Annotated in this window: 55 protein-coding genes (1 of these 55 only partly in view); 14 read left to right on the top strand and 41 right to left on the bottom strand. The window is 63.0% G+C overall.

Annotated features, from left to right (window positions below; all coding sequences use genetic code 11):
* A protein-coding gene (cydC, locus tag GJ668_RS10065) for a thiol reductant ABC exporter subunit CydC (protein ID WP_155450022.1) crosses the window boundary here: on the bottom strand, positions 1–1142 show its 5' portion. The gene continues 595 nt to the left of window position 1, outside the view; only the first 1142 of its 1737 coding nucleotides appear in the window; it begins with the start codon at positions 1140–1142; the stop codon falls past the left edge of the window.
* On the bottom strand, positions 1142–2917 hold the full coding sequence (gene cydD, locus GJ668_RS10060) for a thiol reductant ABC exporter subunit CydD (protein WP_155450021.1): 1776 nt from the start codon (positions 2915–2917) through the stop codon (positions 1142–1144). Before cydD ends, cydC begins: the two co-directional genes overlap by 1 nt.
* Positions 2918–3120: 203 nt before the next feature.
* On the opposite strand from cydD, the gene rpsP reads away from it, so the two are divergent.
* The 5 genes from rpsP to sbcB are packed head-to-tail and all read left to right on the top strand — an operon-like array spanning position 3121 to position 6550.
* Entirely contained in the window at positions 3121–3381 is a 261-nt protein-coding gene (gene rpsP / locus GJ668_RS10055) for a 30S ribosomal protein S16 (RefSeq protein WP_155450020.1), read from the top strand.
* Between the two features lie 26 nt (positions 3382–3407).
* Positions 3408–3920, top strand: a complete 513-nt coding sequence (gene rimM, locus GJ668_RS10050) for a ribosome maturation factor RimM (RefSeq protein ID WP_155450019.1) — start codon at positions 3408–3410, stop codon at positions 3918–3920.
* A complete protein-coding gene (trmD, locus tag GJ668_RS10045) occupies positions 3917–4693 on the top strand; it encodes a tRNA (guanosine(37)-N1)-methyltransferase TrmD (RefSeq protein WP_155450018.1) in 777 nt (258 codons plus the stop codon). The genes rimM and trmD overlap by 4 nt, the downstream gene beginning before the upstream one ends.
* Before the next feature lie 21 nt (positions 4694–4714).
* Positions 4715–5059: a 50S ribosomal protein L19 gene (rplS, locus tag GJ668_RS10040; RefSeq protein WP_155450017.1), complete on the top strand. Its 345-nt coding sequence runs from the start codon at positions 4715–4717 to the stop codon at positions 5057–5059.
* Positions 5060–5116: 57 nt separating this feature from the next.
* Positions 5117–6550 carry an exodeoxyribonuclease I gene (gene sbcB, locus GJ668_RS10035; RefSeq protein ID WP_186343018.1) on the top strand — a complete coding sequence of 478 codons (1434 nt, stop codon included), beginning with the start codon at positions 5117–5119 and terminating at the stop codon, positions 6548–6550.
* Between the two features lie 25 nt (positions 6551–6575).
* Here sbcB and GJ668_RS10030 read toward each other — a convergent pair whose 3' ends face one another.
* From GJ668_RS10030 to GJ668_RS09910, 25 genes are all read right to left on the bottom strand, one after another.
* A complete protein-coding gene (locus GJ668_RS10030) occupies positions 6576–6944 on the bottom strand; it encodes a response regulator (protein ID WP_155450015.1) in 369 nt (122 codons plus the stop codon).
* Positions 6941–8050, bottom strand: a complete 1110-nt coding sequence (locus GJ668_RS10025) for a sensor histidine kinase (RefSeq protein WP_155450014.1) — start codon at positions 8048–8050, stop codon at positions 6941–6943. Before GJ668_RS10025 ends, GJ668_RS10030 begins: the two co-directional genes overlap by 4 nt.
* Positions 8043–8666, bottom strand: coding sequence for a SpoIIE family protein phosphatase (locus GJ668_RS10020; RefSeq protein WP_246194773.1), 624 nt, complete (start codon positions 8664–8666; stop codon positions 8043–8045). Before GJ668_RS10020 ends, GJ668_RS10025 begins: the two co-directional genes overlap by 8 nt.
* Entirely contained in the window at positions 8657–9115 is a 459-nt protein-coding gene (locus GJ668_RS10015; protein ID WP_155450013.1) for an anti-sigma regulatory factor, read from the bottom strand. The genes GJ668_RS10020 and GJ668_RS10015 overlap by 10 nt, the downstream gene beginning before the upstream one ends.
* A complete protein-coding gene (locus GJ668_RS10010) occupies positions 9112–9522 on the bottom strand; it encodes an anti-sigma regulatory factor (RefSeq protein ID WP_155450012.1) in 411 nt (136 codons plus the stop codon). Before GJ668_RS10010 ends, GJ668_RS10015 begins: the two co-directional genes overlap by 4 nt.
* Positions 9515–9907: an STAS domain-containing protein gene (locus tag GJ668_RS10005; protein ID WP_155450011.1), complete on the bottom strand. Its 393-nt coding sequence runs from the start codon at positions 9905–9907 to the stop codon at positions 9515–9517. The genes GJ668_RS10010 and GJ668_RS10005 overlap by 8 nt, the downstream gene beginning before the upstream one ends.
* On the bottom strand, positions 9904–10755 hold the full coding sequence (locus tag GJ668_RS10000; protein WP_155450010.1) for an STAS domain-containing protein: 852 nt from the start codon (positions 10753–10755) through the stop codon (positions 9904–9906). The genes GJ668_RS10005 and GJ668_RS10000 overlap by 4 nt, the downstream gene beginning before the upstream one ends.
* 132 nt (positions 10756–10887) lie before the next feature.
* Positions 10888–11643 (bottom strand): methyl-accepting chemotaxis protein, encoded by a 756-nt coding sequence (locus GJ668_RS21255; RefSeq protein WP_246194776.1) that lies wholly within the window; start codon positions 11641–11643, stop codon positions 10888–10890.
* A gap of 529 nt (positions 11644–12172) precedes the next feature.
* Entirely contained in the window at positions 12173–12547 is a 375-nt protein-coding gene (locus GJ668_RS09990) for a response regulator (protein ID WP_155450008.1), read from the bottom strand.
* On the bottom strand, positions 12522–12794 hold the full coding sequence (locus GJ668_RS09985) for a hypothetical protein (RefSeq protein ID WP_155450007.1): 273 nt from the start codon (positions 12792–12794) through the stop codon (positions 12522–12524). The genes GJ668_RS09990 and GJ668_RS09985 overlap by 26 nt, the downstream gene beginning before the upstream one ends.
* A gap of 16 nt (positions 12795–12810) precedes the next feature.
* The gene (locus GJ668_RS09980; RefSeq protein ID WP_155450006.1) at positions 12811–15258 is read right to left on the bottom strand and encodes a chemotaxis protein CheA; all 2448 of its coding nucleotides are present in this window, start codon (positions 15256–15258) and stop codon (positions 12811–12813) included.
* Positions 15255–15626, bottom strand: coding sequence for a response regulator (locus tag GJ668_RS09975; protein ID WP_155450005.1), 372 nt, complete (start codon positions 15624–15626; stop codon positions 15255–15257). The genes GJ668_RS09980 and GJ668_RS09975 overlap by 4 nt, the downstream gene beginning before the upstream one ends.
* Positions 15623–16471 carry a CheR family methyltransferase gene (locus tag GJ668_RS09970; RefSeq protein ID WP_155450004.1) on the bottom strand — a complete coding sequence of 283 codons (849 nt, stop codon included), beginning with the start codon at positions 16469–16471 and terminating at the stop codon, positions 15623–15625. The genes GJ668_RS09975 and GJ668_RS09970 overlap by 4 nt, the downstream gene beginning before the upstream one ends.
* A 7-nt stretch (positions 16472–16478) precedes the next feature.
* The gene (locus tag GJ668_RS09965; RefSeq protein ID WP_155450003.1) at positions 16479–17102 is read right to left on the bottom strand and encodes a HEAT repeat domain-containing protein; all 624 of its coding nucleotides are present in this window, start codon (positions 17100–17102) and stop codon (positions 16479–16481) included.
* Positions 17103–17106: 4 nt separating this feature from the next.
* The gene (gene cheB / locus GJ668_RS09960) at positions 17107–18165 is read right to left on the bottom strand and encodes a chemotaxis-specific protein-glutamate methyltransferase CheB (RefSeq protein ID WP_155450002.1); all 1059 of its coding nucleotides are present in this window, start codon (positions 18163–18165) and stop codon (positions 17107–17109) included.
* A gap of 6 nt (positions 18166–18171) precedes the next feature.
* A complete protein-coding gene (locus tag GJ668_RS09955) occupies positions 18172–19776 on the bottom strand; it encodes a chemotaxis protein CheW (protein WP_155450001.1) in 1605 nt (534 codons plus the stop codon).
* Positions 19777–19805: 29 nt separating this feature from the next.
* Positions 19806–21722 carry a methyl-accepting chemotaxis protein gene (locus tag GJ668_RS09950; protein ID WP_155450000.1) on the bottom strand — a complete coding sequence of 639 codons (1917 nt, stop codon included), beginning with the start codon at positions 21720–21722 and terminating at the stop codon, positions 19806–19808.
* Positions 21723–21889: 167 nt separating this feature from the next.
* Complete coding sequence (locus GJ668_RS09945) at positions 21890–22906, bottom strand: sensor domain-containing diguanylate cyclase (RefSeq protein ID WP_155449999.1); 1017 nt, start codon at positions 22904–22906, stop codon at positions 21890–21892.
* Positions 22906–23523 carry a chemotaxis protein CheC gene (locus tag GJ668_RS09940; RefSeq protein ID WP_186343017.1) on the bottom strand — a complete coding sequence of 206 codons (618 nt, stop codon included), beginning with the start codon at positions 23521–23523 and terminating at the stop codon, positions 22906–22908. The genes GJ668_RS09945 and GJ668_RS09940 overlap by 1 nt, the downstream gene beginning before the upstream one ends.
* Positions 23524–23526: 3 nt before the next feature.
* Complete coding sequence (locus GJ668_RS09935; protein ID WP_155449998.1) at positions 23527–23898, bottom strand: response regulator transcription factor; 372 nt, start codon at positions 23896–23898, stop codon at positions 23527–23529.
* Positions 23899–24009: 111 nt separating this feature from the next.
* Positions 24010–24717, bottom strand: a complete 708-nt coding sequence (gene tsaA / locus GJ668_RS09930; RefSeq protein ID WP_155449997.1) for a tRNA (N6-threonylcarbamoyladenosine(37)-N6)-methyltransferase TrmO — start codon at positions 24715–24717, stop codon at positions 24010–24012.
* 223 nt (positions 24718–24940) lie between these two features.
* Positions 24941–26245: a sulfate adenylyltransferase subunit 1 gene (locus GJ668_RS09925; protein ID WP_155449996.1), complete on the bottom strand. Its 1305-nt coding sequence runs from the start codon at positions 26243–26245 to the stop codon at positions 24941–24943.
* Positions 26246–26256: 11 nt separating this feature from the next.
* Positions 26257–27171 (bottom strand): sulfate adenylyltransferase subunit CysD, encoded by a 915-nt coding sequence (gene cysD / locus GJ668_RS09920; RefSeq protein ID WP_155449995.1) that lies wholly within the window; start codon positions 27169–27171, stop codon positions 26257–26259.
* Positions 27168–27938 carry a phosphoadenylyl-sulfate reductase gene (locus GJ668_RS09915; RefSeq protein WP_155449994.1) on the bottom strand — a complete coding sequence of 257 codons (771 nt, stop codon included), beginning with the start codon at positions 27936–27938 and terminating at the stop codon, positions 27168–27170. Before GJ668_RS09915 ends, cysD begins: the two co-directional genes overlap by 4 nt.
* Positions 27931–29613 (bottom strand): nitrite/sulfite reductase, encoded by a 1683-nt coding sequence (locus GJ668_RS09910; RefSeq protein WP_155449993.1) that lies wholly within the window; start codon positions 29611–29613, stop codon positions 27931–27933. The genes GJ668_RS09915 and GJ668_RS09910 overlap by 8 nt, the downstream gene beginning before the upstream one ends.
* A 118-nt stretch (positions 29614–29731) precedes the next feature.
* Here GJ668_RS09910 and GJ668_RS09905 point away from each other — a divergent pair, with 118 nt between their 5' ends.
* The gene (locus GJ668_RS09905; protein WP_155449992.1) at positions 29732–30673 is read left to right on the top strand and encodes a CysB family HTH-type transcriptional regulator; all 942 of its coding nucleotides are present in this window, start codon (positions 29732–29734) and stop codon (positions 30671–30673) included.
* 69 nt (positions 30674–30742) lie between these two features.
* Here the strand turns inward: GJ668_RS09905 and GJ668_RS09900 are convergent, their stop codons facing one another.
* Positions 30743–31756: a sulfate ABC transporter substrate-binding protein gene (locus GJ668_RS09900; protein ID WP_155449991.1), complete on the bottom strand. Its 1014-nt coding sequence runs from the start codon at positions 31754–31756 to the stop codon at positions 30743–30745.
* Positions 31757–31983: 227 nt separating this feature from the next.
* Here GJ668_RS09900 and cysT point away from each other — a divergent pair, with 227 nt between their 5' ends.
* From cysT to GJ668_RS09880, 4 genes are read left to right on the top strand one after another with little or no spacing between them, the layout of a single operon-like run.
* Positions 31984–32862, top strand: a complete 879-nt coding sequence (gene cysT, locus GJ668_RS09895) for a sulfate ABC transporter permease subunit CysT (protein ID WP_222930772.1) — start codon at positions 31984–31986, stop codon at positions 32860–32862.
* Positions 32862–33746, top strand: coding sequence for a sulfate ABC transporter permease subunit CysW (gene cysW, locus GJ668_RS09890; RefSeq protein WP_155449990.1), 885 nt, complete (start codon positions 32862–32864; stop codon positions 33744–33746). The genes cysT and cysW overlap by 1 nt, the downstream gene beginning before the upstream one ends.
* A gap of 34 nt (positions 33747–33780) precedes the next feature.
* On the top strand, positions 33781–34866 hold the full coding sequence (locus tag GJ668_RS09885; RefSeq protein WP_155449989.1) for a sulfate/molybdate ABC transporter ATP-binding protein: 1086 nt from the start codon (positions 33781–33783) through the stop codon (positions 34864–34866).
* 1 nt (position 34867) lies between these two features.
* A complete protein-coding gene (locus GJ668_RS09880; RefSeq protein ID WP_155449988.1) occupies positions 34868–35803 on the top strand; it encodes a CysB family HTH-type transcriptional regulator in 936 nt (311 codons plus the stop codon).
* 16 nt (positions 35804–35819) lie between these two features.
* On the opposite strand, the gene GJ668_RS09875 is transcribed toward GJ668_RS09880, so the two are convergent.
* Positions 35820–36038 (bottom strand): hypothetical protein, encoded by a 219-nt coding sequence (locus GJ668_RS09875; RefSeq protein ID WP_155449987.1) that lies wholly within the window; start codon positions 36036–36038, stop codon positions 35820–35822.
* Positions 36039–36258: 220 nt separating this feature from the next.
* On the opposite strand from GJ668_RS09875, the gene GJ668_RS09870 reads away from it, so the two are divergent.
* On the top strand, positions 36259–37050 hold the full coding sequence (locus GJ668_RS09870) for a tRNA threonylcarbamoyladenosine dehydratase (protein WP_155449986.1): 792 nt from the start codon (positions 36259–36261) through the stop codon (positions 37048–37050).
* Here the strand turns inward: GJ668_RS09870 and GJ668_RS09865 are convergent, their stop codons facing one another.
* The 12 genes from GJ668_RS09865 to hsdR form a co-directional block, all read right to left on the bottom strand.
* Positions 37051–39219 (bottom strand): putative bifunctional diguanylate cyclase/phosphodiesterase, encoded by a 2169-nt coding sequence (locus GJ668_RS09865; protein ID WP_155449985.1) that lies wholly within the window; start codon positions 39217–39219, stop codon positions 37051–37053.
* A gap of 27 nt (positions 39220–39246) precedes the next feature.
* Positions 39247–41961 (bottom strand): cation-translocating P-type ATPase, encoded by a 2715-nt coding sequence (locus GJ668_RS09860; protein ID WP_155449984.1) that lies wholly within the window; start codon positions 41959–41961, stop codon positions 39247–39249.
* Positions 41962–42084: 123 nt separating this feature from the next.
* Positions 42085–42837, bottom strand: a complete 753-nt coding sequence (locus GJ668_RS09855) for a Fic family protein (protein WP_155449983.1) — start codon at positions 42835–42837, stop codon at positions 42085–42087.
* A gap of 83 nt (positions 42838–42920) precedes the next feature.
* Positions 42921–45608, bottom strand: a complete 2688-nt coding sequence (locus GJ668_RS09850; RefSeq protein ID WP_155449982.1) for an SNF2-related protein — start codon at positions 45606–45608, stop codon at positions 42921–42923.
* Positions 45609–45754: 146 nt separating this feature from the next.
* Positions 45755–46027 (bottom strand): type II toxin-antitoxin system RelE family toxin, encoded by a 273-nt coding sequence (locus GJ668_RS09845; RefSeq protein ID WP_155449981.1) that lies wholly within the window; start codon positions 46025–46027, stop codon positions 45755–45757.
* The gene (locus GJ668_RS09840) at positions 46011–46220 is read right to left on the bottom strand and encodes a hypothetical protein (RefSeq protein WP_155449980.1); all 210 of its coding nucleotides are present in this window, start codon (positions 46218–46220) and stop codon (positions 46011–46013) included. Before GJ668_RS09840 ends, GJ668_RS09845 begins: the two co-directional genes overlap by 17 nt.
* A gap of 43 nt (positions 46221–46263) precedes the next feature.
* Positions 46264–47937 carry a restriction endonuclease subunit S gene (locus GJ668_RS09835; RefSeq protein WP_155449979.1) on the bottom strand — a complete coding sequence of 558 codons (1674 nt, stop codon included), beginning with the start codon at positions 47935–47937 and terminating at the stop codon, positions 46264–46266.
* Entirely contained in the window at positions 47934–48863 is a 930-nt protein-coding gene (locus tag GJ668_RS09830; RefSeq protein WP_155449978.1) for an Abi family protein, read from the bottom strand. The genes GJ668_RS09835 and GJ668_RS09830 overlap by 4 nt, the downstream gene beginning before the upstream one ends.
* A gap of 118 nt (positions 48864–48981) precedes the next feature.
* Complete coding sequence (locus tag GJ668_RS09825) at positions 48982–49272, bottom strand: DUF433 domain-containing protein (protein ID WP_246194770.1); 291 nt, start codon at positions 49270–49272, stop codon at positions 48982–48984.
* Positions 49273–49346: 74 nt separating this feature from the next.
* A complete protein-coding gene (locus GJ668_RS09820) occupies positions 49347–50189 on the bottom strand; it encodes a DUF3800 domain-containing protein (RefSeq protein WP_155449977.1) in 843 nt (280 codons plus the stop codon).
* On the bottom strand, positions 50186–51643 hold the full coding sequence (locus tag GJ668_RS09815; RefSeq protein WP_186343016.1) for an N-6 DNA methylase: 1458 nt from the start codon (positions 51641–51643) through the stop codon (positions 50186–50188). The genes GJ668_RS09820 and GJ668_RS09815 overlap by 4 nt, the downstream gene beginning before the upstream one ends.
* Before the next feature lie 57 nt (positions 51644–51700).
* The gene (hsdR, locus tag GJ668_RS09810; protein WP_155449976.1) at positions 51701–54160 is read right to left on the bottom strand and encodes an EcoAI/FtnUII family type I restriction enzme subunit R; all 2460 of its coding nucleotides are present in this window, start codon (positions 54158–54160) and stop codon (positions 51701–51703) included.
* A gap of 118 nt (positions 54161–54278) precedes the next feature.
* On the opposite strand from hsdR, the gene GJ668_RS09805 reads away from it, so the two are divergent.
* The 3 genes from GJ668_RS09805 to GJ668_RS09795 all read left to right on the top strand — a co-directional run.
* Positions 54279–55127 carry a hypothetical protein gene (locus tag GJ668_RS09805; protein WP_155449975.1) on the top strand — a complete coding sequence of 283 codons (849 nt, stop codon included), beginning with the start codon at positions 54279–54281 and terminating at the stop codon, positions 55125–55127.
* 87 nt (positions 55128–55214) lie between these two features.
* A complete protein-coding gene (locus GJ668_RS09800) occupies positions 55215–55493 on the top strand; it encodes a hypothetical protein (RefSeq protein WP_186343015.1) in 279 nt (92 codons plus the stop codon).
* Between the two features lie 394 nt (positions 55494–55887).
* Positions 55888–56127, top strand: a 240-nt coding sequence (locus GJ668_RS09795; protein ID WP_155449973.1) for a helix-turn-helix domain-containing protein, incomplete at its 3' end; no start/stop codon positions are given.

The following is a 56127-nucleotide window of genomic DNA, read 5'->3' as shown; positions in this document are numbered from 1 at the left end:
AGCGTGCTCTTGCCTGAGCCGGTGGCGCCGATCACGGCGGCGCGCGTGCCCTGGGGCACCTGGAGCCGGATGCCCGACAGCGCCGGGCGCGGTGCGTTTGGATAGGCGAAGCTCAGGTCCGTGAACTCAATGTCGAAGCGCTCGGGCCGGGGCGAGGGCGTGTCCGGCTCAGCCACCGCCGGTTCGGTATCGACGATGTCGAACAGCCGGTGCGCCGCCGCCAGGGTGCGGCCGAGCATCTGGAATGCCTGCGGCAGCGGTGCGACGGCCTCGAAGCTGGCAAGCGTGAACAGTGCCAGCATCGCCAGTTGCGGTGGCATCAGCCGTCCGTCATCGACCAATGGAATGGCGATCCACAGCAACACCCAGAGGCTCAGACTGGCGCAGAGTCCGACGGCCGCCTGGGTCAGGCCGTGATCGCTGGCAAGGCGCGTCTGATCGGCGATCAGGCGGCGGCTCAGGCTATCGATGCGCTGGGCCTGCCGCTCGGCGGCGCCATAGAGGGTGAGTTCGGCCATGCCCTGAATACCGTCGATGACCGCCGCGCGCAGGGCGCCTTCGTCCTCGGCAATGCGTCGTCCAGGCGCCAGGCCACGCGCTTGCGACCAGATCGGCAGCCCGACCCCGGCCAGCGCCAGAAAGGTCAGGCCGGAGAGCGCCAGCAAGGGGTGGTAGAAGAGCAGAAAGATCGTAAACAGCAGGATGCTGACGTTGGCCACCGCGACCGGCACCAGCACCCGGACATAGAAGCTGTCGAGCGCGTCGATGTCGGCACGGATACGGCTCAGCAGATCGCCGCTGTGATACTGCTGGAGGCGCGCCGGGGCGAGCGGTTCGAGATGCTGATAAAACCACACGCGCAGACTGGCGATCAGCCGGAAGGTTGCTTCATGGTTGACGAGTCGCTCGCTGTAGCGTCCGGCGGTGCGGATCATGGCGCTGCCCCGGATCAGCGCCGCCGGGGTGAAATAGTTCATGGAGACGCCGGCGACGCCAGCGGCCGCCATGGCGGTCAGGAACCAGCCGGCGGCGGCTATGAGCGTCACATTGGCCAGCAGCGTGAGGATCGCCGCCAGGGTGCCGAACAGCATCCAGGTTCGATAGGGCTGAAAGAGTTGCCACAGACGGTGCAGTTCGTTCATCAGTCCTCGCTCCTGTGCGCACGCGGGCCATGGGCGGCGATCATCCGCGCATAGAGTCCGCCGGCCTGGGCCAGTTCAGTATGCGTACCCTGCTCGACGATCCGCCCCCGGTCGAGCACCAGGATGCGATCGGCACGGCGCACCGTCGCCAGCCGGTGCGCGATCACCAGCAGGGTGCGGTCGCGCGCCAGCTCGTCGATGCCCTCCTGGACCAGACGCTCGCTCTCGGGATCGAGATTGGCCGTGGCCTCGTCGAGCACGACCAGCGGGGCATCGCGTAAAAAGGCCCGCGCCAGGGCGATGCGCTGGATCTGTCCGCCTGACAATCCCGCGCCGCGCTCGCCGACCGGGCTGTCATAGCCCAGCGGCAGGGCGTCGATGAACTCAGCGGCACGCGCACGTTGCGCCGCTTTGCGTACCGCGTCCAGGTCGGCCTCGGGACGCCCGAGCCGGATATTGTCAGCGATCGTGCCCTGGAAGAGTCGCGGCTGCTGGGGCACCCAGGCCAGATGACGGCGCCAGTCCTCCAGATCGATGTCGGCGAGCGCCTGTTCACCGATCAGGAGGCGCCCCTCGGTCGGCACCAGAAATCCGAGTAGCAGATTGACCACCGTGGTCTTGCCCGCGCCGCTGGTGCCAACCAGGGCGAGGCGCTGGCCGGGCGGGATCTCGAAGCTCAGACCGTCGAGCGCCTCGCGGCCCGGCTCATAACTGAAGCGCACTGACTCGAAGCGCACCCCGAGCGGACGGGTGGCGGCCAGCGGTTCGGTGCCCGGATTGATCTGGGTCGGCTGGGTGTCCAGCACCTGGATCAACTGCTCGGCGGCGGCCACTGCGCCCATGCGCGCATGATATTGAGTGCCGAGATTACGCAAGGGCGCATAAAACTCAGGCGCGAGCATGAGCACGAAGAATCCTTGCAGATAGGTCACATCCGGGATCGGAATCCAGGTCGGCACCGGCACCGCCAGCCCATAGAGGCGGAAGCCGATGAGGACGGCGACGATGGCAATTCCAACGCTGGCGAAGAATTCCAGCACCGCCGAGGACAGGAAGGCCACGCGCAACACCTGCATGGTGCTGTGACGATAGTCGTCTGAGACGCGCGCGATGACCGCGACCTCGCGGCGGCTGGCGCCGAAGAGCTTGAGCGTGGTCAGTCCCTGGATGACATCGAGAAAGTGCGCGCTCATGCGCGCGAGCTGTTTCCACTGGCGCTGATTGCGTACCTCGGCGCCTGAGCCGATCAGGATCATAAACAGCGGGATCAGGGGCGCCGTGAACAGCAGCACCAGCCCGGCGAGCCAGTCCATCGGCATCACGGCGGTAAGAATGGCCAGCGGCAGGATCATGACCAGGGTCATGGCTGGGAGAAAGCGCGCGTAATAGCCCTCAAGATCATCGATGCCCTTGGTCAGGGTCTCGACCAGGGCGCCACTGCGCTGACCGGAGAGATAACTGGGGCCGAGCCGCTGCAGATGACGATGGAGGCGGTCGCGCAGGGTGGCGCGCACCGAAGCCGCCGCTTCAAAGGCCGAGCGCTCGGCGAACCAGACGATGAGCGCGCGCGCGCCGAAAAGCGCCAGCAGTGCCCACAGCCAGGGCTGGACATCGGCCAGACCGGCGCTTTTGAAAATCACGGCATCGAGAATCACGGCCAGCACCCAGGCTTGGGCGACAGCCAGCAGTCCGTTGGCCGTGTTGAGCCAGACGGTCAATATAAGCGCTGTGCCGGCAAGCGGCCGTTGCGATTTGAGCCAGGCGTTGACTGACATGCAATCTTCCCTATCTATCATCGGTCGGGAGCCGATGGGGGAGGATACGGACCCAAGCCCCTCGGGGCAATGCGTGTTTTTCGTTTGATTGGAATGCCGGATAAAATCCAGGCTTCCATTTTGCGCATAATTCTGTATATTTGCGCGTTTACCCGCGGGCCTTCCGCGAGCCTCCCTATCCAGCTCTTGAGCCAGGACAGCACATGGTCACGATTCGTTTGTCACGTGGTGGTTCCAAGAAGAACCCTTTTTATCAGATTGTTGTTGCCGACATCCGCTCCAAGCGTGATGGTCGCTACATCGAGCGTCTCGGCTTTTTCAACCCGAATGCGCGTGGCGGTGAGATTCCGCTGCGACTCGATACCACGCTTGCTCAAGAGTGGATTCGCAAGGGCGCTCAGCCGACCGATCGCGTTAAGCAGCTGATCAAGCAGGCGACGAGCGAGGCCGCAGCGGCCGCTTGAGTTCGGCGCGAGCGCGAGGCGCCGCCATGCTGTCCGAGCACAGCCACGCCTCTCGGATCGTAATTGGTCGCGTATCCGGACTCTATGGCGTCAAGGGTTGGATCAAAATCCACTCCGAGACCGATCCACGCGAAGGCATCCTGCGTTATTCGCCCTGGCTGTTGGGGGCTGACGGCGTCGAGCGGCGCGTGTTTGAGGGCAAGTCGCATGGCAAGGGCGTCATCGCCCGCCTCGACGGCTGCGAAGACCGCGATCAGGCCGCAGCGCTCATCGGTCAGGAGATCGCGATTCGACGCGATCAGCTGCCGCCGCCGCGTCCAGACGAATTCTACTGGATCGATCTGGAAGGTCTGGCTGTCGTCACCCAAACCGGCGTGGAACTCGGACAGGTCTCGCATCTCTTTGCGACCGGCGCCAATGATGTGCTGGTTGTCCAGGGTGATCGCGAGCGGCTGATTCCGTTCGTCTGGAAGGACGTGGTTCTGGATGTGGATTTCGACCAGCGCCGGATCCAGGTCGACTGGGATCCCGAGTTTTGAGCGCCGTAGAGCCGGGTATTCCAACGCGCTTCGATGTCATCACGCTCTTTCCCGATCTGTTTCGCATCCTGTTGGATCAGGGCGTAACAGGACGAGCGCTGGCGCGTGGTCTGGCCGAGCTGCATCTCTGGAATCCGCGCGATTTCACGCACGACGTCCATCGCACTGTCGATGATCGCCCCTATGGCGGCGGTCCAGGCATGGTGATGAAGGTCGAGCCGTTGCGCGAGGCGATCCAGGCCGCGCGTGCCGCCGCGCCGCAGAGTCGAGTCGCCTATCTGTCGCCGCAGGGGCGAGTGCTCGATCAGGCTGCGATGCTCGAAATCGCCGCGTGTCCCGGTTGGATTTTGCTTGCCGGACGCTACGAAGGCGTCGATGAGCGTTTGATCGAGTCCCACGTCGATGAAGAGTGGTCGATCGGCGACTATGTCCTGAGCGGCGGCGAGCTGCCGGCGATGGTGGTCATGGATGCGGTCATCCGGCTGCTGCCCGGCGCACTCGGTCATGCCGATTCGGCGCGACAGGATTCGCACATGGATGGGCTCTTGGATTGCCCACATTACACCCGCCCCGAGCGGATCGAGGAAGGCTCGGTCCCCTCCGTGCTGATCGGTGGCGATCACGCCGCCATCAAGCGCTGGCGGTTACGGCAGGCGCTGGGACGGACCTGGCAGCGCCGTCCGGATCTACTCAAGCGCCGCGGGCTCAGCGAGGCCGAGCGCACGTTACTCGATGAATTCATACTGGCCCATCGCGAGGGTGGCGCCGGCTGAGAACAGGAGCCTAAGGAAACCATGAGCAACATCATTCAGCAGCTCGATCAAGAGCAGATGACCCGCGAAGTCCCGGATTTCGCTCCAGGTGACACCGTTGTCGTGCAGGTGAAGGTCAAGGAGAAAGACCGCGAGCGTCTTCAGGCCTTCGAGGGTGTCGTCATCGCCATCCGTAATCGCGGCCTGAACTCGGCCTTCACGGTGCGTAAGATTTCGCACGGCGAGGGCGTGGAGCGCGTATTCCAGACCTACAGCCAGTCGATCGCCGGCATCGAAGTCAAGCGCAAGGGCGACGTGCGTCGCGCCAAGCTCTACTATCTGCGCGGCCTGACCGGCAAGCGCGCGCGTATCAAGGAAAAGATCTAAGCGGCGCTCTGGCCGTCCCGTCCGGACGGCCAACATCCGGCGCTGGAGGTTCGGTGCGTGTCCGCGACCTTCTACTGGCACGATTACGAGACCTGGGGCGCCGATCCGCGTCGCGATCGTCCCTGTCAGTTCGCCGGGATCCGCACCGACGCCGATCTCAATGAGGTCGGCGATCCGCTGGTCATTTTCTGTCGCCCGACGGATGACCTGCTGCCCCATCCTGATGCCTGTTTTGTCACCGGACTCACACCTCAACACGTCGAGCGTGAGGGCCTGATCGAGGCCGAATTCGCGCGCGCAATCCACGCGGAACTGAGTCAACCCGGAACCTGCGGTGTCGGCTACAATAGCCTGCGCTTCGACGACGAAGTCACCCGTCATCTGTTCTACCGCAATTTCTTCGATCCCTATGCACGCGAATGGCGCTCCGGCAACTCGCGCTGGGATCTGATCGATGTGCTGCGGCTCGCGCACGCACTGCGCCCCGAGGGCCTCGACTGGCCGTGCAACGACGAGGGCACGACTTCGTTTCGGCTGGAGCATCTGACGGCAGCCAATGGTATCGCCCATGGTCAGGCCCATGATGCGCTGGCCGACGTGCGCGCGACCATCGCGCTCGCGCGCCGACTGCGTGGCGCGCAACCCCGGCTGTTCGACTATGCGCTGACACTGCGCGACAAGCGGCGCGTGCGTGCGTTTCTCGATGAGCGTCGACCGCTGCTGCATGTCTCGGCGCGCTTTTCGTCCGCACTCGGCTGTATCGCGCCGATCTTCCCGGTAGCCGCTCATCCAACCAATAGCAATGGCGTGATCTGTTTCGATCTGCGTGCCGACCCGACCCCGCTGCTGGATCTGTCGGTGGATGAGATCCGTCGTCGGCTCTTCACACCGAGCGAGGAGCTGCCCGCCGGTGTGGAGCGTGTCCCGCTCAAGACCGTGCATGTCAATCATGCGCCCATGCTCGCCCCGCTTGCGACCCTGACTGCGGACAGTGCTGAACACTGGCGCATCGATCCGGTTCAGGTCGCGCGCCATGCGCAGTGGATTGCCGCTGCGTCCGCTGAGATCGAAGAGCGTGTGCGTGAGGTGCACCAACGTCCACTTCCGGTCGAGACCGATCCCGAGCTGATGCTCTACTCAGGTGGTTTCATCTCCGATGACGACCGCCGGGCTTGCGATCAGGTGCTGCGTTCAAGCCCCGCCGAGCTGGCCGCCTCACCGCCGCGTTTCACCGATTCGCGACTGGAGACAATGCTATTTCGCTATCGCGCCCGTAATTGGCCCGAGACCCTGAGTCCGGATGAGCGGGAAGACTGGGACGCCTACCGCTTCGCGCGTCTCACCGACCCCGAGGGCGGGGCCAGTCTTCAGATCGAGGAGTATGAGGTTCGACTCGCCGAGCTGGCCGAGATCCATGACGATGATCCAGCCAGGCTGGCGATCCTCGACGCACTGGGAGACTGGGCCGAGCAGGTACTCGACGCCGGTTGATCCGGCCGGCTGTCGGCGCGGTCCTCTAGGCCAGGGCCTCGGCGATCGCCCGGCGCAGATCCTCGCGCGAAAAGGGTTTGGGCAGGGTGGCGCGCACACCCATCAGCTTGGCCGACTCCAGATTGAATTCCAGACTGATCGAACGGCGTCCACCCGAGACCGCGATGATGGGAATCCCGGATTCGCGCTGCGCCAGTTCCATGATGAGTTCAATGCCGTCTTTTTCGGGCATCAGGATATCGGTGATGATGAGATCGGGCTGGCTCTGCTCGATGGCGGCCAGTGCCTTGTTGCCATCGGTCGCCGTGCTGACCTGATAGCCCTCGCGCTGGACCATTTCCACCAGCATGGCCCGAAAGATGTCGTCGTCGTCGACGATCAGTACATTGGTCATTGCAGTTTCTCGTTGTGAGTCGCGCCACTGTCGTCGGCCGTCGCGTTTGGCGGCGCCAATCGCGGCAGCTCGATGATGAAACGGCTGCCAGCCCCAGGCGCACTCTCGATCTCGATGCGTCCGCCGAGTTGACCGACCAGTCCATGGATGACCGACAGCCCCAGGCCGCTGCCCTTGCCGGGCTCCTTGGTGGTGAAGAAGGGATCGAAAATGCGCTCGCGCACCTCGGATGTCATGCCCTCGCCATCGTCACGTACACTTAGGCGGACCCAGCCCGGCGTCTCGGCGGCCGTGTCCTCAAGACGCTGGACCCATTCGAGTCCGACCTCGATGTGCCCTGGCGCCTGACCGATGGCATCGGCGGCATTGATGCAGAGGTTCATGACGATCTGCTGGATCTGGCTCGGCTCAGCCAGCACCCAGGCTTCGTCGATCTCCGAATTGAATGCGACTTGCGCGCCCACCGGCAAGGACGCCCGCAGCAGGGTCAGGGTGTCGCGGACCAGCGCCACGACCTCGACCGGAACCGGAGTATCGGCCAGATCGCGGGCGAAGGCCAGCAGCCGTGCGATGAGATCGCGCGCGCGAAAGCTTGACTGCTGAATGTATTCCAGATAACGCTGGCCGGACGAATCCGGCGCCAGCTCATCCTCCAGCAGCTCGCTGAAGCCGAGGATGGCGCCCAGGATATTATTGAAGTCGTGCGCGATCCCGGCGGCGAGCGTGCCGACGGCTTCCAGTCGGCGCGACTGTTCGAGACGCGCATTGACCAGGGTCGTGGCCCGGCGTTCGAGTTGTTCGCGGAAGGCAAGGCTGTAGGCCATGGTTGCTTCCATCAACGGTGCGGTGATGCGTGCAGCAACCTGTTGCAGCGGCAGATCCGGATTGGCACGCGCCAGTTGCACCAGGGCCTCGTGATGGAGTTCGCCGACCTCTTCGAGCGGGATCTCCAGGACGATCAGGTCACGCCCGAGATCCGAGGCTTCGGTCAGCGCCATTTCGAGCGCCAGCGCATCCTTGGCGAAAACCGCGCGTTGCAGCACCTCGGCATAGAGCCGTGTGATGTCGTGGGTGGATGAATCCGATGTCGTCGTCGTGTCAGCCATGACGATAGAGCAGCAGGCCGGCGTCGTCGTGCGATCCAGCCCAGCGCGTGAGCAGACGTTCAGCGAGTTGGTCGGATGGCGCCTCCTCGTGCAGCATTTCGACCAACCCGGCGTTCTCGGGCAGACCATCGGAGAATAGCAGCAACCAATCGCCGGCGGCGATCGGCAGACGCTCCGGGCGCAGTCCGTCGAATCCGGCGCCGACGATCCCACGCGCGCCGCCGAGACGCTTGGTGCCCTGAGCCTGGATCAGCAGGGTGCGGATATTGCCGACGCCCGCCTGCACGATGACCGACTCGGCCGGCCGGATGTCGATCACCGACAGCGCCACGCCACGGGTGTCGATCAGCGCCCGGTCGCAGCGGGCGAAGAGTTCAGCCAGCGGTATCTCGTCATCGGTAGCGAGCTGGCGCATGGCGGTGGCTGCCGCGACATGCGCCTCAGCGCCATGACCGAGTCCATCGGCCAGCGCCACTCGCCAACCGTCGGGGCGCGTCCACCAGCCGAGCTGATCGCCGCAGAGCGTCTCGCCCGGCATGGGGCGAAGCGCTTGGCCGATTCGCGCCTGGATTCCACTCAGTGGATCAGCGTCGGTCATCGACAGTGTCAGCGCCATTTGACCGCCCAGACCCGCGTACCGCCACCTGGACGCGGCTCCAGACTGAAGTCGTCCATCAAACGCTTCACGCCCGGCAGACCGCAGCCGAGTCCGCGACCTGTGCTATAGCCCTCAGTCAGCGCCAGCGCGGGATCGGCGATGCCCGGGCCTTCGTCCTCAGCCAGGAGTTCCAGCCCCAGGCGACCGCTGCCGAAGCGCTCGTCGAGCAGGTTGGCACTGAGCCGCCCGCCGCCGGCATGGGTCAGCAGATTATTCGCAAGCTCAGACGTCGCCGTGGCGACATGGTAGGCCGCGCTGCGCGAGAAGCCCAGCCGCTCAGCCAGCAGCCGCGCCTGACGACTGGCGGCCATGATATCCGGCTCGGAACTGATGAGCACACGCACGCCCGCTGCCGCCAGTTCGGCAAGGGCCGCGTCCGAAGGAGGCGGCGTCCGCTCCGGCTTCATCGCGGCTTGACCAGGGCGATAGTCACCCGTGTCGAGCCGGGTACGGATTCGATCTGGAACACATCGGTCAGCCGGCGCGTGCCCGGCAGCCCGGCGCCGAGTCCGCCGCTGGTGCTGTAGCCGTCGGTCAGGGCCAGTTCCAGATTGGGGATGCCCGGTCCCTGATCCTCGATCCGCACCTGGATGCGACGAGAGTGCGCGTCGGATTCATCCTCGATGAGACAGGTGCCCACACCGGCATATTGGATGACATTGCGCGCCAGCTCCGAAACGGCCGTGGCCAGCCGTGTCTGATCGGCTTTGCCGAATCCGAGTCGCTCACAGAGTTCGCGCGCGGCATGGCGGGCCGTGACGATGTCGAGCGTGGACCGGATCGGTAGAGACGCGGGATCGAGCGGCTCAGACATCCTCGTCCCCGATGAAGCGGGTATCGCCGCGCTCGGCGATGCGCCGTTTGAGCATTTCCAGCGCCTGACTGAGGTTGAAGGCGCAGTCGGCCCCGAGCAGCCCGCGCCCCATCTCGATCAGGGTCAGGGCGACGAAGGGCTGGATGCCGCAGATGACGACCTCGGCCCCGAGCAGCCGCACCATGTTGGCCGTGTCGTTGATGACGCGCGCCATATAGGAATCGACCACGTCGAGCGCCGTGATGTCGATGGCCACACCCAGCGCCTCGATCTCAGCCACGCGCTCGACCAGGTCGGACTGAAACTGCATGGCATCGTTGTCAGTGAGATCGACCTGGATGGAGACCAGCAGGATTCGCTCCAGACGCAGGATGGGAATCCTCATGCCGGTCGCTCCTCGTTCAGCGGCGCAATGCGCCGACCGACGATCAGCAGTGCCTCGGCAATACCGGCGCGCAGCGTGGCGCGACTGATGACATCAGCGAAGCGGATACCGAGCTTGGTTAGGGTCTGGGCGCCCTCGGGGCTGATGCCGGTCATGACGATGCGAGTGCCGAGCAACCGTGCCGCATCGATGGTCTTCATCAGATGCTGGGCTACGCTGGTGTCGAGCACCGGCACGCCGGTCAGATCGAGGATGGTGACACGCGCCTCGTATTGGGCGATGGACTCCAGCAGCCGTTCGGTGACCTGACGCGCGCGCTGGGTGTCGATGACGCCGACCAGCGGCAGCAGCAGCACCTGATGCCAGACCCTGAGCACGGGCGTCGAGAGTTCGAGCAGCGACAGGCTCTGCTCGGCGATGAGCCGCTCGCGGATGTCGACGAAGGACTTGAAGGCAAAGAGCGACAGACCGTCGAACACGCGGTCCAGCCACAGCAGCTCATCGATGACCGGACTCTCGGCATCCAGTGCGATCAGGGCGCGCGCCAGAATCGATTTGAGGGCGAGCAGGGAGCCGATGCTATCGGCCGGATTGGCGAGCTGGCGGGCCTGTTCGGCGATGAGCCGACTCAGATGTCGGCCCAGTTCGCTCTCGGGATCAAGCCTGAAATCGTCACTGGGCACACCGGCCAGGGTCGCGAGAATGGCGTTGAACAGCACCTCGCGCTGAATGTCGAGGCTGGACGGATGGGCATGATGCCGATCGAAGGTGGTGGTCAGGTGCTGCAACCAGTCGGCGAGCAGTTCGGCGCGCTGGTCGTGCTGGAGTCGTTGAAAAGCTGTGTTCATCAGTAGGCTGTATCCCTTGCCGGAGCGATCGAGTCGCTCGGGCCAAGTCGCGCGTTTCACCGCTTACATGGCGGTCATGTTAGAGCATTGTGCGTGCATCCGTATTCGCCGCCAGCGTCCAGGCGACGGCGATCAAAACAGCTCGATGCTGGGCGGTCCGGCACTGGTCGTCCCGGCCTCGCCGATAGCCGGGCGCGCGTGCCGCGACTCGTCTTCCAGATAGTCGACGTGCAACTGACTCAGGGCTTCGGCCAGATGCAACAGGCTGTCCGAGGGTTCTCCGGCCGTGATCAGCAGCGCGGCGCGCTGACGCAGCGCGGCCTGGAGCCGGGTGAGACGCTGCCCGATCACGTCCTGATATTGCAGGATCCCGAGCATGTCGGCGATCTGCTCGGCCAGACTGGTGTTGTGCTGGGTGACGACCGAGAACAGCGTCTTGTAGAACTGACGCATGTCCTCGTAGTTATCGCGCAGACGATGCACCGAGGCGACTACATCGGTGGCCTGTTCGAGCTGCTGGTCCGAATCGCTGAGAAAATTGAGCTGCATACTGCGCTCGGCTGCGCCCAGGGCTTTGTTGAGTCCAGCCTCGATGGTGTCGGCGGCGGTCGCGGCACGGGTGGCCAGCGTGCGCACTTCGCCGGCGACCACCGCAAAGCCGCGTCCGGCCTCGCCGGCGCGCGCGGCCTCGATCGCGGCATTGAGCGCCAGCAGATTGGTCTGCTTGCTGATGTCCTTGATCGAGGTCGCCAGACCTTCGAGCTGGCTGATGTCCTGGACGACGGTCTGGATAGCGGCCATGTCGTGGCGGATCTTGGCTGGCAGCTCCTGGACGAAGCGCGCGATCTCACTGATGTCGTCGACGCCATGGGAGATGTCCTGCTCCATGGTGTTGGCATCCATATTGGAGTGATGCAGATAATCGAGCAGCGTGCCCGCCGCCCCGTTCAGCTGGGTCGCGCGCTCGATGACATCGAGCGCCGAGGTCTCACTGTCGTGCACGGCTTCGCTGAGACGTTCGTCGAAGGCCTGATCGAGCACGGCCGTCTGCAAGAGCGCGGCGCGGCCAGCCTGATTCATCTGCTCGTTGTGCTTGAGTGTGGCATCGAAGCTGTCGAGTGCCTGACTCATGGCGCCGGTGGTGCGGAAGTTGAACCTGAACACGAACCAGCCGACCAGAAAGTTGGTCAGCAGCAGGGTACTGCCGACCAGCAGTGCCTTCAGCAGTCCTTCGTCGATACCCTGCTGAGCGGCGTTGAAAGCGATCCAGTCGTCGGTCTGATAGACCAGGATCGAGAGCACCAGGGTGCCGACCAGGGTCAGGGCGGCCATGACACGGCGCAGCGCCCGCGACTGGGCCAGGGTTGCCTCGATCAGTGAATGACGCGGTTTGACGAAGGGCATCGAGACGCGCTCCTCAGGCGCCCGGCAGCACTTGCTTGATGACCTTGACCAGATCGGTGCCGCCCACCGGCTTGACCAGCCAGCCGGTGGCGCCGATCTTCTTGGCCTCGTCGCGCTTGGTCTGCTGGCTCTCGGTGGTCAGGGCCAGGATGGGCGTGAAGCGCAGCCCCGGCAGCGTGCGCGCGTTACGGATGAAGTCCATTCCGCCCATGTTCGGCATGTTGATGTCGGTGATGATGAGATCGGGCTTGATACCAGACTTGAGCTTGCTGAGTGCCTGCACGCCATCGCCGGCGGTTTCGACCTTGAAGCCGGCCATTTCCAGGCTGGCTTTGAGGCTCATCACCATCGTGGCCGAATCATCAACTACCAGAATCGTCTTGGACATGGATCGTGTCTTCCTGAATCAATGCCGCCCGCAGCCAGTCGGCGAGTGTCTCGCGCTGTGGCCAGGCAGCAATCTTGGGTCGGGCCGCCATCAGTACCTGGAAATTGGCGGCGTGCACATGGTTACAGTCAGCCAGATCGATCTGGCCGTGCGGATGCTGGATCAGCCAGTCGAGCACACTCTCGGCGTCCTCGACGCTGAGCAGCTCCCGGGCCACCAACACGCTGTCACTGACGTCGATCGGCATCGAACGGTCCTCCCGGTCAGAGCAATTCGCGTGGATTGAGGATCAGGAGCACCGAGCCATCCCCGAGCAGCGCCGAACCGGAATACCCGGTGAGATCGCCGAGAAAGCCCGCCAGCGGCTTGAGGATGATATCGATCGTCTCACGGCAGTCATCCACGATGATACCCAAGTATTCCTTCTCGATGCGCACCACGAGCACCGCCAGCTCATCGTCGTCGTTGGCGATCTGGGGGGTATCGAGCGCCAAGAGATCATTGAGCGCCACCAGGGGCACCAGCCGCCCGCGCAGGACTGTGGTCAGACGCTTCTTGATGACGCGAATGTCGCGCCGCGCCACCCGCACCGTCTCGGCCACGGCATCCATGGGCACGCCGAAGCGCTGTCCGGCCGATTCGATGATCATGACATTGGTCACGGCCATCGACAGCGGCAGCGACAGACGCAGGTGCGTGCCTTCGCCGACACGGCTGCGCAGATCGATCGAGCCATGGACGCGCGCGATGGCATTGCGCACCACGTCCATGCCGACGCCGCGCCCAGAGAGGTCGGTGACCTGCTCGGCGGTCGAGAACCCGGCGGCGAAGATCAGATTGATCGCCTCCTGATCGCTCAGACGTTCGAGTGTGGTTTCGTCGATGATCTTCTTTTCGTAGGCTTTGCGCCGGATCACATCCGGGTCGATGCCGCGTCCATCGTCGGTGATTTCGATCAGGACGCGGTCGGACTCCTGACGCGCGCTGATGGTCAAACGACCCTCGGGTGGCTTGCCGGCGGCGCGTCGCTGCTCGGGCGACTCCAGGCCATGATCGAGACTGTTGCGCACCAGATGAATGAGCGGATCGGCCAGTGCCTCGATGATGTTCTTGTCGGCCTCGGTCGACTCACCCTCCATGACCAGCCGGACGTCCTTGCCGAGCTTGTGCGCGACGTCGCGCACCAGACGCGGGAAGCGCTGGAAGACGAAGGACACCGGCAGCATCCGGACCTGCATGATGGCGTCCTGCATCTCCTCGGCAATGCGGTTGATGACGCTGTACTGAGTCTTGATCTCGCGGGCCAGTTCACGCACGCCATAGCGTTCCTCGGCACGCGCGGCCAGATAGGGCAGGGCGTTCTTGGCGACCACCATCTCACCGATCAGGTTCATCAGCCGGTCGATCTTGGTCTGATCGACCTTGAGCGTGCGCACGGTGGCGAGCTGGTCGTCGGCGCGGCGACCGAACTTGACCGGCTCGTCTGCGGTCTTGGTCGCGGGTGACGAATCCGTCGCCGTCGGCGCCATGATCGCCTCGCGGACAGTTTCGGCGATCGGTTCCGGGGCGGCAGGTTTGGACGCGGGCCAGGTCTGATGATCGAGCCAGCGCAGCAGATAGGTACCCGAATCAGTCGCGAGCGCCGCCTCCAGCGCCGTCTCCAATCCAGTCGCCGCCGGGTCGCGGCCGAGACTGGTCAGGAGCGCCGCCAGGGTCGCTCCCACCGCGCGCAGTCGTCCGCCGAGCCAGGACGGGTTGTCGCTCAGGACCAGGATCTCGCGTTGCGCCTCCAGCGTCAGACAGATGGATTCACGCGCTTCGGGGCTGAGTCCGGCCCATGACGAGGGTTCGGACTCCGACTGGGATTCGCTCGATGAGGCGCTGGCGGCAGGATCCGGCATCGCCGCTGACAAGGATCGGATCTCGACCTGATCCGGGACATAGCGAAAGTGCTCGACGAGTGTCTCGGCCTCCACACTCAGGATCAGTTCGAACTCCAGCACACAGCGATAGGCATCGAGTTCGGGCAGCGGCGGCCAGTCCTCGCGTGCACCAAGGCGCCGCCAGAGCGGTTCTGGAAGCTGGGCGATCTGAAAGAACGGATCCTCGCCCTTGAAGAAACACTCCTCCTCAGGGCGATAGCGCAGCCAGCACAGCGGTTCGCCCGCCGCGAGACGATCCTGGATGTCGTGCCGCACGGATTCGGGAAGATTATCCAGTAGGTCGTCTGTTTCAGGCCTCGAACCCGACTCGGTGCCGGCTGACACTGACGCGGCATCGGGCGCATCGCTGACGGCGGGCGTCTGGGGGTGCTCAGGCATCAGTTCGCGCAGCGCCGCGCCGAGCCGCACGGCATCCTTGGCATGGTGGCTGGTGCTCGGCGGCTGACCGTCGGTGCTTGCCTCGGCAATCTCGTCGATCAGGAGCGAGACGAAGTCCATCGCCTCCAGCAACTGATCGGCCAGCTCACGGCTGAACGCCACCCGACCGTCGCGCACCGCGTCCATCAGATCCTCGGCGGCATGCAGCACGCGCGTCATCTCGGGGATGTCGAACAGCCCCGAGTTGCCCTTGAGCGTGTGCACCAGCCGGAACAGGTCATCGATCAGGGCCCCCTGCTCGGGCGCGCGTTCGAGTTCGAGCAGCTTGGCGCCGATGGCTTCGAGGAAATCACGCCCCTCGGTCAGGAACTGGTTCAGCAAGGGGTTCATGAGTGACTCTCGCCGAGCAGGGTCAGGACGTGCGCCAGCAACCGCGCCGGCTTGACTGGTTTGATCAGATAAATATTGGCCCCACTGGCATAGGCGCGACGCTGATCATTGTCCTCGGCCTCGGTCGAGACCATGATCGCCGGTCCCTGCGGAATGTCCTTAGCGCGCAGCTCGCGCAGAAAGCCATACCCGTCGAGCTTGGGCATGTTGATATCAACCAGATAGAGATCGAAGGGCCCCTCGGCGAGACGCTCCAGGGCCTCCAGTCCATTGACGGCCTCGCTGACCTCAAAACCGGCCGACTCCAGGATGCCACGGTGATAGAGCCGTACCGTGGCCGCATCATCGATGACTAGAATCCGTTTCATCGTGCCTCCCACGGCTTTTGATAGACGATGGCCTCGGGGAACTTGCGTACCCGAAACAGCGACGAGATCCGACTCATCGATTCCGAATGACCGAGACAGATGAAACCGCCCGGATTGAGCGCGTCATAGAAGGACTCGGCCGTGCGCTTGCGCGAGAGATCGTCGAAATAGATCAGCAGATTGCGGCAGAAGATGACATCGATATGGCGGTGCAGCCGCATGTCGGTGGGATCCGTGACATTAGCGCGGGTGAACTGCACGGCCTCGCGCAGGTTGTCATCGACCTGATAGAGTTCGCCGACCCGCTTGAAATACTTCTTCAGCAGGTTCGGCGGCAGATGCTGCACGGCGCGCGGGCTGTAGAGTCCGCGCCGCGCCTGGGTCAGGATGTCGGTATCGATGTCCGAGGAGATGATCTCGACATCGAGCCTGTTGATGTGTGGCCAGTGTTCGAGCAGATAGATGGCGATGCCGTATGGTTCCTCGCCCGAGGAGGAGGGCACCGACCAGATGCGGATCGGGGTCGCTGTGTCCGTGCGCCGTGCCACCAGTTCCTCCAGCAGCGAGTTGACCAGGCACTCGAACTGATACTCCTCGCGGAAGAAGTAGGTCTCGTTGACCGTCATCACATTGATGAGGGCCTGGAGTTCCGTGCCTGAAGCCTGGAAACGCAGCATGGTGAAATAGGCGCGGAAACTCTCGCTGCCGGTGGCCTCCATGCGTTCGAGCAGCCGCTTGTCGACAAAATAGCGCTTGCTGTCCTCGAACAGGATGCCGGTCTTGCGATAGAAGAATTCGCGGAATTTCTGGAAATCCTCGTCGCTGATCTGGCACGGATCGTTCATAGTGGCTTCAGTCAGTGTCGATCCGTTTGAGCGCCAGGTCGGCGGCGAATTGGATGTAGGGTTCCTCGGCGAACCGCTGCTTGAGCGCGAACAGTGCGGGCTTGGCACGTTCAGAGCCGACCTCGCCGAGCAGATCGACGGCTGTGGCGCAGACGTTGATATGGGCATCCTGGGTGATGACGCGGATCAGCCAGTCCTCGACCTTGGGGTGACGCAGGGATTCGAGTACATCGACAGCAAAGATGCGTACATCCGGGTCGGGGTCTTCGAGCAGCCGCCCCATCCAGGGCGCGACCTCATCGGGGAGCTGCTTCATCGCTTCGATGGCCGAATTGCGCAGCATGGCATCCTCACTGCGCAGACATTCGGTCAGACCCGCGACCGCGACCTCGTCACCGATCAGGGTGAGGCTGGTCAGGATCACCTCGGTCACGCTCGGCTCGGTCTCGATGCTCAGGCGTTCGACCAGCGCGTGCGAGGCTTCGGGATATGGCGCCAGATCGCGCGCCGCCCAGCGTCGCGCCATGGGATCAGGATCGGCGAGCGCGTCGAGCAGTCCCGGCAGGTCGCGCGGCAGGCGCCGCTCGTTCTCGCTCGCACTCGGTGTGTCATGCGCTTTTTTCAGTCCCATGCTCTCAACGCTCCACCCAAATCTGAAGCTGATTGGCAATGCGCTCAGCCGGAAGCACCAGATTGGCTCCGCCGCGTTCGATCAGCTCGGCCGGCATCCCGAACACGACTGCCGTTTCCTCGGACTCAGCAATGGTCCGCGCGCCGTGTTTCTTCAGTTCAGCAAAGGCCTCGGCGCCATCGTAGCCCATGCCGGTGAGCATCACAGCGATGACATTGGCCGGATCACAGTGTTCCAGGGCCGAGCGTCCGAGCAGCTCGACCGAGGGGTGCCAGAGCACCGACGGGTTCTCAGGCCGGGGCAGCGCGGTGAGCTTGCCGACACGCCGTGCCAGCACCATGTCGGCGCCGCCCTTGCCGATATAGATGTGGCCCGGCTCCACCGGCGTGGGGCGGCTGACCTCTGAGACCTCGAGCGCACACAGCCCATTCATGCGCTCGGCGAAGGGCCGGGTGAAGCTCGGCGGCATGTGCTGCGCGACCAGCACCGGCCAGGGAAACTCCGCCGGCAGCAGCGGCAGGATGTCTTCCAATGTGCGCGGACCGCCGGTCGAGACGCCGATCAGCACCACGCCATCGCGCTGCGTTCCAGCGCGCCGGATCGGGCGCGCGGCTGGACGCGACGGCGCCACGTTGCGGATGCGCGCGGCCAGCCCGCGCGCGGTTTTGAGCCGCGCCCGCGCCGCCGCGCGGACCTTGGCGATGACCTCGGCCTCGATCTCGGCCATCGACAGTGAGATGGTGCCGCCCGGCTTGGGGATGTAATCCACCGCCCCGAGATTGAGCGCCTCCAGCGTGGCCATGGCCCCCTTGTCGGTGAGTGAGGAGACCATGACCACGGGCACCGGACGCTCGGCCATCAGCAGCGAGAGCGCGGTCAGACCGTCCATCTCAGGCATGTTGATATCGAGCGTGATGACATCCGGTTCGAAGGCGATATTCTCCTCGACCGCCTCGCGTCCGTTGCGCGCGAGCCGGATCTCGAAGTCGCCCTCGGCCTGGAAGATGGCGTTGAGCTGACGGCGCATCAGCGCCGAGTCATCGACGATCAGTAGCTTGATCAAGGCGAATCATTCCTCTCCCAACGCGGCCAGTTCCTCGCGCTGCTCCTCGGCAATCAGGCGTGAGGTGTCGATCAACTGGATCATACGCTTCTGCTGTTCCAGATTGGCCACGCGCGCGATCAGACGCGCCTGCTCCAGCGACAGCCGCGGCGAGCGCTCAATAGCCGCTTTGGGGATCTTGAGCACTTCGGCTACCGAGTCGACGATGAAGCCGGTGCGCACCCCGTCGAGCAGGAACACCATGATGCGCTGACGGTCGTTGCGTGCGACCGTAGCCATGCCGAGGCGCCGACGCTGGTCGATGACCGGCAGCACCGAACCGCGCAGATTGATCACGCCCTCGACGAATGCGGGCGCCTTGGGCACATGGGTCAGCTCCTCGGGCACGCGCACGATCTCCTGCACGCTCTCGATCGGCACGCCGAATTCTTCCTTGTCGAGCCGGAACACCACCACCTGTTCCTCGTCGTCGTTGTCCTCGTCGCTCACATCGTTCTCGTCGTCGAGCGGCTCGTCTTCGCGCAGTTGGTCCACGTTGCTCAGGGCCTCCCGGATGGTCGAATGGCGGAACAGATTGTCGGTCGAGATGATCGAGACCAGCCGCTGGCCTTCTTCCAGGCGGCAGATTTCGGCGATATCGGACAGGTCGCCGTGACGCGCCAGCAGCTTAGGCATGGCGTCGACCGACGACTTGGGCACGCGCAGTACCTCGTTGACGCTGTCGACCACCAGTCCGACGGACATGTCACCGAGCCGGATGACCAGAATGCGACTGCGCTCGTCGGCCTCGCGCGCGTCCAGATCGAACAGACAGCGCAGCGAGACCAGCGGCAGCAATCGGTTGCGCAGCGTCATGACGCCCAGCACATGGGCCTCGGAGCGCGGCACCCGCACCACCTGCTCGGGGAACTGCACGATCTCCTGTACGTTCTCGATCGCGATGGCGTATTCCTGCTCGGCGACCTCGAAGCTCACCAGTTGCAGTTCATCGCTGCCGGCTTCCTCGTCATCGGCGGCGTCCTCAGGGTCCAGGCCGCCGAGCGCACCGGTGGCCGTGGATCGCGCCAACTGGGCGATGGCGGCGAACTCGTTGCCTATGAGGCGCTCGAAGTCGAGCACCATGACCATCGGAAAGCCGCCGACCTCCTTGAGCAGACCGGCCAGCAGCTCGGTCTTGACCGTGGTGGTCAGTGAGCCGACGTCCTCGATGCGCCCCGGCTCCACGCCGACCACGCTGCTGACGCGGTCGACGACGAAACCGAGCGGCTGGCCCAGGTCGATGACCAGGGCGCGTGTGGAATCATCGTCCTCGCGCTTGGGGAAGCCGAACAGACGGCGCAGACTGATGATCGGCAGTACCTTGCCGCGCAGATTGGCCAGCCCCTCCAGGGTGGCCGGCGCCAGCGGCACCCGCACCACCTCCGGCACGCGGATGATCTCCTGCACCGGCGCCATGTCGACGGCGAACACCTCGCTGCCGCAGACGAAGATCACGAATTGATGGATATCGCCCTCATGTCCGGCGTCCCCCGGTCCGGATTCGCCGGCTGGACGCGCTGGCACGACCTCGGCTGGCTCGACGCCCAGCGGCTCGACCTGTTCGTTGGTCATCGTATTCTCCCGCTCGCTGGCGTTCAGGCTCAGGCACTTTGCAGTTCATCGGCGAGCGAGGCGATCTCCTCGATGGCCGCCGCCAGCTCATCGGCCCCTTGCGACTGCTGCTTGGCCGCAGCCGCTGCCTCGCTCGACGCCTTCTCGGCCTCCTGCGCGGCCGCCGAGATCTGGTCGACGCCGGTCTTGACCTGGGTGATGGCTGAAGCGATCTCGTTGGCGGCGGCCAGGATCTCGGAGGTGCTCGTGGCGACCACGTCGATGTCGGTCTCGATGGTATCGAGTCCGCTGGTGATCACCTTGGCCTTCTCGGCCTCGGTGGTGGCCGAGGACATGATCTCTTCCAGATCGCGACCGACCACGCCGATCTGATCCTGGACGGATTTCACCAGATCCTTGATGCGATCGGCATTTTCAGCCGAGTCGTGGGCGAGATTGCGGATGTCGGTCGCCACCACGACGAAGCCCTTGCCGAACTCACCGGCGCGCGCCGCTTCGATCGAGCCATTGACGGCCAGCATATTGGTCTGGATCGAGACCGTGGTGATGGCATCGACGATCTTGTCGATACGCCGCGAGACCAGTTCCAGATCCTTGATCTGCTTGAGGCTGGAACGCGAGGACGTAACCGAGTCGACGACTCCGGCGATGAGTGAGTCGACGCTCTGCTTGTTGGTGCCGAGCAGCGCGCTGATGGACTTGACCTTTTCTCCAGCGACTTGGGCGCGTTGCAGCGCGATCTCCAGCCCCTTCTCGATCTGAGCGATGGCGGCGGCCGATTCTTCGGTGGCCGAGGCCTGAACCTGAGCGCTCTTGCGGATCTCATCGACCGCGCCCATGACCTGGCTGCTGGCGCGGTTGATCTCCTGCACCGCTGAGGACAGTTCTTCAGCCGCCGAGGCGACTTCCTCCGCGCTTTTGGCGATGTCGGTCGAGTTTTTGAGTTCCTCGGCCAGCTCGGACAGGTTCTGTGCCGCCTGCTCGCACTCGGCCAGTGCCTGGGTCTGCTCGGCGACCGTCTTGGCGGTTTCCTCAGAGGCCGCTGATTGCTCCTCAGCCGCCGCCGCAATTTCTTCGGTGCCCTTGAGCGCCTGGAGCGCCGCAGCGCCCGATTGCTGGGCGCCGGCGGCGACGTCCTGGATGCCGCGTGTGATCTCGAGCACGTCGTTGCGGATCTGATCGAGCTGGGTGTTGATGGTCTTGCCGTTCTCGACCTCGCTCTTGACCTTTTCGGCCGAGTCGTTGATGCCGTCCGAGATGGTCTTGACCTCGCCCTGGATCTGGCCGACCAGATCCTGGATCTGCTTGGCACTTTTCTCGGAGGTCTCGGCGAGGGTGCGCACCTCATCGGCGACCACCGCGAAGCCCTTGCCGTGCTTACCGGCGCGCGCGGCCTCGATGGCGGCATTGAGGGCAAGCAGATTGGTCTGGTCGGCGATCCGGGCGACGGCCTTGACGATGTCGCCGATGTTGGCGGCCTGCTGTTCGAGTTCAGCGACCATCTTGACCGAGTCGGCCTGACGCTGCGCGGACACGCCGACATTGCCGATGAGTCCGGAGACCTCATCGCTGACCTTGAGGATGAGCGTCTGCGAAGCCTCGACCTTGGACTGGGCGCTTTTGGCGCTCTCGAGCTGACGGCCGAGCGCGACATTGACCTGCTTAAAGGCGGCGAGCGATTCCTGGGCGGCGCCCGAGGCTTCCTCGGCGCCAGTGGCGATCTGATCGGCCGAGCGTTTCAATTCTTCGGCCGCCGAGGCCGCTTCGTTGATGCCCGAGGCCAGTTGCGTCGTCGCCGAGGCCACGCGCTCAGCGGCCTGCTGCTGCTTGGCCAGCGTGCGTGCGCGTTTGCGCTGCGCTTCGGCTTCGCGCGAGGTGGCGGCGCTGGAACGTGCCTCGCTGATCGCAGCGGCCGAGGAACCGGGGGTCTTTTTCACGAGTGCCATAGCAATGTCCTTCGGTGGAGGTCGAGTGGATGACCCAGGGGCAACGATGCCACGAGTGGCAAGGCGTTCGAGTCCGCTAGATAAGCGATCTTAAAGCCTGAATGAGAACAACCGAACTGACCAGAGTCAACTCATCGCGCTGTTTTGATCTTGACAAACCGCGTATTTCAACTTTCGTGAGATTCGCTGGATCCGGTACGCTCGCTATCCGCGATGCGTGCAGACAGCGGGCGTGCCGCGCCGCTCTCCGGGTCGTACCACATACAGCGGTTGCGCCCGGCATCCTTGGCGGAATAGAGGGCCAGATCCGCCTGAGCGACCAGGATATAGCAGAGCTGCTCCTCGCTCGGAATCATGGCCGAGATGCCGATGCTGACACTGACCCGGCCGAGAGCGGGCGCGGCCGGGTGAGGGATGTTGAGCTGTTCGACGGCCAGACGCAGTCGCTCGGCAATCGCTACAGCGGCCTCACGATCCGTTTCGGCGAGCAACAGCGCAAATTCCTCACCGCCGTAGCGCGAGACACGATCACCGTCGCGTCGCAATGCCTCTTGCAGTGCCCGAGCCACCTGGATCAGACATTGATCGCCGCCCTGATGACCGAAGTGGTCGTTGTAGGCTTTGAAGCTGTCGACATCGATCATGAGCATGGCGATCGGACGCTGCTTGTCCTTGGCCTGTCTGAAACGCTGGGCCAGATCCTGATCGAAGCGCCGGCGGTTGCCGACACCGGTGAGCGCATCCTGATAGCTGGTCTCGATCAACTGCGTCGACTGGGCGCGCAGACGCCGCTCGCGACGCATGGCGGCGGTCATGTCGTGGATCTGGATCAGGCAGGCGCAATGTTCATGACGCAGCGGGCTGATGTAGATGAGCTGCTGCATGCGCTGCTTGAGCTTGCGATCACCCGGATTGTGATATAGCGGCAGGACATTGGGATTGAGGCTTGGGGCCAGCATGGACGACAGCTTGAAGCGCAGCGTGTCCGAGATGCTGGATTCCAGACGGGTTCCAACGATCTCGGGAAAGAGTTCATCGAGCCGCCGGCTGCTCACGTCGGCGAGCGAGAGACCGCTGTGGCGTTTCATCCAGCCGTTCCAGGAGATCACGCGACCCGCGTGGTCGAGCAGGATCAAGCCGACCCGCAAACTGTCGATCAACTGAGTTCCAAGCTCGATATCCATCAGTGTATCCCAAGCCGGTCGAGATAGGCGTCGAGGCAGTCGCGCAGATCCTGCAACGAGCTGACGCTGAGCAGAAAGACCAGATGTCCCTGAACGAGCCGCTGGCGCATGGTGAGCTGGATCTGGAGCAGGAGGATCAGATGTTCGTCGTTACTGGCCGCGAGGATCGGCAGTGAGTCGGTGTCGCTGAAAGAATGCTCAGGCAGGCCGCCGTGCAGCTCGACGCCAAACTCGTCGGCGAGCGCGCTCATGCAGGCGTTGAGGATGACATTGCCGATCTCGCACATCGCCTCCTGCTCGAACTCCGAGACCTCCTCGGGCGTCAGGTCAGGGTCGAGCATGTTACTGAGGATAATGAGCGCATTGCGTTCAGGGAACAGCAGGATAGCCTTGGAGACGAAGGGTCCATCGAAGTCGATGCTCACCAGGCTCAGCTCTCTGAACTCCGAGCCAATCAGGGCGGCGCTGACTTCACTGGGTTGAATCAGCTCAACGAAGGGTGCCGACAGCTCGATTTCGTCACGCACCATCTGACTGAGGCTGTGCGCCGCACGCCCAACCCCCAGGTTGAACAGTTCGCAGAGCGCGTCGCGATGTAGCTCGCTGAGTTCGGACACCGATTATTCCTCGAAGAAGGCCACCATGCGCGCCACAGACTCCGGGGTGATCGGCTTGGAGATGAAGTGAACGCCGGCCTTCTCGGCGGCCTGGCGCACATAGTCCTGGATGTTGGCTGTGCAGATGACGATCCGGATGTCAGGATTGTGGAGCCGGATACGCCCGGCCGCCTCCAGTCCGCTCATGCCGGGCATGTTGACGTCCAGACTGACCAGCGTCGGCGGATCGCGTTCGATCATCTCCAGAGCCTCGTTGCCGCTCGCTGCCTCGGTGATACGCCAGTCGGGACGAAGATCCGCCACCAAGCGGTTCAGCATCATGCGTGACATCCGGCTGTCATCAACGATGAGTAGTGAGTGGTTCTGTATGCCCATGGCTTTCCAAAATGCGTCGAAGTGTCTCTCTAATATAACCCAGACTCGCGGTTGGAATGGTCGCATGGTCGCGCCGGGCATGCCAGATGGTTTCGCGTCGCCGGTGCGGCTTCAGAGCGTGGAGCAAATTCCGGTGACCTCGACTCGGCCCGCCTCCAGACGCCAGTGGATATCGAATTCCATGAGTCGCAAACCGAAGGCGCGTCGATCCGGGTAGCGGTCCATATAGCCGGGGCGCGGATCCTGGGCCAACACCTGGATGATGAGTTCGCGCAGGGCGCGCCTGCCATCCGGGTCGAAGCGCTCCAGGTTGGCGCCGGCCGTCGGGCTGAAATGGATCACGTGCTCGGTGGTATCAGGGGCGACGGCGAATCCGCCGCGTGCCTGCGGAAGTGAGTCGGCATAGGGCACATAGGGCTTGATGTCGAGCACGGGCGTGCCGTCGAGCATGTCGACGCCGCGCAAGCGCAGGGCCAGCCCGCGTGCATCGCGGATCAGCCCCAGATGCTCGACCGCCGAGAGTCCGATCGGATTGGGCCGATAGGGGGCGCGGCTGGCAAAGACGCCGACCGACTCGCGTCCGCCGAGTCGCGGCGGGCGGACGGTTGGATTCCAGCCGGCCCCCAGACAGTCCTGATGGAAAACGAAGAGGATCCAGACGTGCGAGAACCCATCGAGCGCCTTGAACGCATCCTCACGCGCGAACTCGGGCCGGAGTTCCAGCCGCGCCTCGGCGGCCGTCACCAGTCCGGGTTGGCGCGGGATGCCGAATTTGTCGGTGTAGGGCGAGCGGATATGGCCGATGGGTTCGCAGTGCATGGTGGATGGATGGATGGTCGTCGTGGTCGTCGCCGCGCGGTCGACGCAAACGAGACTCGCCGTCTTGCTGATGGCTGTCGAGACAATGACGGCGGCCTGTCCGGAGTGTTCGCAGAGTCCAAAGCGCGTGTCAGTATAGACATCATTGGTGTCTGGGTCTTGATCCGCTGATCGGGTTGCAGCAATGGCTTCGAAACGTGTCCGGGACGCGACGAGCCGGGAATCAGGGGGCTGGCGAGGCGCCAGGCTCGATGATCATCCCGGCCCCGACCGTGTCATTGGTGCTTTCATCGATGAGGATGAAGGCGCCGGTGGCGCGGTTGAGCGTATAGGGATCGGGGAAGATCGGCTGGGCGAGCGTCAGACTCACGCGGGCGATGTCGTTCATGTCGAGCTGGACGGCCGGCTCGTGCTCCAGCCGGTTGAGATCGAGCCGATGGGTGATGCGCCTGACCCTGGCCCGGACCTCGCGTGTGGTATGACGCAGCACATAGGTGCACGCCGGTGAGAGCGGTGTCTCCGCGAGCCAGCAGACATGCGCCTCCAGCTCCCGCACGGTCGGCGGCGCCTCGTCCGGCCGGACTAGGAGATCGCCGCGCGAGATGTCGAGTGCGTCCTCCAGTAACAGGCTCACCGACTGCTCATGCATGGCGCTCGACTGACTGACGCCGCCGATCTGGATGTCGCGCACGCGACTGGTGCGTCCCGAGGGCAGCGCCAGGACCGGGTCGCCGACGGCGATCTCACCCGACTCCACCCGCCCCATGTAGCCGCGATAGTCGTGCAGCTCGGGATTGGCCGCGTCGCGCGGACGGCGCACGTACTGCACCGGAAAGCGAAAGGACTCGGGACGTTCGGTGTGGGCGGCCGGCGTCGTCTCCAGCAGTTCCAGCAACGTCGGGCCGGTGTACCAGTCGAGCCGCTCGCCGCGCTCGACCAGGTTGTCGCCGTGGAGCGCCGAGAGCGGGATGAAACGCACGTCCTTGATCCCGAGCCGGGCGGCGAAGTCCAGATACTCGCCCCGGATGCGCTCGAACACCGCCTGATCGTAGTCCACCAGGTCCATCTTGTTGATCGCGACCACCAGATGCGGAATGCCGACCAGATGAGCCAGATAGGAGTGCCGGCGCGTCTGGGTCTGTACCCCGCGCCGTGCGTCGACCAGGATGATCGCCAGATGGGCGGTCGAGGCGGCCGTGACCATGTTGCGCGTGTACTGCTCGTGCCCCGGTGCATCGGCGATGATGTACTTGCGGGTGCCGGTCGAAAAATAGCGGTAGGCGACATCGATGGTGATGCCCTGTTCGCGCTCGGCCTGGAGCCCGTCGGTCAGCAGCGACAGATCCAGCTCGCTCAGACCCCGGCGTTGCGAGGTTGCGGCGATGGCGTGCAGGGTGTCGGCGAGAATTGTCTTGGTGTCGTAGAGCAGACGCCCGATGAGGGTGCTCTTGCCGTCGTCGACGCTGCCGCAGGTGAGGAAACGCAGCAGACCGTGATCGGTGGCGGGGAACTCGTGTAGCGATGACATGGGCAGTCCTCTCAGAAATAACCGGCTTTCTTGCGGTCCTCCATCGAGGACTCGCTGGCGTGGTCGTCGAGCCGGGTCGCGCCGCGCTCGCTGAGCGTGGTGAGCGCGGTCTCGGCCAGGATGGCATCGAGCGTGTCGGCCTCGGACGCGACCGGCGCGGTGCAGGTGATGTCGCCGACGGTGCGAAAACGCACCCGCAGCTCCTCGACCGTTTCGCCCGGCTGGGCCGGAGTCAGGGGCGTGACCGGACGCAGCAGCCCGTTGGCGTGCACCACCGGACGGCGATGGGCGAAATAGATCGAGGGCAGCTCCAGCCCTTCGCGCTGGATGTAGTGCCAGACGTCCAGCTCGGTCCAGTCGCTGATCGGAAAGGCGCGGATGTTCTCGCCCGGATGGACGCGGGCGTTGTAGAGGCTCCAGAGCTCCGGGCGCTGGTTCTTGGGATCCCACTGCCCGAAGGCGTCGCGAAAGCTCATGATCCGCTCCTTGGCGCGCGCCTTCTCCTCGTCGCGTCGCGCTCCGCCGATGCAGGCGTCGAAGCCGAATTCGGCGATTGCCTCCAGCAGCGTCACCGACTGATGACGGTTGCGCGATTCGTTCGGATGCCTGAGCACCACCGAGCCACGCGCCATCGAGTCCTCCACCGAGCGCACGATGAGACGCGCGTCCAGCTCGGCGGCGCGCCGGTCGCGGAACGCGATCACCTCGGGATAGTTATGCCCGGTGTCGATGTGCAGCAGCGGACAGGGCAGGGCGCCGGGACGAAACGCTTTCTCGGCGAGCCGCAGCAGGCAGACCGAATCCTTGCCGCCGGAGAACAGCAGCGCCGGGTTGGCGCACTGGCCGACGACCTCGCGCAGGATGTGGATGGCGTCGGCCTCCAGCCAGTCGAGATGGCTGAGGGTGCGGGTGTCGAGTGTGCTCATGCGGCACTCCTGTCGCGTTCGATCACTGGGCCGGCAGACGCTGGGCGCGTTTCGAGTTCGCGCCGATGCAGTCCGCATTCCTTGGTCTCGGGGTTCTCCCACCACCAGCGCCCGGCGCGCACGTCCTCACCGATCGTGATGGCGCGGGTGCAGGGGGCGCAGCCGATGCTGGGATAGCCCTGGTCGTGCAGCGGGTTGTAAGGCACCTGGTAGTGCCGGATGAAGGCCCAGACCTCGTGCTCGCTCCAGTCGGCGAGCGGGTTGATCTTCTCCAGACCGTTGGCGGCGTCCCATTCGCGCGCCGGCAACTGAGCACGGGTGACGGATTGCTCGGCGCGCAGACCCGTGACCCAGGCGGCCTGACCAGTCAGGGCGCGCTTCAGGGGTTCGAGCTTGCGCACCCGGCAGCAGGCCTGACGCGCGGGCACCGAGTCGTAGAAACCATCGACACCGTAGCGGCCGACATAGTCGGCGATGGCGTCTGGGCGTGGCGCGTAGCGCTCGATCCGTGTCCCGTAGTGCCGTTCGACCTCCTCGATGAGTTCCAGGGTCTCGGTCGGCAGTCGTCCAGTGTCGAGGGTGAAGATCCGGATCGGCAGGCGCTCGCGCTGGATGATCTCGGTCAGCACCATGTCCTCGGCACCGAGGCTGGTGGCGAACACGATTGAATCCAGCTCGCGGCAGACCTGGGACAGCAACTCGATGGCCGCGGCCTCGCGGGTCGGCCGGGTGTCGGTCGATACGGACGGCTGGCGTCGTTCAGTCATGGGATGTCTCCTGAGGGGCGGCGTCCGCCGACCCGGTCACGATGGTTCTGAAGGGTTCGGTGCCCAGGCGCTGTACGGTGGCGTCGAAGGTTTCCCCCGCCTGCCGGTGCCGGCGATAGAGTGCGATCAGCCCGGCGACCGCGTCGGGCACCTCACCGGCGGCGAACGAGGGTCCGAGTGGTTCGGCCAGCCGCGCTTCGCGGCCGGAGCGCCCGCCGATGAGGATCTGATAGCGGGATTCGCCCTGCTTGCGCAGACCCCGGATGCCGATGGCGGCGAGGTTGTGATGGGCGCAGGCGTTCACGCAGCCGGAGATCCGCAGATCGAGCGGGCCGATGTCATGCACGTCTTCGGCAGCGGCGAAACGGGCCTGGATGGCGGCGGCCAGTCCCAGCGAATCGCCGTGCGCCAGATCGCACTCGCGCGCGCCGGGGCAGGCGACCAGATCGGTGAGCAGGCCGTTGGGGTTATCCAGGTCGAGTGTACGAGCGGCTTCCCAGAGCGCGTGCAGACGGTCCGCGCGCACCTGGGTGAGCAGCAGGTTTTGGCCGGGCGTGAGACGCACCTCGTCGCGGCTCTCGGTCGCGGCCCAGTCGGCGATCCGCTCCAACTGTTCCGGACTCAGGTTGCCGGGCGCTACGCCGGGACGCTTGGTCGAGAGAGTGACGATGGCGTAACCGGCACGCCTGTGGGGCTGCACGTTTTGACGCCGCCATGCCAGATATTCGGGCGGCCCATGAGGTGCGGGTGAGTCGATCCGCGTCTCGGTGTTCGGGGCGGCATCCGAGGACTCGACGAACCGGCGTGCGACGCGCTCGATCTGCGCCTGAGTCAGCGTGGCCGGGCCATCGCGCAACGGCGCCCATTCGGACTCGACTTGCGTGCGGAACTCGACCAGACCCAGCCGCTGGACCAGGTTTTTGAGCCGTGACTTGTAGGGATCGGACTGGCGTCCGTCGCGTACATAGACACGCAGAATCGCTTCGATCCAGGTCAGGAGGTGCGGCCAGTGAACGAAGGACGTCAGCTCCTGGGCCAGCTGCGGTCCGCGTCCCAGCCCGCCGCCGACCAGCACCCTAAAGCCCAGCTCGCCGCGTGTGTCGCGTACCAGCTCCAGCCCCAGATCCTGGGCCGCCAGGGTGACGCGATCGGTGCGCGCCCCATGGATGGCGATCTTGAACTTGCGCGGCAGCCGGCCCATGAGCGGATGAGTCTGGCGCCACTGGTCGAGGATGGCGTGCCAGGGACGCGGGTCTTCCAGCTCGTCCTCGGCCAGACCGGCCAGCGGGTCGATGGCGATGCCGCGGATGCCATTGCCCGAGGTCAGAAAGCTCGACAGTCCGACCTCGGCCAGCTCGGCGAGGATCTGCGGCACCTCGGCGATCTCGGGGGCGGTGAACTGGATGGTCTGGCGCGTGGTGAGATGCACCTCGCCCAGGCCATAGTCACGGGTGATGCGCGCCAGCCGGCGCAACTGCTCGCTGGAGAGCCGCCCCTGGGGCGTGCCCACACGCAGCATGGTGGTCTCGCGCAGTCGGTAGAGCCCGTTCAGCAGGCGCAGTGATCGAAAGTCCTCCTCGCTCAGGTCGCCGTTCAGATAGGCCTGGGTCTGGTCGCGAAACAGGGTGACGTGCTCCAGCAGACGGAGCGGCTCATCGGCGTCGTTTAGATGCATGGTGATACTCGCGGTCGGTCATGGATCGATGAGGGCCATGCTAGCGAGCGCCATTAGCACACAAAAGGAATTTTGGGTTAGATTGATATAGCCATAGGTTATTTGGAACCTGAACGCGATGAATCTGCAACAACTACGCTATGTCCACGAGGTCGCGCGCCAGGGACTCAATGTCTCGGCGGCGGCCGAGGCGCTCTTCACCTCCCAACCGGGCGTCTCCAAGCAGATCCGTCAGCTGGAAGACGAACTCGGGATCGAGGTCTTCCGCCGTCAGGGCAAACGTCTGGTAGCCATTACCGAGCCGGGGCGTCATGTCCTGACCATTGCCGCGCGTCTGCTCGGGGAGCTCGACAACCTGCGCCAGGTCGGCGCCGAGTTCGGTAACGAGACAGCGGGTCGTTTGACCATCGCCACGACCCATACCCAGGCACGCTATGTGCTGCCGCCGGCGATCCGTGACTTCATGGCGCACTACCCGGATGTCCAGCTGTCGTTGCGTCAGGGCAATCCGACCCAGGTCTGCGAACTGGTGAGCACGGGCGAGGCCGATCTGGTCATCGCCACCGAAGCGGTGGCCGAGGCTCCCGAACTCCTGAGCCTGCCTTGCTATGCCTGGAACCGCTGTGTCATTGCCCCGCTAGGTCATCCGATCCTGGAATGCGACCCGCTGTCGCTGGAGGCCATCGCCCGCTGGCCGATCGTGACCTATGACGGTGCCTTCACCGGACGCGGACGGATGAATCGGGCCTTTCAGACGCATGGACTGGAGCCGCGCATCGTGCTGACGGCGCTCGATGCCGATGTCATCAAGACCTATGTGCGCATGGAGCTGGGGATCGGACTCATTGCTCAAATGGCCCATGATCCCCAGACCGATGCGGGGCTGGGCGTGGTCGACGCGAGCCATCTGTTCGACGCCAGCGTCACCCACTTGGGAATCCGCCGCAAATCCTGGCTGCGGGGCTATGTCTATGCCTTCATCGAGGGCTTTGCGCCGCACCTGACGCGCCGGGTGATTGAGCGTGCCCTGAGCGAAGAGGGCAGCGATTATGCGATCTGAGTCGCACGCCCCGGCGTCTGGACGGCGTCGATCCCCGGCTCTGCCAGGGATCGTTCAGGGTTCCAGGGATCAGCGTGCAGCCGGGCTGTAGATCTGATCGAACACCCCACCATCGGCGAAGTGTTTCTTCTGGGCGGCCTGCCAGCCGCCGAGCGCGTCGATCCGTACCAGCTCGACCTCGACGAACTGACCCTGGTGTCTGGCGGCGACCTCGGGATCGGTCGGGCGATAGAAATGCTTGGCGGCCAGTTCCTGACCTTCGGGTGAGTAAAGGAATTCCAGATAGGCGGTCGCGACCGCGCGGGTGCCCTTTTTGTCCACGGTGCGATCGACGACCGTGACCGGCGGCTCGGCCAGGATCGACAGCGAGGGCACCAGGATTTCGAACTGGTCGTCACCGAATTCCTTGAGGGCCAGGAAGGCTTCATTCTCCCAGGACAGGAACACATCACCGATGCCGCGTTGCACAAAGGTCGTGGTCGAGCCGCGCGCGCCCGAATCCAGCACCGGGACGTTTCTGTAGAGCCGGGTGATGTAGTCCTTCACCTTGGCTTCGTCGCCGCCGTATTGCTTCTCTGCCCAGGCCCAAGCGGCCAGATAGTTCCAGCGTGCCCCGCCCGAGGTCTTGGGGTTGGGCGTGATGACGGAGACGCCGTCCTGGACCAGATCGCCCCAATCCTTGATGCCTTTCGGGTTGCCCTTGCGCACCAGGAACACGATGGTCGAGGTGTAGGGTGCGCTGTTGAGCGGCAGACGCGATTGCCAGTCTTTGGCCAGAAGGCCGGTCTCAGCGATGGCGTCGATGTCATAGGCCAGTGCCAGGGTTACGACATCGGCGGCCAGACCGTCGATCACCGCGCGTGCCTGCTTGCCGGCGCCGCCGTGCGACTGCTGGATCTGGAGTTTTTCGCCGGTCTTGTCCTCCCAGTGCCGGATGAAGAGCGGGTTGAGTTCCTGATAGAACTCGCGGGTCGGATCATAGGAGACGTTGAGCAGGGTGGTGGCGGCCTGGGTCGGGGCGAGGCTGGAGAGACCCAGCACAGCGCCGGCGAGCAGTGATTTCAATGGGGTATGGGGCTGCATCGTCGATTCCTCCGGAGTGGCCATGGATACCGTGTGGCCGCTATTTGAACGCTCGCCTCGCCCGACACCAACCAACGAAAATTGCAAAACTTATCTGCGCGCGGCTGGGCCGCCGACATGGCGAGATATAGTCATATTGAATAACCAAATAATTTTTCGTTCGTTTTGGTTATTTCGAAGTTGCACTAATCTCCCAGGCTTCATCGTTCGACATCGAGGCCATCTCCATGACACACCCGATGCCGGTTCCGTTCGGCGCCGCGCCACGCTTCGCTCCGATCCGCCAGACACGGGTGCTGCCGGGCTTCCCGCTGGCGCTCGGCTACACCCTGGTCTATCTGTCGCTGATGGTGCTGATTCCGCTGTCGGCGGTCTTCATCAAGAGCGCGAGCCTGTCGTGGCCGGAGTTCTGGGCCATCGTCTCGAATCCGCGCGTGGTGGCGACCTACCGACTCTCCTTCGGCGCCGCACTGCTGGCGGCGGCGATCAACGCGGTCTTCGGGCTGATGCTGGCCTGGGCGCTGGTGCGGTACGAGTTTCCGGGCAAGAAGCTGATCGACGCCCTGGTCGATCTGCCCTTCGCCCTGCCGACGGCGGTGGCCGGAATCGCGCTCACCGCGCTCTATGCCGGCAACGGCTGGATCGGCTCGCTGTTGGAGCCGCTCGGGATCAAGGTCGCCTTCACTCCGCTCGGGGTGCTGGTGGCACTGGTCTTCATCGGTCTGCCCTTCGTGGTGCGCACCGTGCAGCCGATCCTCGAAGACCTGGAGACCGAGCTGGAGGAGGCCGCCGCGAGCCTCGGCGCCAGCCGCCGGCAGACCTTCACGCGGGTGCTGCTGCCGGTGCTGCTGCCGGCGCTCCTGACCGGATTCGCGCTGGCCTTCGCCCGCGCCGTGGGCGAATACGGCTCGGTCATCTTCATCGCCGGCAACATCCCCATGGTCTCGGAGATCACACCACTGATCATCATCACCAAGCTCGAACAGTACGACTATGTCGGCGCGACCGCCGTGGCCGTGGTGATGCTGATCTTTTCGTTCATCATGCTGCTCGCCATCAATCTGTTGCAGGCGTGGAGCGCCAAACGCACCGGGAGGAATCGCTGATGGCCGTCGCTGCCGCACTGAACGAGCGTCCCGACGCCCGCCGCTATGAAGCCAATGCCGCCACCCGCGAGTCGCCCTGGATCCGACGCCTGATCCTGGGCACCGCCCTGATCTTTTTCGCACTCTTTCTGCTGATGCCGCTGATCGCGGTCTTCGTCGAGGCGCTGCGCAAAGGCTGGTTCACCTATATCACCGCGCTCGCCGACCCGGACGCACTGGCGGCCGTGCGCCTGACGCTGCTGATCGCGGCGATTGCGGTGCCGCTCAATCTGGTGTTCGGCGTGGCGGCCGCCTGGTCGATCGCCAAGTTCGAGTTTCGTGGCAAACGTTTTCTGACCACGCTCATCGATCTGCCGTTCTCGGTCTCGCCGGTGATCGCCGGTCTGATCTTCGTGCTGCTGTTCGGCGCTCATGGCTGGTTCGGCGCCTGGCTGTTCGAGCGCGACATCAAGATCATCTTCGCCGTGCCCGAACTGGTGCTGGCGACGGTGTTCGTCACCTTTCCCTTCGTCGCCCGTGAGCTGATCCCGCTGATGGAGGCGCAGGGTCGCGAGGAAGAGGAGGCCGCTGTGGTGCTGGGGGCAAACGGATTTCAGATTCTCTGGCGGGTGACGCTGCCCAATATCAAGTGGGGTCTGCTCTACGGGGTGATCCTGTGCAACGCCCGCGCGATGGGCGAGTTCGGCGCGGTGAGCGTGGTCTCCGGGCATATTCGCGGCCTCACCAACACGCTGCCGCTGCATGTCGAGATTCTCTACAACGAATATCAATTCGCCGCCGCCTTCGCCGTGGCCTCGCTGCTGGCGCTGTTGGCACTCGTCACGCTGGGACTCAAGTCGCTGGTCGAATGGAAGGCGGCCCAGCACGCCGCGACCGACGCATGACCCGAACACAGTCATCAGGATTCAGGATTTCAGCATGAGTATCCAGGTCGAACACATCCACAAGACCTTCGGTTCCTTTGTCGCGCTCGACGCTGTCTCGCTCGACTTCCCGAGTGGCGCTCTGACCGCGCTGCTGGGCCCGTCTGGCTGCGGCAAGACCACGCTGTTGCGGGTCATCGCCGGGCTGGAGCGCGCCGACAGCGGTCGGGTCGTCCTCGCCGGCGAGGACGCCTCCGACACCCATGTGCGTCAGCGCCGGGTCGGTTTCGTCTTCCAGCACTATGCACTGTTCCGGCACATGACGGTGTTCGAGAACGTCGCCTTCGGCTTGCGGGTCAAGCCCAGACGCGAGCGGCCCCACGAGGCCGAGATCCGCGCGCGAGTGATGCGCCTGCTCGAACTCGTCCAGCTCGCGCCACTCGCGGATCGTTTTCCGAGTCAGTTGTCTGGTGGCCAGCGTCAGCGCATCGCGCTCGCGCGTGCCCTGGCGGTCGAACCCAAAGTCCTGCTGCTCGATGAACCCTTCGGCGCGCTCGATGCTCAGGTGCGCAAGGAACTGCGCCGCTGGCTGCGCCGGCTGCATGACGAGCTGCACATCACCTCGGTCTTCGTTACCCACGACCAGGAGGAGGCGCTGGAAGTGGCCGATCAGGTGGTGCTGATGAATCGTGGCCGGGTCGAGCAGCAGGGCACGCCGATCGAGGTCTACGAACAGCCGGCCACGCCCTTCGTCTATGGCTTTCTCGGCGCGGTCAACACTTTCCACGGACGCATCGAAGGGGCACACCTGCGGGTCGGCGCGGCGACCCTGGCTCATGGTCAGGATCAGTTCGCGCTCGATGGGGAGGCGGTCGCCTTCGCGCGTCCGCACGAGCTGATGATCGTCACCGATCCGGATCACGCTGATGGGATCGCCGCCAGCGTGGTGCGTATTCTCAGCTTCGGCGCCAGCACGCGTGTGGAGCTGGACAGTCTGACCCCGGAGCCGGACAGCGCGTTGCCGGTCCACTACGAGGTCATCCTGCCGCGCGAACAGATCCAGGCGCTCAAACTGGTCGAAGGCCAGCGGGTGCGGCTGGTGCCCACGCGCATCCGCGTCTTCCAGGGGCAGGCCGCCTGAGATGAACTTTCAGCAGTTGCGCATCGTGCGCGAGACCGTCCGCCGCGATTTCAATCTCACCGAGGTCGCCAATGCGCTCTTTACCGCGCAGTCGGGTGTGTCCAAGCACATCAAGGATCTCGAAGATGAGCTGGGGGTGGAGTTATTCACCCGTCGCGGCAAGCGTCTGCTCGGTCTGAGCGAGCCGGGCAAGGAGCTGCTGCCCATCGTCGAGCGCATCCTGCTCGACACGCAGAACATCAAGCATCTGGGTGAGCAGTTCGCGCAGCAGGATACGGGGCACCTGGTGATTGCGACCACGCACACCCAGGCCCGTTACGCCCTGCCGCCGGTGGTCACCCGCTTCAAGCAGGCGTTTCCCAAGGTTCATCTGGAGCTGCATCAGTGCGGACCAGAGGAGATCGTGTCGCTGCTGCGCACGGGTCAGGCGGATATCGGCATCGCCACTGAGGCGCTGGCGACTGAGGCGGATCTGGTCAGTTTTCCCTTCTATACCTGGCAGCATGCGCCCATCGTCCCGGATGGTCATCCGCTACTCGGTATCCAGCCCCTGACGCTGGAGGCGCTCGCTGAGTATCCGCTGATCACCTACCATCCCGGCTATACCGGGCGGGCGCGCATCGATGCGGCCTTTGCCCGCGCTGGACTTATCCCGGACGTAGTGATGTCCGCGCTCGATGCGGATGTCATCAAAACGTATGTCGAACTGGGTCTGGGGATCGGGCTGATCGCCGCCATGGCCTGGCACCCCACCCGCGATGCGGGGTTGCATCTGCTCGATGCGCCCGATCTGTTCGAGGTCAACACCGCCCGGCTGGCGCTGCGGCGCGGACATTATCTGCGCAACTATGCGCTGCGTTTCATTCTGGAATGCGCCCCAGCGCTGACCACGGATCAGATCAAAGAGGCGGCCTTTCCGAAGGTGTCAATCCCTTGATCCCCGTTGTCGGTGCTCAGGCGCCGCTGCGATAGAGCTGCGGCGGCTGCTCGGCCAGGTAGCGCGCCATTACGTCATCGATCGACATCGCGGACTCAACTGGCTGGCGTGACGCGACGCTGGCCCGCCGACGGATGGATGGGGCGCGAACGCCACTGGCCGCGAGACGCCCTCTGGCCCGCATGGAATCCATCGTGGATGACGGCTTGGCATGATTGGTTGAAGAGATGATCATGGTTCGCGCTCCGGTTGTTGCCTTGAAGTGAGTTGGTCGCAAGAAATCGCGACCTTGGGGTGCAAGGTAACGCAGGAGTGCTGACCAAAAGCTGACCGTGCGAGTCAGCAAACGGACGCGCTCAATCGCTTTGGACTGGAAATGGCCTGATGCGGCATCATTGGCGCGATTCTCTTCCCCCGGGGCGAGTCCCGCTCGGGCTTATTTATCTTGTAACTCCATGCCGAACCAACTAACCCCTGAACGCACGTCCGACGACCGCCGCCGTTTCAGCAGCCTGGCACGACTGTATGGCGCGGAGGGACAGGCCCGACTGGCCGCGGCGCACGTCTGTGTCGTGGGCCTCGGCGGCGTGGGTTCCTGGGCGGCGGAAGGGCTGGCGCGCAGCGGTGTCGGTCGTCTGACCTTGATCGACTTGGATCATGTCGCCGAGTCCAACATCAACCGCCAGATCCAGGCCGCCGATCCCACGCTCGGTCAGGCCAAGGTCGAGGCGATGCGTGCGCGCATCGCCAGCTATGCCCCGGACTGTGAGCTGACCCTGATCGAGGATTTCGTGACCCCCGAGAATGCCGCTGAGTACCTCGATAACGGTTTCGACTCTGTGATCGACGCCATCGACTCGGTGCGGGCCAAGGTGGCGATGATCGCTGTCTGTCATCGTGCCGGCATCCCGCTGGTGACCTGCGGCGCGGCGGGCGGTCAGATCGATCCAACCCGGATCCGTGTCGACGACCTCGCGCGCACCATCCAGGATCCGCTGCTGTCGCGGGTGCGTGCTCAATTGCGCAAGTCGCACGGTTTCACCCGCAAGCCCAACAAGCGGTTCGGTATCGAAGCGGTGTATTCCATCGAACCGGTGCGCGATCCGCCCACCGGGACGGTCTGCAACCCGAGCCAGTCCGGGCCGAGCGGACTCAACTGCGCGGGCTTTGGTTCAGTGGTTACAGTCACGGCCAGCCTGGGGTTGTTCGCGGCAGCGCGCGCACTCAACGCGCTGTCTTCGTCTTAGTCAGGTCCGCGAGCGATCACGCAGAAACGGCTCGATCTCGCGCGCATTCTGGGGCCGCGAGAACAGATAGCCCTGTCCATGCGGGCAGCCTTCGCGGATCAGGAAGTCGCACTGGGCCTGGGTCTCAACGCCCTCGGCCAGGGCTTCGAGCGAGAGCGATTTGGCCATCGCGATGACGGCGCGGGTGATGGCCGTGTCATTGGCGTCGTGCGGGATGTCGGAGACGAAGGTCTTGTCGATCTTGAGCGTGGTCAGCGGCAAACGCTTGAGATGGATGAGCGAGGAATAGCCGGTACCGAAATCGTCGATGGCGACCTTGACGCCGAGTTCGCGCAGCTGATGCAGCACGCTGCCGGCCTGCGCCACCGAGCGCATCACGGTCGATTCGGTAATCTCCAGTTCCAACTGACTGGGCGCCAGTCCGGTCGCGCTCAGAATTCGGTCGATCAGCGCGACGAGATCCGGTTGATCGAACTGCTTGGGCGAGAGATTGACGCTGATCAGCGCCTCAGCCGTCACCAGCCCGCGATCGAACCAGGCTTTCATCTGACGGCAGGCTTCACTGAGCACCCAGGTGCCCATCGGGATGATGAGGCCAGATTCCTCCGCCAGCGGAATGAAAGTCACGGGTGAAATCAGACCTGACTCCGGCGGCTGCCAGCGCACCAGTGCCTCCAATCCTCTCAGCGTGCCGCGCTCCAGATCGAGCTGAGGCTGATAATGCAACAGGAACTCACCGCATTCGAGCGCGCGGTGCAGGCTCGATTCGAGCTGTACGCGCTCGACGGCCCTGGCCGTGAGGTCGCGCGAATAGTATTGAAAGGTGTTGCGCCCGCTGTCCTTGGCACGATACATGGCCGTATCGGCGTTGCGCACCAGATCATCGACCGTGGCGCCATGCTCAGGATAGAGGCTGATGCCGACGCTGGCGCCCAGAAAGACGCTGTGGTCCAGCACCTCGAACGGAGGCTTGAACAGATCCAGGATCTTAGTCGCCACGAGTGCCGCATCCTGATCATGCTCAATGTGGTTGAGAATGACAGTGAACTCATCGCCGCCCATGCGCGCGATGGTGTCGTCTTCGCGGAACAGTTCACGCAGCCGCTCGGCGACCGCCGTCAGCACTTGGTCGCCATAGCTGTGATCGAAGCTGTCGTTAATCTGCTTGAAACGATCGAGGTCGATAAAGAGCACGGCACACTTGCGCCCATGACGATGAGCGGTGTGGATGGCCTGACTGAGGCGATCGGCGAACAGCAGCCGGTTGGGCAGGCCGGTCAGTGGGTCGTGCTGGGCAAGATGGGCATAACTCAGTTCGCGCTCGCGCAGCTCATCGAGTAGGGCGAGATGTTCGCTGATGTCGCGCGAGACCTCAATGATGGCACACACCTCGCCATGCTCATCGAACAGCGGGCTGGCGGCGACCTCGTACTGACGCAGCGAGCCATCCTGGGCGAGATAGTGACGGATGATCTTACAGGGCTGGCGCGTCTCCTGGACAATATGCAGTGGACAGGGACGCTCCTCCTGGTTGCAGGGGCGCTGGCGGTCGGCGGCGAGTTTGTAACAGGCGGCGCAATGATTGATGGACCCAGAACGCTCGGTGATTTCGCGTGCAACGCGGTTCATGCGCAAGACCTGGTACTCAGTGCTGATGACGAGGATCGGATCGTCGATACCATCGATCACGTTCTGCAGGAAGCGGCGTTCTTGCTGAAGTGCTTCCTCGAAACACTTGCGCTCGGTGATGTCGCGCCCGAGGACGACCAGCCCCTTGCGCTGACCGTCCGGCTCGAACACCGGCACCTTGATGACGTCATAGACCTTGACGACGCCATCGGGGCGCTCGATGACCTCCTCGGCACGCGAGAGCTGTCCCGCTTCCCACGCCGCCTCGTCGGTCGCCTCGCAGGCCAGGAACGACTGACGATAACTGGGATGGGTATCGTCGGCCAGTTCACTGTCGGTCTTGCCGCGATAGTCGACTTCGGTCAGCGCGAAGAGTTCGAGATCGGCCTCATTGGCTTCGAGCCAGCGTCCGGCACCATCCTTGAAACAGATGATGTCGGGCGTGGAGTTGATGAGTACGCGCAGGCGCTGCTCGCTCTCGCGTAACTCTCGCTCGACGCGCTGGCGCTCTCGCTCATGTTCGCTGTCGTGATTCTGCATCTTGATGTTCCCGTCGCTTCCGCGTGACTAGCGTCGAGCGAAGCGCGCGCGGATCAGTTTATCAGTTTCGATAGCCAGGAAACTCGGGAGCAGGGTCGCCAAAATCAATGGCCACCACTCAGTCGGGAAGGCTGCGAGCCGGAAGGCGTCGGCGACCGGGGTGACGAAGGTGCCGGTCAGATGCAGCAGTACGCTCAGCCCGATACCGCCGAGCAGCCAGGGATTGCCGAGCGGGTTGAGTTTGAACGCTGAGTCGAACAGTGAGCGCGCCGAAATCAGATAGCCGATCTGAGTCATGAGGATCACCCAGAAAGCCGCCGTCTGCGCCTGCGTCAATAGGAGCGGATCGACCAGCTCGCCATCGACCACGGCCATCGAGCCGAAATAGTGATACACGAAGAAACTCGGCACCGCGATCATCAGCCCCATGAGCACCACACGTTGCAGAAACAGCGCGTCGATGATGCGCACGCCCGGATCGCGTGGCGGACGTGCGAGCAGATCCTTCTCCTTTGGCTCCATCATCAACGGTAGCGTCAGGAGTATCGAGTCGATCAGATTGATCCAAAGGATCTGGATCGGTTCGAGTACGAAGCGCTCGGCGAACACCGGCACGAAGGCCGCCATGAAGATGGCGCCCATGATGAGCAGCGCCTGAGCGGCATTGGTCGGCAATGTATAGAGAATCGCCTTCTGGAGATTGGTCCAGGCATGACGTCCTTCCTCGACCGCGTTGACGATGGTGGCGAAGTTGTCGTCGGCCAGCACCATGTCGGCGGCCTCGCGCGCGACCTCGGTGCCGGCGATGCCCATGGCCACGCCGATGTCGGCCTGCTTGAGCGCCGGGGCGTCGTTGACGCCGTCGCCGGTCATGGCGACCACCAGACCATTGGCCTGGAAGGCTTCGGCGATGAATTTCTTGTGCTCAGGGGCCACGCGCGCGAACACCGAGACGGTCTTGACGCATTCGCGTAGCGTCTCGGGCGACATCTCGGCGAGCTGGGCGCCTGTGACCACCTCGTCGGCGGTGATGCCAAGCTGGGAGGCGACCGCCTGCGCGGTGTCGGGATGGTCGCCTGTGACCATGACGGTGCGAATCCCGGCACTCTTGCACTTGGCGACTGCTTCGATCGCCGAGGTCTTGGGCGGGTCGATCATGCCCTGGAGTCCGGCGAAGGTCAGGCCGCTCAGGTCGGCGTGCAGCAGATCGGCGTGATCGGCATCGACCTCCTTGAAGGCGAAACCGAGCGTGCGCAGCGCCTGGCGCGCAAAGCCCTGGGCGGCGCTCAGGTAAGACGCTGAATCGAGCGCGACCGCCTGTCCATCGGCGTCTAACTGGCTCGTGCACATACCAAGCACGGTTTCGGGCGCGCCCTTGACGGCGATGAAGCGTCGTCCGCCGTGCTCGGTCATGACCGCCATGTATTTGGTGGCTGAATCGAAGGGGATCTCACCGAGCCGATGCGCGTCGCCCTTGCTGATCCCGGCCTTGGCGGCGCTGACCAGGATCGCCAGCTCGGTCGGATCACCGACCCCACCGCCTTCGTCCTTCAAATGGGCATTGTTGCAGGCGGCGCCGATTTCCATCAGCGTGTGCAGGGCCGGGTGCCCGGCGGTGTCGATCTGTTTGCCGTCGTGCACATAGTGCCCGGTCACGTCATAGCCCACGCCCGAGACTTCCAGGGTCTGGGTGCCGACCTGGACGCGCGTGACCGTCATGCGATTCTCGGTCAGGGTGCCGGTCTTGTCCGAACAGATGACCGAGGTCGCGCCCAGGGTCTCGGCGGCCGGCAGCTTGCGAATGAGCGCCTTGCGTGAAGCCATGATCGTGCCCGAGACCGCCAGGATGGCTGTGACCAGCGCCGGCAGCATCTCGGGGATGGCCGCGACCACCAGCGACACGGCGCCGAGGAAGCTGTAGCCCATGTCATAGCCGAGATAGAGTCCATAGACGAAGTTGAAGGCGCCGACGGCGAGAATGGCCTTGATGAGCGTGTGGACGAACTCGCTCATCTTGCGCTGCAAGGGCGTCTGGCCTGAATCGGCGCTCTTGACCATGTCGGCGATCTGGCCGAAGACGGTGTTGGCGCCGGTCTCGACCACCAGACCGCGCGCCGTGCCCTGGGTCAGATAGGTGCCGGAGAAGCCCATGTTGCGCTGATCGCCCGGGACCAGAGTATCGCCAGCGAGCGGCTGGGTGGATTTCTGCACCGGCACCGATTCGCCGGTCAGCGAGGACTCGTCGACATAGGCGCTGCTGGCGTCGATGAAGCGGATGTCAGCCGGGATCTTGTCGCCGCCTTCCAGGATCACCACATCGCCCGGCACCAGCTCGCGCGAGGGCAGACGCATCAGTTCGCCGTCGCGCATCACGAGGCATTCGGGCACCATCATACTGCGTAGGGCATCGAGCGCGCCCTCAGCCTTGCCCTCCTGCACGAAGCCGAGGATGGCATTGAGCAGCACCACGCCGAGAATGACCAGGGTATCGGGCAGCATGTGGCTGCCGAGCGCAGTCAGCAGGCCCGTGATGGTGGCCGTCACCAGCAGGATGATGACCATCGAGTCCTTGAACTGCCGCAGGAAACGCACCCAGGCGGGTGTCTTCTTGAAGGCGAGTTCGTTCCAGCCTGCCTCCGGGCGGCGTGCCTCGACATCGGCATGTGACAGGCCGCGCTCGTGCGAGGCGTTCAGGGTATCGAGTGCCTCGTCGACACTCAGGCCGTACCAGTTCGGTTTCATTGATTGCTCCGCAAGAGATCCAGCACGTCTAATCGCTTAGGGCGATAGGATGGACATCTGAATGGATTTGGTTCCAACGCGATGTCCCTATTGTATCGCTCCATTTGAAATGGAGGGCCGCCATCATATGGCTCCAAGGCGTTTCAGCAGCGTTTTCATCCCGTGCAGCACATGCCCGGCGATGAGCGTGATGAAAACCGACTTGTCGGCTTCCAGATTGGCCTTTTCCAGCGCATCGTAGTAGTCACGGCGGCTGTCGGTATCGCCGGGAATGTTGGTGATGCTGTAACCATTGGCCAGCAGGATCAGGTTCATCGCCAGCCGTGCCGTGCGGCCATTGCCGTCGATAAAGGGATGGATCGTCACCAGCCGTTCGTGCGCCTCGGCAGCGCGGACCACCGGATGCAGACCCTGTGACTTGCCGGTGAGCCATCGGCCATAGTCCTCCATCAGCTTGGGCACGGCCCATGGCTGCGGCGGCACATGACGGCTGCCGGCGATCATGACCGGTAGGTGGCGATAGCGCCCCGCGTTGTCCCGATCGATGCCGCGCAGTACGAGTGCGTGGATGTTGCGCAATTCCTGTTCATCCAGGGTTGCGCCCCTGGTTGCCAGCTCGCGGATATACAGAATGGCTTCGTAGTGATTGATCGCCTCCAGGTGTTCGCGCATCGACTTGCCGCCGACCGTGAGTCCTTTGTTGACCACCAGATCGGTCTCACGCAGCGTCAGCGTGTTGCCTTCGATGCGGTTGCTTTCGTAGGTGTATTCGATGTCCAGCGCCAGTTGCAGTTGCGTGCTGGTTAGGGGGCGGGCGGTATCGAGACGGGTTTTCAGGTCGTCGATCTCTACCAGAAGCGCATCGAGTTCAGGCATCTTGATGGTCTCCTTGAGTGAGCGGCAGCCAACACTGACCGGTCAATAACTTCTGCATCAGGCCTAGCCTTATGTCACCCGAATCACCCCAACCGAGACCAGGCTGTCCTGCGCCGTGGTCTGTTCCTTGAGCCGCAGTTCCTGGAAGCGGGCCTCGATCCGCTGTTCCTCCTTGCGCTGTTTGCCCTGCAAGGCGGGAATGATGCGCCGCTGTCGTTCGTTGCCGAACCCCTGGTAGTGCGCGATCCGCTCCTGGAGCGCGCGGCGACGAACTGGACCAGCGGGTGATCCTGGGTGAGGCGCTCCAGATTGGGCAGCGGGCGACCCAGCCGGTTCTCGAACAGCAGTCGCGGCGGCGGCACCGACAGCAGGCGGGTATTCCCGAGCCGACGATCGTTGAGGAACTCGGTGAAGGCAAGCCGGGCGGCGGTCGACAGCTCTAGCGTCTGTTCCAGCGGGTCGTCGTCCGAGGCTAGCAGGCGGGTGCCCGGATACGCGCGCTCCAGGAAGTCGCGGACATAGGCCAGCAGATCCTCGCCCCGGATATAGCGCCCCAGCTCGCGGGCGGCGCGGACCTTGTTCTGGATGAAGTCGCCATGGGCGATGAGGCGGGTGGCTTCCTCTTCCAGTTGCGCCTGTAACTGGTTGTTCTGTTCGATGGCGATGGCGATGGCGGCGCGCTGGATGCGCTCGATCTCTTGCTCGGGGGTGAGCTGGTGGGACAACAGTTCATAGCTCAGGGCGCGGATCGCGTCCCCGAGCAGGGCCTCGAAGGTGCCGAGTGCTTGCTGGAAGATATTCAGGCGTTCGAGCAGGCGATCATGGATGCGTTCGTCGATGGTGTCGGCATAGATGAAGTTCCAGATCAGGATGCGCTCGGCGGTCTGGCCGATGCGGTCGATGCGACCGATGCGCTGCTCGATGCGGGCCGGATTCCAGGGCAGGTCATAGTTGATCAGCAGGCTGGAGAACTGGAGATCGATACCCTCGGCGGCGACTTCCGACGAGAGCAGCAGGTTGGGTCCATCCTCGGCGGCGAAGGCACGGAGCACGCCCGGCTTGTCCATTCCGCCGTGCAGCACGATTCCGTTGAGGCCGTCGGCTTCCAGCCGCTTGGCCAGATAGTGCAGGGTGTGGCGGTAGAAGGAGAACAGGACGACCTTGCGACCGGGGTACTCGTTCCAATACTGGATGAGGCCGGCGCGGAGATCGGCGTACTTGCGATCCTCATGCTGGAGGATGTCCGGGTCACCGACCCGGCGGGCGATGGCGGCCAGTTGCAGCAACAGCGGTCCGAGATTGGGGTGTTTGTTTGGCTCCTCGGTGTCGCCGAACAGCTCGAAGGCGGCCTCCTCCAGTTCATCGGCGTCGCGGTCACCAGCCTGGGCGATCCAGCGTCGGCAGGCAGCGGCCAGACAGCTCGACATCTGTCGCTGAGGGATGGTCAGCATGAAGCCTTCGGAGACGGCGACCTTGTCACAGTAGTTGCGCACCGCCTCGGTCACTTGCAGGTAAAAGGCACGCTCGGTCGGACTCAGCTCGACCCGGATCGTCACCGGGCAGCGCTGGACGCGGTGCTCCTGGACATCGCGTTTCAGGGTGCGGGTCACGACCTTGGCCAGCGGGTTGATGCGGTCGAGCTGGTCGCTGATCTCGGCGCGACCGCGTGGTGTGCCCAAGTCCTGATCGCTCGGCGGATGACGTAGCAGATGGTCGAGTTGTTCGTTGTCGCCGAACAGGCGGCGTTGCCGGGCCTCGTGCAGTGTCGTTACGAATTCGGCCTGGGTGACCTGGCCGTTGAGCACGCGGTCGCGCAGGGCCACCAGCGGGGCGTTGGCGCGCAGGGTGTGCTCGAAGGAGTTTTCATAGGGGAAGGCGTCTTCGTCGAGCAGATGCAGCAGGTTGTAGAGGTCGCGGCTGCGCAGTTGGATCGGGGTGGCCGACAGCATCACCAGATGATGGGTCACGGGGCGCAGCAGGCGGGCGAAGCGGTGGGTCAGGGTCTCGGCGTTGCGCAGGTAGTGGGCCTCGTCGACTATCACCAGATCGAGCAGGGGGTCTTCCAGGTTGGCGTCGGCCAGGAAGCGCGCGAGTTGAGCGGCGGCGGATTGGGACGGTTGGGCGTGGTCGTCGGGGTTCCAGTCGCGCGGCGGGCGCACGCCCTGCATGGAGGCGATCAGGGCGAAGGGCTGTTGTGGGCGGGCCTTCACGCTCGCCAGTCGGGTGTGCAGGGTCTGGGCGTCGACGATCTCGGCCTGTACGCCGAAGCGGTCACTGAGTTCGGTCTGCCATTTCTCGCGCAGCATCGCCGGACAGATCACCAGCAGGCGGCGGGCGTCGAGGCGGGCGCGCAGTTCGGTCCAGATCAGACCGGCTTCGATCGTTTTGCCGAGACCGACCTCGTCGGCGATCAGCAGGCCGTTGCAGGGGGAATCGAGAAATTGCAGCACCGGCTTGAACTGGTAGGCCAGGAAGTCGGTGTTGGTGGTGTTGAGGCTGTAGATCAGGTTGGCCAGGCGTCCGCTGAGGCGGTAGTAGGTGATGGCCCCGCGCAGATCGGCCACTCGGCCATAGCGACCGGCCTGCATCATGGCGTGGGGGCTGGTGGCGCCCTGAACGACCTTTTCTAAGGCACCTCGGAGTATGAATTCTTCGCTGCCGTCGAGGAAGTGGACGAGCACACGCCGTTGGGAGGGGCCGTCGGTCTCGCTGCCGAGGATGCCGATCCGTCCGGGGTTGGCCTTGAGTCTGACCTTGTCGCCGGGTTGCATTGGGGTGTCTCAGGCAGCAGGCGCTGGCGAACGCCTGATTCGCCGCGCCTCATCGTGGTTGTCGATCATAAGCGGATCCTTTCGCATCCGTTGGTGTTGGCCAGAGGGCAGGACGATTCGCGCGCGTCGGGTCTTCGTTGTTGCGGTCAGTGCTCACGGTAGACTTCGCGCCGGTGGCCGACAGTGAGCGCCAGAATTACACAGCGGTCATCCACGATGCGGCAGATCAGGCGATAGTCGCCGATGCGATAGCGCCAAAGTCCGGTCAGATTGCCTTGTAGGACCTGACCAAGGCGGCGGGGATCTTCATCGGTTGCCAGTCGATCGACCATGAACCGCTCGATGCGCGTTCGGGTTCCCCGGTCCAGCCGCCGGATTTGCCGCTGGATCTCGCCCGACAACTCAACGCGCCAGGTCATCGCAGAGAAATTCGTCAAGACTGATAACGGCGTCCTCGCCGGATTCGATTTTTCGCCAGGCCTCCTCGGCGGCTTTCACGTCCTCGATGTCCTCCAGGTAGCTCATCAGTGCCTCGTATTCGGCTATCGGCAGGACGACGGACAGGCGCTTCCCGTCCGGGTCGGTCAGAAATTGCGGGTGTAGCTCGGGCATGGATGCCTCCTCGTCTGTGGTGTTGCCTGTCGTGCGGTGTGTTTCAGGCGGCGTCGGCTAGGGCTGGGGCCAGGGCGTCGTGGAGCACGGCTTCGAGCAGGCGGCGGTTGTCGGTGTGAGTGATGCTCAGATGGGCTTCGAGCTGGTCGCAAACCGCCATTAGTTCATCAACTTTGGCGACGATGCGGTGTTGTTCGGCGATGGGTGGGAGGGGGAATGTGAGCTTAGAGAGAGCTTTGCCTGTAAAATGCGGTATCCCAACGCCAGTGAAATATCGTTGCAGGACTCCACTGTTGAAATAAACATTTATACAGAACGAAAAGAAGTCACTATTGAGGAGAGGTCCTGGGCGAACCCTGTGGAGCGCTTTCTGAAAAACGACCTGATCTAAGGGATATCGCCAAACCGCAGTTCGACCGATTCCATGCCCACCTTCGCAAATGAGAATATCACCATCGACAAGCGCATACTCCTCTACTTCGTTCTTTTGGAGCCTTATGCTCTTGAGTTCCTCCAGTCGGATTTCAAACCAGTGGACATTGGTGTTTCGCAGATAGTGAAATAGCTCACCAGTATTCTTTGCCTTATCAAGCATTTTGCCAAGCCTTGCTGTCGCTACATCTTCTACACGCGCCCAACTCCAACAACTCGGCAAGGATATAAACAGACGACCTTCAACAGCGCTCTCTGATGCCACGTGAGCGTGAAAAGATGGCTCATCATTCGGATCCTGTGGCACCAACCGCCCACGCACCGCGAGATTCAGGATCGTCTGACGCAGTGACTTGATCTGCTCGGGGCGGACGGTGAGGCGCGGGAGATGATCAAGGACGAACCGGGCGTGCTGGCGGAAGGTCTCGGCTTCCTCAGCAGGCCGATTCAGCCGTTGCAGGCTAGCGGACAGCAAACGCTCGCGGTCCTGCTCGCGCTCGGCTTGCGCGGCTTCCAACTGATCGCACAGCGCCATCAGTTCATCGACTTTGGCGACGATGCGGTGTTGTTCGGCGAGTGGGGGAATTGGTACAGGTTGAGATTCAAACTCTGCATACTTGAGGCTTTGAACGGTGGTTCCTGTCTTGACTAAATCACGAAGTATAAAGTTCGTCAATCCGCGAAACATTATTTGCAAATAGCGCTCATTTCCTTTGAGATAGGGAATTAAGACTTTAAGATCTTGGTTGCTCGCGGCTGGAATACGATTGATCGCTACCGGAAATGTTCGCTTAAGGATTCCACTTCTAGCTACCATAAATAGACTTCCAGGCGGAAAAAGCTCCAGCCGAGTGTCTGACAGCCCCTTTAAAGTGATCTTCAGTTCTGAGTCGCTGATTTCATCTGACTTAATGTCTTTTGGAGATAACCAGAGAAGATCGCCATCCCAATAGTCTGATTTGTTTTTTGATGGTGTCATCCCCCCGGCGAGTCGACCTAAGTCGCTTAATCGAATCCAGCACCAAGTCGGAGGGGTGTCGATTGGAAACTCAGACGGTTTAATCGGCGCAGATGGTTTGGATTTTCTGATCTCACCAGATTTGACCAACCGTTCCTTCTCCGCCGTAACCCGCTTCAACAACTCCGCTGCTGGCTCATCATTCGGATCCTGCTCGACCAGTTTCCCACGCACCGCCAGATCGAGTATGAAGCGGCGCAGACGCGGAATGGCATCAGGTGCCTCGGCGAGTCGGTCGAACTGGGCGAGGAGTAGGTCTGGGGTCATGCAGGCTCTCCAGGAAGCGAAAGCGGTTGCCACAACGGGCGCTGACGCCAGTCATCCGGGCAACCCATGTGCGTTTGCAAAGCAGGATCCAAGGTAGCGAGATGCGCCACCAGTCGCCGTGGCCAACACCCATTCGGCTCGATGTACTCGATGAGATGCACCAGCAGCACCAGGGTGTTGTAGAGATTGCGCTCGCGCCCCGTGCCATGATGCGGACAGGTCGAGAAGTTGGGCCACAGGTGCGGTGGCTTCTTCCGGGGAAGCTGGAAGGTGACCGTGAAGCGCCGATTCCACAGCCGGCTATGATGTGCGGCGGTATTGCGCACCACGCTCAGGTGATGCAACAGCGAGCAGAAGGTCTTTTCGTCCAGACCATAGGTATCGGCGACCGCCTGGCGCAGTCTGGGCGGCTGGGTTTGCTGAAGCAGACTGGAGATATTGCCAAAGGAGGCGATCTCGATCAGCACCCATACCGGCGGCCACGGCTGACGGAGCGTCTCGCGATGATAGCGGATGAACTCCTCGCGGCTGCGCACCAGCTCCCGTTCGAGTTTGGTCAGGGTACGGGCATGAATCGCCGGATCAGCAAAGTGCCGATTGTCCAGATACGCCAGCGGGCCGAGTTGATGACCGATCTCATAGGCCCAACGCGAACGGACCGAGATCTCAACGCGCTTACAGCCCTCAATGACGAGACGGCGCAGTTCGCGGTCGAACTGGTAGAGCTTCCAAAGCTGATCGAAGGTTGTGCCAGGCTGGAACCGGTCCGGCTGACCAGGCTCGGTGAATGGAACGCGGTAGGCCGAGAGGCGGTAGTAGTTGTGATGGGCCAGACAGTGGAGCGCAAAGGAGGCATCCGGCACATGCAGGCCCCGATCCTTCAGGAGCTGAAGCTGCTCGGCGTAGGTCTTGGCAGGCTTGGTCATGCACGGCTCCGGTGAGCGCGCCGCGCCGATCGCCCAAAAAAGTAACCCCCCTGGTGCGCATCGTTGAGAGGCGTGGGGGGTGTTGTTGAGATCATATTGGCTTCTTCCCCCGCTTTCGTCAAGGCTTCGAGCGCATCAGAGGCGACGACGCGAGGCGGTCATTCGCGACATTCAGCGCGGCCTGGATGTCCGCAGGCGTCACGCCGTACTCGTCCGTGATCTTGCCTTGGCTCATGCCGCCCGCCAAGCTGCCCAGGACAATCGAAACGGGAACGCGGGTATCGCGGATCACCGGCTCGCTGTGGCAGACAGCGGGATCGATCTGAAAGCGCTCGCTCAAACGCATCGCAACAGCCGCCTCCACGAGTGGGTCGTAGTCGTGAAGCGAGCTTGACATCGCTTCATTCATGGGTAATCCTCAAGTTAGATCGGCAGGCAAAATTCGGCTTCACGCCGTGTGATCCTTGGCTCAAGCCCTGAATCCTATACCTGCCGATTTTTTATGTCCGCAAGCGTCAAGGGCTTGCGCTTGTTGTAGTAACAGCCATAGCGGTTCTGGCAGGTATCGTCCACGTCGTGGATCAGCGAAACCTTCGGCCACAGCATCTGCACGTAACGATCCTCCTCTTTCTCGAATAGCCGCTGGAGCGCCCACAGGCAGTAGTCCGCGACCTGAAGTCCCGGAGACTCGTGTGGATAGGCGGGAATCACTTCCAACGCGGTCTCTTCCGTCGCCCGACTCAGCTCTCGCAGGAAACGCTCACGGGTGAGCCTGAGTTGCTCCCTGAGCGCATCGGTGCGATCACGCTTGCCTCGTCTGGCGAAAACGATCCGATAAGCCTGATGCTGGTGGAGCCGGTGCTTGAAGAGCATCCGGACGGTCAAGTCGTACAACTCGTTGGGCTGATAACGATAGCGGCTGTCCATGAGGTTGCGTCGGCGCACATAGTCGAGCACCGCCTTCATGCTCTTCACGACGGCGAAAAATTTGAAATCCAGGGTCAACAGTAGCCGCAAGACCTCGCGCCGGACTTCAGGCAGATCGTCCTTGGCATGGAAGTGCAGTGCCGTCTTGCCTGCCTCGGGCTGAAAAGACGGCACGTCTTTGAAGTAGGGGTCAGCCAACAGCGCGATTCGCAGTTCCGTCAACGCCTGCGCGACCTGCTCGGGCTGTTCAATCCGCACCATGCCCAGAATGAAATGTCGTGGCGCGCTCCCCGCTTCGTATAGCACCCGGCCTTTGCCGTCGAACAGCACGCCGTCCCCGCTTTCGTCAACGAAATACTGAACCGGCAGTGCGCTTGATGAGGACTCGTCGATGCTCATCGCAACAGCGCCTCCGCCAACATCGCCTTGAGCTGCTCGCGCAACTCACCGACCGTCCGCTCGTCCTGCTCCAGCCGGGCCAGCAGTTCCTCGGGATCGCCGTGGTCATCGGCGACCGTATGCGGATTCTTGACATCGAGGTTGTAGTGGCGCGCCTTGATCTCCTCCAGCGTCACCTTCCAGGCGACCTCGGTCGGCTCGCGTCCGGCGCGCTCGGAGCCGCCCCACCAGTCGACGCAGCCTTGCAGATGCTCGACCCGGATCGGCTTGGTCATCGAATAGGCTTTCTGTCCCTCGGGCACGCGGTGCTCGTAGAACCAGACCTCGCGCGTCGGCTCGCCCTTCTCGAAGAACAGCAGATTGGTGCCGATGCTGGCGTAGGGCTTGAAGACGCTGTTCGGTAGCCGAACGATGGTGTGCAGGTTGCACTCCTCCAGCAGTTGCTCCTTGAGCCGGGTCTTGACACCCTCACCGAACAGGGTGCCGTCGGGCAGCACCACAGCGGCGCGTCCACCCGGCTTGAGCAACCGGATGAAGAGCGCCAGAAACAGATCGGCGGTCTCGCGGGTGCGCAGATGGGCTGGAAAGCTCGACTCGATGCCGGGCTCCTCGCGCCCGCCGAAGGGTGGATTGGTCAGAATGATGTCGACCCGATCAGCAGGGCCATAGCTGACATAGGGCCGTGCCAGGGTGTTGTCGTGCCGCACGCAGCTCGGATCTTCGATCCCGTGCAGCAGCAGATTGGTGACGCACAGCATGTGCGGGAGCTGCTTCTTCTCGACCGCGCGCAACCCGGTCTGGAGCCAGCGCTCGTCCTCGGGCGTCTTCACATGACGCTCGCGCATGTAACGGATGGCACAGGTGAGAAAACCGCCGGTCCCGCACGAAGGGTCGAGCAGGATCTCGCCCGGCTTGGGGTCGAGGCGCTCGGCCATGAAGGTGGTCAGGGCGCGCGGGGTGTAATACTCGCCCGCATTGCCCGCGCTTTGCAGGTCGTTGAGCAGTTGCTCGTAGATGTCGCCGAAGTGCCGCCGCTCGGCCAGATCGTTGAAATCGACCTCATTGATGCGGTTGATGACCTGGCGCATGAGCTGCCCGGACTTCATGTAATTGTAGGCGTCCTCGAAGACGCCCCGCACCACGCGCGCGCGATTGGCATTGGATCCGAGCGCCGGCAGCCCCTTGAGGCTTGGAAAGAGATCGTCGTTGATGAAATCAAGCAGGTGCTCGCCGGTCAGTCCCTCGGCATCGGCGGCCCAGGTGCGCCATTGAAACCGGCTCGGAATCGGCGAGCGGTAGTCGTCGCGCGTCAGCTCCAGCTCCTGATCCTGGTCATCGATGATCTTGAGGAAGAACATCCAGCAGAGCTGCGAGAGACGCTGGGCGTCGCCGTCGACGCCGACATCCTGGCGCATGATGTCCTGGATGGATTTGACGGTGGTCCGAACTGACACGGTGCGATAGATCCTGGGCTGATTGTGGAGCGAGCAGTTGACTTCGGCGGTCGGCGATCAAACCGCGTCCTGATAGAGCGCATCCTGCAACGCATGGACCGCCGCCTCGTAGCCCGCCCGTCCGCCGAACGCCTTGATGAGCTGCACCGGCGTGCCCATGGCGCTGAACGGCGAAATTGACAGCAGACGCACGTTGTCGAGATCCGCGACCAATCCCTCGTCCTGGTACTTGTCGAGCAGTGCCTCAAGCACGGTGCGGGCCTGCTCGCCGTATTGGGTGAAGACATCACCCTGCTTGAGCCGTCCGGCCCGTTCGCGGCGGGTGAGCGGTGGCTGGTCGAAGGCAATATGACAGATCAGATCGAAGGGGTCGAGATCCAGGCCGATCTCCTCGGCCAACGGCTCCAGCGGCAGACCAGCCTCGGCCAGCTCGGCGAGAATGGCCGCCTTGTGCTCGGTGTCGCGCCAGCGGCGCAGGAATTGATCCAGGCTGGCGTACTGATCGCGGATGGTGCGGCGCGAGTAGTCGCGCAGGCTTTCGGTCACCAGCTTGCCGGAGGCGTCGAGGTATTCGACACGCTCGGTCAGCACCCGGACCGGCTGACCCTGGATGTAATACTTGCGCGGCGGTTCGGGGTCGCCGATCGGTAGCGGAATCTCGGGAGGCTGAGGATCGACGATGACCGTCTCATCCTCACCGGGCTGGGGCGGAATCGGATCTTCGTCCTCAGCACCTGGAGCCACATCCTCGGGCGGCAGCGGCGGATCGCCTTCGTCCGGCTCATAGATCTGCACCGGCTCGCCATCGAAGTCGGGATCGGCGAAATGGTTGGTCGCCTTCCGGAAGTCGACTAGGGTGAAGTAATACTTGCCGCTGTCCTCATGCACCCGCGTGCCACGCCCGAGGATCTGCTTGAACTCGGTCATGGAGCCGACCTCGCGGTCGAGCACGATCAACCGACAGGTCTGGGCATCCACGCCTGTGGAGAGCAGGCGCGAGGTCGTGACGATGACCGGATAGCGGCTCTCGGGGTCGATGAAGTTGCCCAGTTGCGCCTGTCCCTCGGCATCGTCGCCGGTGATGCGCATCACATAGCGGCTGTTGGCCTGGGCCAGATCGGCGTTCTCGTTGATCAGCGCCTGGCGCATCCGGGCCGCGTGCTCGGTGTCGACGCAGAACACGATGGTCTTCTGAAAGCGGTCGCCGCTCTGCTTGAGATAGTCCGAGACCCAGCGCGCCACGCGCGCGGTGCGTTCGTCGATGACCAGGCTGCGGTCGAAGTCCTTCTGGTTGTAGAGCCGGTCCTCGATGCGATGGCCGTTGAGATCGGTCTCCTCGGGCTTGGGCCGATAGCCGGTGACGTCGACGTCCAGATGGACCTTGATGACCTTGTAGGGCGCGAGGAAGCCGTCGTGGATGCCCTGCTTGAGCGAGTAGCTGTAGACCGGTGGGCCGAAGTAATGGATGTTGGAGACGTATTCGGTCTCCTTCGGCGTGGCGGTCAGGCCGATCTGGGTCGCGGCGCTGAAATAGTCGAGGATCTCGCGCCAGGCCGAGTCCTCGGCGGCGCTGCCGCGATGACATTCGTCGACCACGATCAGATCGAAGAAACCGGGTGAGAAGTCGCGGTAGAGCTTTTGGCGTTCCTCGGGGCCGGTGAGCGCCTGATAGAGCCCGAGATAGATCTCATAGGCCGTATCGACGCGCCGCCGCCGATCGACGGCGCTGGTCAGCTCGGTTGTGTGGCCGTCGGCGCGTTCGATGGTCTTGGTGCTGGTGCTGAGTTTGGCCATGGCCGGACCGAAGGGGCGGAAGTCGTTGACCATGGTCTGATCGATCAGCACGTTGCGGTCGGCCAGAAACAGGATGCGTTGCTTGTGACCGGCCTTCCACAACCGCCAGATGATCTGAAAGGCGGTGTAGGTCTTGCCGGTGCCGGTGGCCATGACCAAGAGGATGCGCGTCAGACCGCGTGCGATGGCCTCGACCGTGGCATTGATGGCGTTGCGCTGGTAGTAGCGTGGTTCGCGTCCGCTGCCGTCGTCATAGTAGGGCTGGAGCACCAGGGCTTCCTGCTCCGGGCCGAGTCCCTTCCAGGTGCGATAGAGGGTCCAGAGATCCGCCGGCGCGGGGAACTGGTCGAGGCCGAGTGTGGTTTCGAGCTGGGCGCCCTGGCCGGTACGGTCGTGGAAGACGAAGCCGTCGCCATTGGTGGCGAAGACGAAGGGCACGTCGAGGATCTTGGCGTATTCCAGCCCCTGCTGCATCCCGTCGCCCAGGGCGTGGCGCTTGTCCTTGATCTCGATGATCGCAATCGGGATGCCGGCGTAGTAGAGGATGATGTCCGCCCGTTTGGCGCGACCGCGTGTCACCAGGCGTACGCGCACGATTAGGCGTCCCTTGGTGAACGTGACCTGACGGCGTATCTGGGTCAGCTCATCCCAACCGGCCCGGACGATCGCGGGCGTGACGAACTTGACGCTGATGTCGTCTTCGCTGAGGGTCTGCTTGACCATCTCCATACGTCTCCCAGACGGGCGGTTCGGGCACGTCGACCGCCGCTGCACAGGGTTCGCACAGTACCCCAGTCGACACAGTTGGACAACTGGCCGGGACCGGTGGCTCTATCGAGGTGTGCACTACATCACAGCCGTTCCTAGTCAGATCATCCTGCCCATTCCCCATAGGACTAACGGAGCTGAGGCTGTCGTCTCGTTCAACGTCCGTCAGGATGACCCGGTTCGACTTGTGGTTTATCAACACTCTGCTAGTCTGAAGCCGTGTATAAGACCTGTTGGCGCCGGATCTGTTGATTCGTCCCTGTTTCAGGTCAAGAAAGCCAGAGGTGGACGTTGGGATTTTGAGTTTTTCACCTCCGTGGTAGAGCCGCATGGCGTGATAAACCTGCATCGCTATCGCATTAATTGGTGGAAAAACGCGCTACAAGAACAGGGCGGCAATAGCGATTTGCTCTCATCTCTTGAGCAATTGAAATTTGCTACTGACCGTGATTTTGCGATTCCAGAGCACTGCTCGCATTATTTTGATGCTATTGAAACCAGCTTCCATGGCAGCGAACAGACACCAGATGAAAGTTTTTACGGTAAAGTTAAAGGGCAAGTGCAAAACCAAAATTCATGGCGAACGTGGAAGAATAATTTACTCAGCCAAAACGACCTAAAAGGCATTCCTGCATTCTATTGCGGTGGCGGTATGCGAATGCCGTTTTATTGTAGTTTGCAACGAGCGCTTAGATCGTGCCCTAATATGACATGGTTATGCGCTAATCCGCACCGCATTGATCTGCCCAATAACCTCGAAGCGCCTGGGGTTCGGCGCGAGGATTATGACAGACTGACTGTCGCGTATGGGTTGAGTTTCTTAGAAGTCGGAAAAGTGATCAAGGCGATTCCCAGTCCTAGACTAACAACTACCCCAGAGAGTTGCTGGAGAGATCACTATCCCGATAAGGATTTTTGTTGACTACCTATCAGCTTGCGCGTTGTAAGCAAAACTTTATTGGCTGAGGGATTAAAAAGCCGAGAAAGCCAAGTTGAGAGGCTTGAGGCCATGCATAAACAGGCAAATCGGTCTTTCAAGTCTGGATCCATGAGACGTGCAAACGAAAAGGCTTTCGATCAGTTTATATCCAATGCAAACGAAAATGGTGGCGCTCGCCCGGAATCAGCGTCAGCAGCATCAACTCAACCGCCTTTGTTAGTTAATGGTGTGCCAGCTACTTCTGTCGGTGGCGGCAATTATATTGACAACAGAACTGGAAATTTTCTACAAGGTGCGGCGGGTGGCGTTGTCGATACGAAGACTGGAAAATTTATGCCAACTTACTAAGTCGATACAAGCGTGACGGCAGTCGAAGCGTGCGGCCTGTGACGGCTCTCCTATCAACCTTGGTGGTTCTGCCTTTAGCGCGACTGTCTCTGCCGCAGTGGTATGACGTTGGGTGGAAGTTCGATTGGCTCATCCGTCATATCGAACGGGGATGGAGGACGGCGGTTGAGGATGGTAAGTACATCTATTAAATAATTTTAACAAAATACCTGTTTGAGTATATAATAAATATCTCTGCCATAAGCAAGAAGCCAGGGTATAAATTAGCTTTGCTCACACGCTTTGCGGATCGATGTCATTTTATCGCGCATTTCAGATTCGATTAATTGATTAAGCGCAAGCAGCAGATGGTATAAACCATAGAACTTTAAAGCTTTCAAAGTAAGACACGAAAATGATTATCATCGAAGTCAACGAAGAACAGCTAAAAAAGCTCAAAAGCATTTACGCTAGCAGCGATAGTCATGCGGCTCGTCAACGTGCACATGCAATTATTCTTTTGCATTTAGAAAAGAAAAAACCGGAAGAGCTGGCGATTATTTTTGATGTCAGTCGCATAACTATTTATAATTGGATTCATCGTTGGAATAACCATGGGATTGATGGAATCTATGATCGCAAAGGACGTGGATCA

This window comes from Allochromatium palmeri (assembly GCF_009720725.1).
Taxonomy (GTDB): Bacteria; Pseudomonadota; Gammaproteobacteria; order Chromatiales; family Chromatiaceae; genus Thermochromatium; species Thermochromatium palmeri.
This window is presented reverse-complemented; position numbering and strand designations above follow the sequence as displayed.

What these genes read in the sequence shown, in the direction of transcription:
- cydD (WP_155450021.1), bottom strand. Translation starts at nt 2,917, where the DNA reads ATGTCAGTCAACGCCTGGCTCAAATCGCAACGGCCGCTTGCCGGCACA.
- rpsP (WP_155450020.1), top strand. Translation starts at nt 3,121, where the DNA reads ATGGTCACGATTCGTTTGTCACGTGGTGGTTCCAAGAAGAACCCTTTT.
- rimM (WP_155450019.1), top strand. Translation starts at nt 3,408, where the DNA reads ATGCTGTCCGAGCACAGCCACGCCTCTCGGATCGTAATTGGTCGCGTA.
- rplS (WP_155450017.1), top strand. Translation starts at nt 4,715, where the DNA reads ATGAGCAACATCATTCAGCAGCTCGATCAAGAGCAGATGACCCGCGAA.
- GJ668_RS10030 (WP_155450015.1), bottom strand. Translation starts at nt 6,944, where the DNA reads ATGACCAATGTACTGATCGTCGACGACGACGACATCTTTCGGGCCATG.
- GJ668_RS10025 (WP_155450014.1), bottom strand. Translation starts at nt 8,050, where the DNA reads ATGGCTGACACGACGACGACATCGGATTCATCCACCCACGACATCACA.
- GJ668_RS10020 (WP_246194773.1), bottom strand. Translation starts at nt 8,666, where the DNA reads ATGGCGCTGACACTGTCGATGACCGACGCTGATCCACTGAGTGGAATC.
- GJ668_RS10015 (WP_155450013.1), bottom strand. Translation starts at nt 9,115, where the DNA reads ATGAAGCCGGAGCGGACGCCGCCTCCTTCGGACGCGGCCCTTGCCGAA.
- GJ668_RS10010 (WP_155450012.1), bottom strand. Translation starts at nt 9,522, where the DNA reads ATGTCTGAGCCGCTCGATCCCGCGTCTCTACCGATCCGGTCCACGCTC.
- GJ668_RS10005 (WP_155450011.1), bottom strand. Translation starts at nt 9,907, where the DNA reads ATGAGGATTCCCATCCTGCGTCTGGAGCGAATCCTGCTGGTCTCCATC.
- GJ668_RS10000 (WP_155450010.1), bottom strand. Translation starts at nt 10,755, where the DNA reads ATGAACACAGCTTTTCAACGACTCCAGCACGACCAGCGCGCCGAACTG.
- GJ668_RS21255 (WP_246194776.1), bottom strand. Translation starts at nt 11,643, where the DNA reads ATGGAGCAGGACATCTCCCATGGCGTCGACGACATCAGTGAGATCGCG.
- GJ668_RS09990 (WP_155450008.1), bottom strand. Translation starts at nt 12,547, where the DNA reads ATGTCCAAGACGATTCTGGTAGTTGATGATTCGGCCACGATGGTGATG.
- GJ668_RS09985 (WP_155450007.1), bottom strand. Translation starts at nt 12,794, where the DNA reads ATGCCGATCGACGTCAGTGACAGCGTGTTGGTGGCCCGGGAGCTGCTC.
- GJ668_RS09980 (WP_155450006.1), bottom strand. Translation starts at nt 15,258, where the DNA reads ATGAACCCCTTGCTGAACCAGTTCCTGACCGAGGGGCGTGATTTCCTC.
- GJ668_RS09975 (WP_155450005.1), bottom strand. Translation starts at nt 15,626, where the DNA reads ATGAAACGGATTCTAGTCATCGATGATGCGGCCACGGTACGGCTCTAT.
- GJ668_RS09970 (WP_155450004.1), bottom strand. Translation starts at nt 16,471, where the DNA reads ATGAACGATCCGTGCCAGATCAGCGACGAGGATTTCCAGAAATTCCGC.
- GJ668_RS09965 (WP_155450003.1), bottom strand. Translation starts at nt 17,102, where the DNA reads ATGGGACTGAAAAAAGCGCATGACACACCGAGTGCGAGCGAGAACGAG.
- GJ668_RS09955 (WP_155450001.1), bottom strand. Translation starts at nt 19,776, where the DNA reads ATGACCAACGAACAGGTCGAGCCGCTGGGCGTCGAGCCAGCCGAGGTC.
- GJ668_RS09950 (WP_155450000.1), bottom strand. Translation starts at nt 21,722, where the DNA reads ATGGCACTCGTGAAAAAGACCCCCGGTTCCTCGGCCGCTGCGATCAGC.
- GJ668_RS09945 (WP_155449999.1), bottom strand. Translation starts at nt 22,906, where the DNA reads ATGGATATCGAGCTTGGAACTCAGTTGATCGACAGTTTGCGGGTCGGC.
- GJ668_RS09935 (WP_155449998.1), bottom strand. Translation starts at nt 23,898, where the DNA reads ATGGGCATACAGAACCACTCACTACTCATCGTTGATGACAGCCGGATG.
- tsaA (WP_155449997.1), bottom strand. Translation starts at nt 24,717, where the DNA reads ATGCACTGCGAACCCATCGGCCATATCCGCTCGCCCTACACCGACAAA.
- GJ668_RS09925 (WP_155449996.1), bottom strand. Translation starts at nt 26,245, where the DNA reads ATGTCATCGCTACACGAGTTCCCCGCCACCGATCACGGTCTGCTGCGT.
- cysD (WP_155449995.1), bottom strand. Translation starts at nt 27,171, where the DNA reads ATGAGCACACTCGACACCCGCACCCTCAGCCATCTCGACTGGCTGGAG.
- GJ668_RS09915 (WP_155449994.1), bottom strand. Translation starts at nt 27,938, where the DNA reads ATGACTGAACGACGCCAGCCGTCCGTATCGACCGACACCCGGCCGACC.
- GJ668_RS09910 (WP_155449993.1), bottom strand. Translation starts at nt 29,613, where the DNA reads ATGCATCTAAACGACGCCGATGAGCCGCTCCGTCTGCTGGAGCACGTC.
- GJ668_RS09905 (WP_155449992.1), top strand. Translation starts at nt 29,732, where the DNA reads ATGAATCTGCAACAACTACGCTATGTCCACGAGGTCGCGCGCCAGGGA.
- GJ668_RS09900 (WP_155449991.1), bottom strand. Translation starts at nt 31,756, where the DNA reads ATGCAGCCCCATACCCCATTGAAATCACTGCTCGCCGGCGCTGTGCTG.
- cysT (WP_222930772.1), top strand. Translation starts at nt 31,984, where the DNA reads ATGACACACCCGATGCCGGTTCCGTTCGGCGCCGCGCCACGCTTCGCT.
- cysW (WP_155449990.1), top strand. Translation starts at nt 32,862, where the DNA reads ATGGCCGTCGCTGCCGCACTGAACGAGCGTCCCGACGCCCGCCGCTAT.
- GJ668_RS09885 (WP_155449989.1), top strand. Translation starts at nt 33,781, where the DNA reads ATGAGTATCCAGGTCGAACACATCCACAAGACCTTCGGTTCCTTTGTC.
- GJ668_RS09880 (WP_155449988.1), top strand. Translation starts at nt 34,868, where the DNA reads ATGAACTTTCAGCAGTTGCGCATCGTGCGCGAGACCGTCCGCCGCGAT.
- GJ668_RS09875 (WP_155449987.1), bottom strand. Translation starts at nt 36,038, where the DNA reads ATGATCATCTCTTCAACCAATCATGCCAAGCCGTCATCCACGATGGAT.
- GJ668_RS09870 (WP_155449986.1), top strand. Translation starts at nt 36,259, where the DNA reads ATGCCGAACCAACTAACCCCTGAACGCACGTCCGACGACCGCCGCCGT.
- GJ668_RS09865 (WP_155449985.1), bottom strand. Translation starts at nt 39,219, where the DNA reads ATGCAGAATCACGACAGCGAACATGAGCGAGAGCGCCAGCGCGTCGAG.
- GJ668_RS09860 (WP_155449984.1), bottom strand. Translation starts at nt 41,961, where the DNA reads ATGAAACCGAACTGGTACGGCCTGAGTGTCGACGAGGCACTCGATACC.
- GJ668_RS09855 (WP_155449983.1), bottom strand. Translation starts at nt 42,837, where the DNA reads ATGCCTGAACTCGATGCGCTTCTGGTAGAGATCGACGACCTGAAAACC.
- GJ668_RS09850 (WP_155449982.1), bottom strand. Translation starts at nt 45,608, where the DNA reads ATGCAACCCGGCGACAAGGTCAGACTCAAGGCCAACCCCGGACGGATC.
- GJ668_RS09845 (WP_155449981.1), bottom strand. Translation starts at nt 46,027, where the DNA reads ATGACCTGGCGCGTTGAGTTGTCGGGCGAGATCCAGCGGCAAATCCGG.
- GJ668_RS09840 (WP_155449980.1), bottom strand. Translation starts at nt 46,220, where the DNA reads ATGCCCGAGCTACACCCGCAATTTCTGACCGACCCGGACGGGAAGCGC.
- GJ668_RS09835 (WP_155449979.1), bottom strand. Translation starts at nt 47,937, where the DNA reads ATGACCCCAGACCTACTCCTCGCCCAGTTCGACCGACTCGCCGAGGCA.
- GJ668_RS09830 (WP_155449978.1), bottom strand. Translation starts at nt 48,863, where the DNA reads ATGACCAAGCCTGCCAAGACCTACGCCGAGCAGCTTCAGCTCCTGAAG.
- GJ668_RS09825 (WP_246194770.1), bottom strand. Translation starts at nt 49,272, where the DNA reads ATGAATGAAGCGATGTCAAGCTCGCTTCACGACTACGACCCACTCGTG.
- GJ668_RS09820 (WP_155449977.1), bottom strand. Translation starts at nt 50,189, where the DNA reads ATGAGCATCGACGAGTCCTCATCAAGCGCACTGCCGGTTCAGTATTTC.
- hsdR (WP_155449976.1), bottom strand. Translation starts at nt 54,160, where the DNA reads ATGGTCAAGCAGACCCTCAGCGAAGACGACATCAGCGTCAAGTTCGTC.
- GJ668_RS09800 (WP_186343015.1), top strand. Translation starts at nt 55,215, where the DNA reads ATGCATAAACAGGCAAATCGGTCTTTCAAGTCTGGATCCATGAGACGT.